Raw genomic sequence first — 57,671 nt, 5'->3', positions numbered from 1 at the left:
TGACAGATTTTTTGACATTTTGTTCTGTAATCTAATGACGAACCAGAGTCCACCACCATGAATTCTAGCGGTAAATCTTTGGGAATAGATTTGAGCAATTCTTTGAGTCGATACATCAAATAATCGCTAGATTCGCTTTCGCAACGAAATGGAATGATAACGGACAGCTTAATCATGACACAATTCCTTTTAAAATGTTACTACTATTCTGCCCCCCCTGATTTGCAAGCTGTTTTAACACCAAGTTTTTGACAAGAACCCAAATTTTACCAAATATGCTTCATAAAAAAACCCAAAAGCAAATAGGCTCTTGGGTTTATATCCGGTGCAAGACTAAGAGATGATCATCAAAGCCCCACATGTTTGAGTAATAGCCCAAACCACCAACTTTGGCAGGTTCTTTGGTTTTGGTGGTTTATTGGATTTATTAATTCTGTATCTACACCCCAATCTCATCAACCGCACGCCATGCTTCATCTATCGCCCCATCGGCATAAGGGGTCCAGCCAGCGTCCGATCCCGCCATGTAGATATTGCCATGTGAGCGTCTGACATTGGCTAACACCTTATCAGCCACCTCATCTTTATCAAACAAGCGGTTAAATTCATAACTGTACCCATGCCCCCAACGGTTGATGGTTACCGCCAAGACTTTATCGTCCAGATTTTCACCTGCCAGATCGTAGAGTTCTTTGAGTTGATCAAGTGCTTGTTTTTCTAGATCGTGATAACTGGCTTGATACAGTTCGGCTCGTCCGATTTTACAAGCTTCTCGGACATCTTTGCCTGTGCCGTATGGTACAGGGATACGCACCATGTGTACAATGATGGGTTCGCTAGGATCATTGGCATGATGATAGCCACCCATGCTGACTGGATAATCCAATCGCACCAAACAATAAGGGCTGGTGGGAGCGGTTAATTTATAAATACCCAATTTTTCAAAGGCTGTCCAGTCCTTCAACAAGACTTTGGTGTGAATCATCGGCACTTTGACATTTTGTGAAAAATCCTCCTTTTGCTCTTGGGGTAAATCACTATCCAAATACGGTATCAACGCATGATGACAGGCAAGCACACAATGAGTGGCATCGACACGATGTAGTTTGCCGTCTTTTTTGTAGCCGACCATCACGCCTTTTTTACCGTCTTTTTCGATGTTTTTGACTTGTACAGCCGTAGCATTAAGACGGACATTAAAGGGTTGTCCTGCCACATCAAGTTTGGCGTAATCAAACTTATCAAGGACAATCGCCTCCATGTCGGTTTTGCCTTGGGCGTTTTTGGGGTTTGAGACGATGTTGGGGTTTAGTTTTTTGACAAGCAATCGAGCGATGGAAGCATTGCCGTCTGGAAAATGAAAAATGTAGGGTTCGCCTTCACCCTCATCGCTCGACAAGCCCAACTTATCAAAACCAACATAACCATCATAAAAAGCATCTAATGCTGACAAACCATCAATATTAAACCCCCAATACTCCAAACAAATGTCCGATAGGTAGGTGACTGCCGAATGGGGCAATTTTGCATAATCCTTTAAAAACGCATCATAACTGATGGTCTTTAAAAAATCCTCACGCTTACTTTGTGGCATATCACCCAGATAATCTTGGGGGTTGGCATAAATATCAATCAATGCTTTTTTGTCGGTGTCGGATAATGGTGCTTTTTCAAAAAAGGTCTTAGCATTGTCGGCATTAGGTGTGTCAGCGATGACAGTACTTTTGCCAAAGTTCTTTTGATTGAAAAACACACCGTGCTTTAAGTGAAACTTATCAAAGAACTTTTGATCAAAGTAGGTGTAAAACTTATCAATATCCACCCCCAACTCCTTCAACAGCCCCATCGCCTCATCGCTGTATTCGCTGGGCGTATCGATGGATTCACTACCACCATAGCTGATGCGAAAGATCTCTTTGCCATCGACGGTTTCTAAAAACTCATTGCGTTTGGCGTGCCCACCAAAATCATCGTGATTTTCTAATACCAAAATCTTGGCATTGGGGAATTTTTTTTGATAAAAATAAGCCGCCGCCAAGCCACTAATGCCAGCACCCACCACGACCAAATCCACCGTTTCTAGTACAGGCTCGCCCGATACATCAAATTTGACTTTTTTCCACGCCATTTCGTGAGCGACATCATAACTACCCTCGTGATCGCCTCGCAAACCTGTGAGGCTTGGCGGATAGGTTGAGGTGGTGGGTGGTGTGGGCGTGGAGGCTTTGGGAGTGATGTCCGCCTTTGGGGTGGGTTTTTCGTTGCCACAGGCGGTTAGCGTACCTGTTGCCATGCCTGCAATTGCCACTGCTGTACCATTTAGAAAATCGCGGCGAGTAATGAGCTTATTTTTCATCGTCAACCCTGTTTAAGTCCCGCCTGCTGTAATAACGCCCCAAGACTGCCCACTTTGGCATTTTCTTTGGTTTTATCTGATCTTGGTTTATCAAATTTAGGCTTACTCACTTTGTCAAACTGGCGTTTTGGCTTATCAAGTTTTTCTAATTTTTGTGTCTTATCAACTGCTTTGGCTTTATTGGCTTTTGCTTGTTTCATTGTCAAAGCAATGCGTTTGCGATTCTCGTCCACCGATAGCACTCGCACTTTGACAATATCTTGGGGCTTGACAACATCGGCAGGGTCAGATACAAAGCCGTCTGATAATTCAGAAATATGCACAAGCCCATCTTGATGCACGCCAATATCCACAAAACAACCAAAGGCAGTTACATTGGTAACCACACCTTCAAGCTCCATACCGATTTGTAAATGTGCCATTTGGCTAACATCATCACGGAATTTGGCGGTCTTAAACTCACCTCTGGGGTCGTGGGCAGGTTTGGCAAGCTCAGCAAGCACGGTGGCAGTTTGGCTAAAATCATCACCGCTGTTATTTAAAGATTTGGCAAGGGTTTCGTTACCAAGCACCTCACTCAACGACTTACCCGCCTTGCCCAAAATCTCATACACCAACCCATAGCTCTCTGGGTGTACGCCTGTTGCGTCTAGTGGCTCATCGCCGTCTTTAATCCGCAAAAACCCTGCCGACTGTTCAAAGGTTTTGACACCCAAACGGGGTACGGCTTTGAGCTGTTCACGGTTTTTAAATGCTCCATTTTCACGGCGATAATTAACAATCTGCTGGGCGACATTTTTGTTAAGTCCTGCAATGTGCGACAAAATCGCAGGGCTTGCGGTATTGACATCAACCCCCACCGCATTGACGCAGTCTTCGGTTACTTTATCAAGGCTGCTTTCAAGCTCGGTTTGATTGACATCGTGCTGATATTGCCCCACGCCGATTGCCTTTGGCTCTACTTTGACAAGCTCGGATAAAGGGTCTTGCAGTCGTCTTGCAATAGACACCGCCCCACGCACTGACACATCAAGGTTTGGTAGTTCTTGACTTGCTATCTCGCTTGCCGAATAGACGCTCGCCCCTGCTTCGCTGACGACAATGGCTTTGGTGGATAGGGCATTTTCGCTGATAACTGCCTTAACAAGCTCGTCCGTTTCTCGGCTTGCTGTGCCATTACCAATGGCGACAAGTTCAACATTGTGAGTTAAGATTAGCTGTTTAATGACTTCTTTGGCAGCATCAGGCGTTTTGTCGGTAAAAGGATATACCGTGTCGGTGGCAAGCACATCGCCTGTGGTGTCAATCACCGCCATTTTGACCCCATGACGAATACCGGGGTCTACGCCTAATATCACTTTTCGTCCTGCGGGAGCAGTCATCAAAAGGTGTTTTAGATTTTGGGCAAAGACACCGATGGCGTGCGTTTCTGCAATCAGTCGCCGTTCGGTCAAAAGGCGGTGTTCTATCTGTGGTCGCCATTTGATTGACCAAAGTTTTTCTGCCGTTTCGCCCAAGAATTTGCCCTGCTCACTTGTTTCGTCTATATTTAATGACTGTTTAATTTGGTGAATGTTTGGCTCATCTTCGCCCAATACCGACAGTACCAAAACATTGGCTTGACGACCACGGAGCATGGCAAGCAGGCGGTGATTTGATAGTTTGGCAAAGGGTTCTGTATGGTCAAAGTAGTCTTTGAATTTTTCGCCTGCCTCTCGTTTTTCTTCGCCTACAAGCTGTGAATGAATGCTGGCGGTGGTATTAAAACTTGTGCGTACTTTGTCAAACAAATCCAGATTCAATGCCCATTCATCAAGTACAATCGCCTGTACGCCAGCCAGCTGTAAATCGGTGGTGGAATAATCCACATCAAAACTCTCGCCTGTGTCATCTGTTACGGTGCTGACAGGCGTATAGTCGCTTAAAATGGACAAACTTTCCCCCGCCAAAATCCGCTCGGCAAAGGGGCGAAGTCCTGCCAAAGTCGCCTTAGCAGAGAGCGAACGGCGTTTTGGGCGGTAGGGCTCATAAATGGCATCAAGCTCCAATTTGCTGGTGGCACTTTGCACACGCTCTGCCAGTTCATCACTTAGGGCATTTTGATTGGTCAAAAGTTCAAGCACTTTGTTACGGCGGATTTCTAACTCTCGCTCATGGGTCAATGCCTTTTCAAGCTGACGCAGCATGTCGTCATCGAGTCCGCCTGTTTTGTCCTTACGATAACGAGCAATAAAAGGCACGCTCGCCCCTTCGTCAAGAAGCTCGGCAAAGGCTTGTACTTGCTCGGCACGCACGGCATGGGCGGTGGCAAGCTTTTGATAAATGGCGGTATGATTGATGACTTGAATATCCATAATATCCTACTGTATTACACAATAAACTCGCTATTATACCAAGTTTTTCAAGGTTTGGGGTAGATTTACACAAGTGGTCTTGGGAGTCTATCGCTTGTATAAGTTGCTAATTTGACACATTTAGCCAAACGTAAAAAATTTCCACCACTTTCATTCATACCGCCGATGTAATGGTTTTAATGCAACCAAAAATAAAAAAGCCACGTTTTGCAACATGGCTTGATGATTATTGTGTAAAACACGCCTGTATCCGCTTGGCAAGTTGCACGTCCCTGCCATATATTTCAGGGTCATCGACTTCACCAATCGTAACCGACACGGCGGTGTAATACTGGGTGAGACGTGGATAATGTTCCAGCTCTTGGCAATAAAACGCCAAACGAGTGATAAACGCCACCGCAGACGCAAAATCCCCAAATTCAAAGGTTTTTACCAAACGATTGCCGTCCAGTTGCCAATCAGGTAAAAAGTTTTCCAACTGTAAAGCCACTTGGTCGGAAGTGAGTGTACTCATAGACTTTATCCAGATGTTAAAAGGTGTCCTATTGTACCAAAATTTTTGACAAAATCAGCAGGATTTTTGTAACTTACCTTATGCCAAAAGCGACTGATATTCGGGTCGTCTTTGGATATAGCTTGCCACAAAACTGCAATTTGGCACGACCGCCTTGCCATTATCACGGGCATGGTCTAAGGCGAATTTCACCAAAGCTGTCCCCACACCACGACCGCCAAGCTCAGGGGGGACAATGGTGTGATTGTAATTTAAGGTATCATCATCAACCACTTCATAACTTAAAAAGGCGGTATGACCGTCAATGTGAACTTCAAAGCGTTGGGTGGTGGGGTTGTGAATGATGTTGGTCATGGGGTGTCCTTTTAAAATTGTTATTAAAGAAGTCTTATCATAAAGAAAATCGGAGCAGTTGTAAATGGATTTTTTGGCAAAATTTGTTATACTTTAACCCCACCTTTACAATCAATACGGACATGACTGCTTTCGCCCTTATCATCTTAACTTTTATCATCGCCAGTATCTTTCATGGATTGACAGGCATTGGCGTAACGCTCATCGCTACCACCGCTTTGGCAAGTAGCTATCCGATGTCGCACGTTTTGGTGCTGACGGTCATTCCTTGTTTGCTTATCAATTTGGTGGTGTTTTTGGACGGTGGGCGGATTGTTTATTATCTTAAAAAATACTGGCTTCTTGTGCTAACAAGTTTTGTTGGTAGTTTTATCGGCACCAAACTTGTCTTTATCATTGCAAGTCATCATCTGTTGATTGCACTAGGGCTACTCATTGTTGGCTATGTTGCCATGCAGTTTGTGGCGATGAGCGTGGGCAAAAATTTTAAACTACCAAACACCACCCCAAGCCTTGTGATAAGCGGTACGATTGCAGGGGTGTTGGGCGGAGCCACCAACGCCATGTCGCCCCTACTCGTGATGTATTTGCTCTCCGCTACCGAACACACCGATGACCCAAAAACCGAACTCATCAAGGCAAGTAACCTTTGCTATGTCGTTGGCAAAATCGCCCAGCTTATCGTACTGTGGCAGGCTCTGACTGCTTTGCCCAAAAATGACTGGCTGATGATTGGTGTGGCGAGTGTGGTGTCGGTGGTGTTTTTGTATTTAGGATTTTATTTTAGGGATAAAATATCCCAAGCCATGTTTAAAAAAATCGTGCTTGTCATTTTGCTGATATTGGGCGTACGAGCGTTGATAAAGGGGTTTGGGGTTTAATAATGACAAATAAAAATATGACAAAGTATCCAACCCCAAAAATCATCATCGCTTATGCCTTATTTACAGGCTTATTAAGTGGTCTTCTATCCTTGCCATTTGTTAGCCTTTTTATGACAAGTCGTAATGATTGGGGTTATTTGGCTATTTATTTTTATTGGTGGTTTTTGGTGAGTTTAGTACCTGCCTTGTTAAGCGGTATTGTGATTGGCTATTTTAAAATCATCATCAAAAGACCCTTTGACTATTTGAAGCCTTTTGGTGTTGCATTTTTGGTATTTTTTATTTTGGGGTTGGTGTTTATTGGCGTTTTGGCACTTATGGAAATTGATTCAAGATTGTTGAAATTTGAAAGTGCTATCTACTTTATTATGCTAATATTTTGCATTGCATTGATAAGCGGAGTGTCATCAACCATATTAGCCAAATTTATTTTGCCAAAATATTAAAAGGAAAATTTTATGAATAAAAATAATGAAAGCAAATACCCAACTTTAAAAGTCATCATGCTTTATCCATTGTTAGGCGGACTGGTGGGCGGTGTAGTTGTCTTGCCTTTTTCGCTTCCTGCGGGGCTGGATTGGATTGCATTTCTTTTAATTATGGCGTGGCTAGTTGGGCTTACTCCTGCTTTATTTGCAGGGATTATGTTGGCTTATTTTAAGATAAGAATCTTAAATCCAGAGCATTATTTAAAGGCATTTTTTATTGGCTGGCTGGCAACTTTACTGCCTTCATTATTGACAAGCTTAATTGCCTTAATTGGCGAATCATCAGTGAACCACTTAATAAGATTTGTTGGTGGCTCGATATTATTTTCTATCATCGGAGGCGTATCATCAGCAATTCTTGCTAAATTTATTTTACCAAAATGTTAAAAGGAAAATTTTATGAATAAAGAATTAAAAGATACTTATCCTAATGACAAGGTTATCAAAAATTATATCCTATTTGGCACTTTGGTTTTTAATTTTCCAATTTTTGTTTATTTTTTGCTAATCATTATTTTTAGAAGTGATACTATAAGCATTATCATTATGGCGACCGCGTTATTTTTTGGCATATTAAGTACAGTGATTTTTATGGCAATAGTTGGTTTTGTTTTGATTAATTTACAAATTAAAATTACTAAATTATCTGATTATGTTAAGCCGTTTTTGGCGGGATTTTTGATTTCTTTGGTTGGATTTTTCTTGTTTAATTTAATGATTTTTCCTGAATTGTATGGTTTGATTGTGAGTTTGTTTTTGGCGTTATTTGTGGGAATTATTTCAGCGATATTAGCCAAATTTATTTTACCCAAATCCTAAAACAAAACACCTTGCCCAAACCCAAAAATAATGCGATAATAGCAAGTTAAATCCCCCATTTTTATTTTACCATTTTTCTTTTTAAATCAAGGATTTATATGGCTCAATATATCTACACGATGAACAAAGTCTCTAAAATCATTCCACCCAAACGGGAGATTTTAAAGGACATTTCACTTTCTTTTTTCCCAGGTGCCAAAATTGGCGTTTTGGGTCTAAACGGTGCAGGCAAATCCACCCTACTACGCATTATGGCGGGCGTGGACACCGAGTACAATGGCGAGGCACGCCCCCAAGCAGGCATTAAGGTGGGCTATCTGCCCCAAGAACCCCAGCTTGACCCCAACAAAACCGTGCGTGAAAATGTGGAAGATGGCGTGCGTGAAGCCCTAGACGCCCTTGACCGCCTAAACCAAATCTATGCCGAGTATGCCGAGCCTGACGCTGATTTTGATAAGCTCGCCGCCGAGCAGGGCAAAATGGAGGACATCATTCAGGCGTGGGACGCTCACAACCTAAACACCCAGCTTGAAAAAGCCGCCGATGCCCTACGCCTACCGCCTTGGGACGCTGATGTCTCCAAGTTATCAGGCGGTGAAAAACGCCGTGTCGCCCTGTGCCGTCTGCTCTTATCCAAGCCTGATATGCTCCTACTTGACGAGCCAACCAACCACCTTGATGCCGAGAGCGTGGCGTGGCTTGAAAGATTTTTAAAAGACTATTCTGGCACGATTGTGGCGATTACCCACGACCGCTATTTTCTGGACAATGTCGCTGAGTGGATTTTGGAGCTGGATCGTGGCTATGGCTACCCCTATCAAGGCAACTACACCGAGTGGCTAGAACAAAAAAATAAACGCCTAGAACAAGAACAAAAACAAGAAGAAGCCTTTGCTAAGGCGTTAAAACAAGAGCTAGAATGGGTACGCAAAAACCAAAAAGGTCAGCAAGCCAAGTCCAAATCTCGCCTAGAACGCTTTGAAGAGATGAACTCTCGTGAGTTTCAACAGCGAAATGAGACGGCAGAGATTTATATTCCACCAGGACCAAGACTGGGCAATAAAGTCATTGAGGTCAAAGGCATTTCCAAATCCTTTGGCGACCGCCTGCTTTATGAAAACCTATCCTTTACCGTGCCACCAATGGCAATCGTAGGCATTGTAGGGCCAAATGGGGCGGGTAAAACGACCTTGTTTAATATGATTACTGGCAAAGACACGCCCGATACTGGCACGGTAGAAGTGGGCGAGAGTGTCAAAGTCGCCTATGTGGGACAGGTGCGTGATAACCTTGATGACAAAAAAACGGTGTGGGAAGAGGTGTCGGACGGTCTGGATATGATTACGGTGGGCGAGTACACCACGCCATCACGGGCTTATATCGGACGCTTTAACTTTAAGGGTCAAGACCAGCAAAAACTGGTTGGCAACTTATCGGGGGGCGAGCGAAACCGCTTGCAACTTGCCAAAACCCTAAAACAAGGGGCGAATGTCATCTTGCTGGACGAACCGTCCAACGACCTTGATGTGGAAACCTTGCGTGCCCTAGAAGAAGCGGTAGAAGTGTTCCCCGGTACGGTGATGGTGGTGTCGCACGACCGCTGGTTCTTAGACCGTATTTGTACGCATATTTTGTCATTTGAAAATGAAACGCCTGAATTTTTTGATGGTAATTATTCTGAATATGAAAAATGGCGTAAAGAAAGGCTAGGGGCAGATGCTACACCTAAGCGTATGAAATATAAGAAGATTGGGGGCTGATTTAACTTTCAATGATAAAAACAGCGACTTAAATGGGTCGCTGTTTTTGGTAGCATTAATATGCAAAACTCCCTAATCTTAAGAAATAAGAAGGCTCTTTATGGTTATATGGCGTGGAATTTGGGTAATACCAAAGTATTTTGTCCGCAATCGGTAGATTTTTTCAAAGTCGAAAATCAAAATGAGCGAAATAAAATGTCCGAAAAATGTTTAGTCATTAATGGTAAATATTTACAACTTGTGAGTGAATATTATTTAGTAAATCAATAAATCAATAACAACCCCATCAAATAAGTGTTGATAAAAAGGGAGGGTCATGCAACATAAACGCATACCCCTCCTTTTTTACACATACATCAATGGTCGGCACTCACCGCCCCACACTCTGCCAATAGTGCCAAAATTTCATCGGTTTTGGCTTGTAATAATGCCTTGTCGCCTTTGGTTTCGATGTTTAGGCGAATGAGTGGCTCGGTGTTACTTGAACGCAAATTAAACCGCCACGCCCCAAAATCTAGGCTTAGCCCGTCTAGGGTGTTTTTGGTGGGGGCAAAGGTGCTGTATTTGTTTTCTAGTTTGGTGCGAATGTCGTCCGCTGTCAGCTCGCCCAAGCGGAAATTTAACTCGCCTGAGCTAGGGAAATCATCAAGATAACCGCCAACGAGTTCGGATAAAGTTTTACCCGTCACGGACAATAATTCAATGACCAACAGCCACACAATCATGCCACTATCACAGTAAGCAAAATCACGGAAGTAATGATGTGCTGACATCTCTCCGCCATAAATCGCCCCTGTTTCACGCATGACTTGCTTAATGAAGGAATGCCCTGATTTGCTGATTTGGGCAACGCCACCATTTTGGGCGATGACATTTTCGGTGTTATAAATCACACGGGGGTCATAGACGATAGATTCGCCTTGATGTTTGTTTAAAAATACTTGGGCAAGCATACCCACGATGTACGAGCCGTCAATAAAACGACCTTGTTCATCAAATAAAAAACAGCGGTCAAAATCACCATCAAACGCCACGCCAAAATCCGCCCCATGAGCGATGACCGCCTCCGATGTCGCCTGTTGGTTGGCGATAATCATGGGGTTGGGGATACCGTTGGGGAATGAGCCGTCTGGGGTGTGGTGGACTTTGATAAGCTCGATTTGTCCGCCTAGATGCTTTTCAAGTTCGTCCACCACAGGGCCTGCCGAGCCGTTACCTGAGTTTACCACGATTTTTTTGGGGGTAAAGGCGTCGGTATTAACAAAGCTCATGAGCTTATCAATGTAGGCGGTTTTGTCGGTGTTTAAAGTTACCGTACCTTTGTCTGCGGTAATAAACTCGCCACGCTCGGCAATCGCTCGAATGTCCGCCAAGCCTGTGTCGCTACTGATGGGACGGGAGTTTTCACGCACCATTTTTAAGCCGTTGTAATTGATGGGGTTGTGGCTGGCAGTCACTTCAATACCACCGATTGCCCCATAGTGGCTCGTGGCAAAATACACCTCCTCAGTACCAACCATGCCCAAATCAATGACACTCACGCCTGCGTCCGTGATGCCGTCTATGGCGGACTGTTTTAGGCTTTCGCTAGATGGGCGAATGTCCGAGCCGATGACGATGGTGGGATTTGGGGTGTTGCCATTGTTTAAAAATTGGGCAAAGGCACGCCCAATGCGATAGGCGATGGCATTGTCCAGATTGACATCAAGCTCGCCACGCACGTCATAGGCTTTAAAGCAAGAAATGGTAATGGGGTTAAATGTAGTCATGATGGTTACTCCATGTATCGAGTGGTTGGGGTTATTTTAACACAAGTTGCTTGCTACTTTTATAAATTCTAAAATGGAATAATTGTTTTGGAATTTTGCTTAACATTTTTTATTTTAAGCTGTTAAACTGATAAAAAATTTGCTATGCTAGCTTATCATTTTATCACAGGAAAATTTATGAATATCGCAAACAACATTACCGACCTTATCGGTAACACGCCACTGGTAAAAATCAATACCCTTAACACAAGCGGTGCCAATCTTTTTGCCAAACTTGAATATTTTAACCCAGCAAGCTCCGTCAAAGACCGCATTGCATTGTCAATGATTAACGAAGCTGAAAAATCAGGACTGATTAACAAAAACACCAAAATCATCGAAGCCACATCAGGCAATACAGGCATTGGACTTGCGATGGTATGTGCCTCCAAAGGCTATCAGCTTGTCATTACCATGCCTGAGAGCATGAGCCTTGAGCGTCGTGCCTTATTGCGTGCGTATGGGGCAGAGCTTGTACTGACCCCAGCATCAGAGGGCATGGGTGGAGCGATTGCCAAAGCGAACGAGCTTGCCAGTCAGGACGGCTATTTTATGCCACGCCAATTTGACAACTTAGCCAACCCCAAAATCCACCGTGAGACTACCGCCCAAGAAATTTGGAATGACACAGACGGTCAAGTGGACATCGTGGTCGCAGGCATTGGCACAGGTGGTACAATCACAGGCGTGGGCGAAGTATTAAAAGAGAAAAACCCCAACATCAAAATCATCGCCGTTGAGCCAGCGGATTCGCCTGTATTTAGCGGTGGCGAAAAAGGCCCTCATAAATTGCAAGGGCTCGCTCCTGGTTTTGTGCCAAGCATTTTAAATACAGGCATCTATGATGAAGTCATTACCGTTACCACCGAAGATGCCTTTGCCACCGCACGTCAGATGGCAGAAAAAGAAGGGATTTTGGTGGGAATCAGCTCAGGGGCGAGCGTCTGGTCAGCCCTGCAAGTAGCAAATCGCCCAGAAAACGCTGGCAAAAACATCGTTGTGATTATCCCATCATCAGGCGAGCGTTATCTATCCACCGCTTTGTTTGCGGATTTGACGCAGTAACCAAAGATGATTTTGCCCCATGATTGTGCTATCATGGGGTTTTAATTTTTGATAAGACCATGAAACCCAGTCCAAATTTTAACGACCTCCTCACACTCATGGCACGTCTGCGGACGGATTGCCCATGGGATGCCAAACAAACCAACCAATCCCTCCAAAAATACGCCATAGAAGAAGTCTTTGAACTCATCGATGCGATTGGGGCGGATGACCACAGCCAGCTTGCCACCGATGACATCAAAGGCGAGCTTGGCGATGTGTTGTTGCAGGTGGTTTTTCATGCACATCTGTACTGCGAGCAAGGACGATTTGACATGGGCGATGTGATTTACGCCCTCACAGAAAAGCTCATCAGACGACACCCTCACGTCTTTGACAAAGAAAACCTACGCACGGACGAAGACGTCAAAAAACGCTGGGACGAAATCAAAGCCCTTGAAAATAAAGACCGCCCAAAACGTCTTTTGTCCGAAGTCAAATCAGGTACGGCTCTTAATACCGCCCAAAACCTACAAGACAAAGCAGGGAGCGTGGGTTTTGATTGGGCGAATTTGGGTGGAGTGCTGGACAAACTGGACGAAGAAATTGGCGAATTAAAAGCTGAATTGCCAAACGCAGAGTTTTGCTATAAAACTGACAAATTAACCGCCGACCAAAAAGCAAAAATCGCCGACGAGCTTGGCGATGTGTTATTTGTTTTATCCAATTTGGCTCGTCATGTGGGCGTGGACGCTGAAATGGCATTACAAAACACCAATGCCAAATTTAAAAGACGCTTTGCCTTTGTGGAAAAATCCTTATTGGATAATGGCAAAACTTTTGCTGATAGCAATTTGGCAGAAATGGATAATTATTGGGATAAGGCAAAAGCCATTGAGAAACATGATTAAATTCATCACCGCCTTGACAATTTGGCTAATAACCACATCGGCATTTGCAAGCCAATGCTATGCCGACCCTAGACTTGCTTACCAAGCCCTTATCAATGACAAACAAAGCAAACAAACCCTAAGCGAGCGAGTCAATATCAACACCGCCAGCATGGGCGAGCTGGCCACATTAAAGGGCGTGGGAGCAAAAACCGCTCAGGCGATTGTGGAGTATCGTGAGATGTTTGGGCGGTTTGAGAGCGTGGACGATTTAACCCGCGTCAAGGGCATTGGCGAGGCAACCTTAGAAAAAAACCGCCACCGTTTAACGGTGTATTAGCTTTTTTGGCAAAGACAAGGTAAAATAAACCCAAATACCATTTTTTCGGAGAATACGGTGGCGACACGCTTACCCAAAAACCCAAAAACCATTAAACCCACTCGCCACAGTGCCAAATCGCTGGGGCTGTCGGTCTCTCATTTGCCACGCAGTATCGTGGAAGTCGTCAGCACGCTCACCAAAGCAGGATTTGAAGCGTACATCGTGGGGGGCGGTGTGCGTGATAGCTTGCTTGGGCTTGCCCCTAAGGATTTTGATGCCGTAACCAACGCTCGCCCCCATGAGATTAAGGCGGTTTTTGGGGGGCGGTGTCGGATTATTGGCAGACGTTTTCAGCTTGCTCACGTCTATTCGGGGCGTGAACTCATCGAAGTGGCAACATTTAGAGCCCCGCCAAAGGACGACACGCACACCACCGATGATGGCATGATTACCCGTGATAACGTCTGGGGGACGATAGAGCAGGATTTTGCCCGCCGAGATTTTTCCATTAACGCCCTGTATTATCAGCCCATTAAAGGCGAAGTTTTAGACTTTTGTGGGGCGATTGACGACATCAAAAACGGCACATTAAGGCTCTTAGGCGATGCCAAAGTGCGTGTTGAGGAAGACCCTGTACGCTTGCTTCGTGCGTTGCGGTTCAAGGCGAAACTTGGGTTTAACTTTGATGATAATTTAGCCAAACAGTTTAATGACACAAACTGGGCACTACTCGAACAAGTCTCCGCCCACCGTCTGTATGACGAAAGCCAAAAGATGTTTTGTGGTGGCTATCTTGCTCCGCTGTTACCCCTACTCTTTCAACATGGGGCGATGACAAGCCTCATGCACCATGCTCCGACCGCTCCGACCGCCTTGATGAATGCCATTGCCGTCAATACCGACAAACGTATCGCCAAAGATTTGGGGGTAAATGGGGCGTTTTTTTATGCGGTGCTGTTGTGGGAAAACTATTTACACGCTTTGGCAAAATTTAAAAAACAAGGCTTGCACTTTTTTGATGCCCAAACCAAAGCCCTCGCCAAAGTCATGAACGACCAACGCACCAAAACCGCCATTCCTAAGTTTGCCGAAGAGTTCATTGCAGGAATTTGGTTGTTTCAACCCAAACTTGTGAACCCCAAACTCAAAGAAATCGCCACGCTTGCCACGCACGCCAAATTTAGGGCAGGATTTGACTTTTTGCTGATGCGTGAGTCCTTTGATGATTGTGTATTGTCCGAACCCACGAGTGGCATGGGAGCATGGTGGCAACAATACCAAGAGCAAAGCGAAACAGGCAAAGCGGTGATGATAGAAGCGTTTGGCAATGGCAAAGGCGTGCCAACCACTCGCCGAAATCGCCGTGCCAGAGTGGCGTTTGACGCGCCCGAAGCTGACACCACCCCAATCACAACACCTGATAACCCACCCACGCCACGCCCACGCCAAGCACCCATAGTCAATACCGCCATTGACGTGCCGATGTTTGCCCCTGTGACGTATAGCGAAGCGGACTTTTTGCGACTGCTTGCCAATGATGAGCCGTACATTCCTGCCCAGCGTTATCGCAAACGTGAGCCGTCATCTACGCTATCTATCAAAGAGCGACAAGACACAGAGGACGACCTACCCAAAGCCAGCACGGACAATGCCAAACCCTCTGACAAACCCAAAAAAGCCAAAAAGGGCAAATCGGATAAAGTAAAATCAGAAAAAGCAACGCCAAAAACCAAAGGCGACAAAGCTAAATCTGATAAGGCAAAAGCCAAAAAAGCCAAAAAAGCCAAAGCGGATAAAGCGGATAAAAGTAGCAACAAAGTCGACAAGCCCAAAAAACGCAAAAAATCCAACGCCAAACCACGAGCGGGGGAATAAGCATGGGTTGGACGACTTGTTATATCGGGCTTGGGGGCAACATCGCCAACGAACACGGCACACCCAAAGAGCATTTACAAAACGCCATTCACGCCTTTCAACACAGCGAGTATTTTAGCCATGTCGCCACATCGTCTTTATATTCGTCCAAAGCCTATGGCGTAACCGACCAGCCCGATTTTGTCAATGCGGTATTAAAGGCGGACACCAGCCTTGCCCCGCTTGACCTATTGGATTTTTGTCAAACCCTAGAAAACACCGCAGGGCGAGTGCGACTTCGGCATTGGGGCGAGCGGTGTTTGGACGTGGACGTGCTGTTGTATGGCGATGAAACTATTCATCATGACAGGCTGATAGTGCCACATCGGGAGTTATTGCTTAGGAATTTTGTGGTAATTCCTTTGCTTGAAATCGCCCCTGATTTGGTGGTGAATGGACAACAGGTAAAAGAATTAGCGGTGGCGAGTGATTGGGGTGGGTTAATTAAAAATGTTTGAAAAAACAATCCAAAATCCTTATTTGGGGACATTAACCAGTCAAGGGCAATGCAAAACTTGGGAAGTTGAATGCCAAATCAATGGTTTTGATGATGAATTTTCATTTCAAGTTTGGGGCGATAAAAATGGATTAATGCCTCATCAAGAAATCGCCGTCCGCCAATTATTTGAAAACATCAAAAACATTAAAGAAAATGCCACTTTACCAATGATAAATTTTTGGCAAGGTATTGAATTTTTAGAAGACTATTTTCCTAATACCATTTTAGAAAATAGAGAAGCCATTTGGCAATATTTACACCCTGCATATAGCGAAATTAGAGATAATGGCGAAATTGCATTGGGTTTTGTTTATTATATAGGTGATTATTTAGTATTTTTAAAAGTAATGGATGGTCAATTTAAAGAAATTGGCACCGAGTAACAAAGGGATAAAAAAAAAAATGACTTATTTAACCCAAAAAGCCCCCATTACCCTATCTACCCTTGCCAAATATAAAAAAACTGGCGAAAAATTTAGTTGTTTGACTTGTTATGATTCAAGTTTTGCTCATTTAATGGCAGTTGCCGAAATTGATACGATTTTGGTGGGCGACAGTCTTGGCATGGTGGTGCAAGGGCAAACATCCACTTTGCCTGTAACGGTTGCTGATATGGTCTATCACACCCAAAATGTCGCACGAAGCAATAGCCACGCCTTGATTATGACCGATTTGCCGTTTATGAGTTATGCGACTTTGGCGGACGCTGTCGCCAACGCCCGTGTGGTCATGCAAGCAGGGGCAAATGTCGTGAAAATTGAAGGCGGTGGCGAATTGGCTGAAATTGTAGCGGTTTTGGCAAAAAATGGCGTGCCAACTTGCGTGCATTTAGGCTTAACCCCCCAATCGGTGAATGTGTTTGGCGGTTATAAAGTGCAAGGCAAAACCATTGAGCAAGCCGAAAAGTTATTAAACGATTGCGAGATTTTGGTAAATGCGGGGGCGAGTATGATTTTGTTGGAATGCGTGCCTGCCGAGCTTGCCAAAAAAGTAACCGAAAAATTTAGTGTACCTGTGATTGGCATTGGGGCGGGCGTGGATACGGATGGACAAGTCTTGGTAATGCACGATATGCTGGGTGTTTATACCAAAAAGGCAGCCAAATTTGTCAAAGACTTTTTAAAAGATAGCGGTAATGAAACAGGCGATATTTTGGGGGCGTTTGTTAATTTTCATCGGTCGGTAAAAAATAAAAGTTTTCCGAGTGTGGAGCATACTTTTTAAGGAAAATCATGTATCTAAAACGCCATTTTATTACCACACTTAACCCCATTGAAATTAAAGAAAAGTTAAATAAAAATATCAATTCCCAAATTGGTATTCATAATTATTTTTCATTTCACAAAAAAGAAAATTGGTTTGGTTCTGTTAGTGAAAATGGCTTTATCTTAACTCAAACACCAAAATGGTATCGCAAAAACTCACCCATTCAAATAAAAGGAATAATAGAACCATTGCCCTATAATGGTGGCTCTAAGATAATATTAACCATGACTGTAAAAATCAATGTTTTTATTGGTGTTTTATTATTGTTGGGTTTTATTGTATTTTCTTATAATAATTTACCAGACGCTGTTTGGTTCTTTTGTTCTATGCTTGGGATTTTGTGTGTTATAATTCTTGTAAATGCTTATTGGCTTAGTGAACAGTTAAAAAGCGAATTAAATGCTTGTTGATATTTGATGATAGAGTAAATAACAATGAAATTATTTCAAACTATTTTTGACTTACAATCCGAATTAAAAACGCACCGTACCAAAAAAATCGCTCTTGTTCCCACAATGGGCAATCTGCATAATGGGCATATTCAACTTGTCAATATTGCTAAAACTTATGCCGATATTGTGGTGGTGAGTATCTTTGTCAATCCCACCCAGTTTGGGGTAGGCGAGGATTTTGATAGTTATCCACGCACGCTGGACGACGATTTGGCACAATTAAAAACCGCGGGTGCTGATATTGTCTTTGCCCCCAGCGTGAATGAAATGTATCCCACTTATCCGCCCAATGTGCAGGTATTAAGTGGCGGAATGGCTCAAATTTTGTGCGGAAAATCTCGCCCCACGCATTTTGATGGGGTGGGATTGGTGGTGAGTAAATTATTTAATATCGTCCGCCCTGATGTTGCTGTTTTTGGCAAAAAAGATCATCAGCAATTGGCGATTATCCGCCAGTTAAATGATGAATTAAATTTTGGTATTAAGATTATTGGTGGCGAAATTGTCCGTGCCGATGACGGGCTTGCATTGTCATCAAGAAATGGTTATTTAACGCTTAATGAAAGAGCCATCGCCCCTGTCATTTATCAAACCCTACAAAAAATTAAAGTCGATATTTTAAATGCTGATTTTGAAAATTATGCCAACATTATGCAAAAATATCATAATGACTTAACCAATCTGGGTTTAAAAGTGGATTATTTAGAATTGTATAATGATAAATTACAAATCCCAACCGCCAATGACAAAAATTTAGTGATATTAACTGCCGTGTTTGTGGGCAAGGCAAGACTTTTGGATAATATTGAGATAACTTTATAGGAAATAAAATGACTGACATACAGCACCCCCAAATCATCATCGTCTCAGGGCGGTCAGGCTCTGGCAAAACATCAGTGCTCAACATCTTAGAAGATTTTGGCTATTATGTGATTGACAATCTCCCCTTATCGCTCATCAATCAAGCGGTGGACGATTTGATTACCAACAACGTCAAACAAGTCGCCTTAGGCATTGACGTGCGAAATCCCAATGCCGATTTGTCCGCCTTTGAAAGCGTGTACGAAACCTTGATTGACCGCTACCAAAACGCCGTCAAAATCCTATACGTTACCGCCCAAGAAGGCGTACTTGTGGCACGTTTTTGGGCGACACGGCGAGTCCACCCCCTACTGCCTACGGCAAATAACCTACCCAATGCTCTTGCTCGTGAGATTGAGCTACTAAAACCCATTGCTACCCATGCCGACATCAAAATCGACACCAGCACGCTCAACATTCACGAACTCAAAGAAAAAGTCCGCCAGCACATTGGGCTGGACAATGTCGTTACGGTCAATATTTTATCCTTTGGCTTTAAACACGGTACACCCATTGACGCAGATTTTACCTTTGATGTGCGAATTTTGCCAAACCCCCATTGGCAAGAAAACCTACGCCCACAGACGGGGCGTGATGATGCGGTCAAAGCGTTTTTTGCAGACTATCCCGAAGTGGACGACATGGCAAATGACATTGGTAATTTTTTGGGCAAATGGCTACCGCAATTTTTAAACAACAACCGCTATCTGGTAACCGTTGCCATTGGCTGTACGGGGGGCAAACACCGCTCGGTCTATGTTGCCGAAAAAGTGGGCGAACTCCTCAAATCTCGCCTGCCCGCCAACATGCCAATCATCGTCAAGCACCGTGAAAAGCGGTATTGGTAAATTTATTTGTTTTATTTTTTGAGCATTTTATGAACATTGACTGGTCAAAACAAGACATGCGAGTTTCTCGCACCGAAATCAAAAAATCGCACGAACGCCTACAAGCCTTGTCCGAACCCCTATCCAAACTGTCCAAAAAACAACTGGAACAACTGCCAGCGAGCGAATACTTTTTGGACGAGCTACGACATCTCACCGAAATCAGTAGTCACACCGCTAAAAACCGCCAAATCAAACGGATAGGCAAACTCATCATCGAAGAAGACCGCCATGTATTGACCCAAGCCCTATTTGAAATCGTCTTTACGCCTGAGCAACGCACCAAAATCCAGACATGGTTTAATCGCTTACAACTGACCGATGATGGCACCATCAAGCAATTTGTCAAACAGTTTAAAAAGGCAGAATACAACAGCGTCTATCAACTCCTACTGTGGATAGCCTACGCCAAGCATTTGGGTGATGACGAGCTACTCATGGAAAGTCAGACGGATTTTGAAAGTTATGTCAAAGAAGTGGCGATTTTATCCTACTGATTTGGCAAGTCCAATAATAAGCCAGTGATATTTTGTCAAACTCATCATTTTGGGATATAATACCCCAAAAATAACCAGTAGAGTTTTTATGGCATTATTACCTATTTTGCACTATCCTGACCCTCGTCTGCGTATCGTGGCTGATGAGGTAACGGAAATCACCGATGAGATTAAGACGCTCATTAGCGACATGTTTGAAACCATGTACGATGCCAAAGGCATTGGGCTGGCTGCCACCCAAGTTGATAGACACATACGGGTTGTCGTCATGGACCTTGCCAAAGAAGGCGAGGAGCCTGCCCCTAAGGTGTACATCAACCCCAAAGTAACACCCCTAACAGATGAGTTAGCCCCCTACAAGGAGGGCTGTCTGTCTATCCCTGAGGTGTATGACGACATCGAAAGACCTGCTCGTGTCCTCATTGAGGCACTTGATGCTGACGGCGTGTCGTTTAGTGTGGAAGCAGATGGACTGTTGGCGGTGTGCATCCAGCATGAGCTTGACCACCTAAATGGCATCGTGTTTGTGGATTATCTCTCTCGCCTAAAACAAGACCGTGCCAGAGAAAAGGTTCGTAAGGTACTAAATAAAAAATCCTAACAAAATAAAAACCGAGCAAGTATCCCCCACTCGGTTTTTTATGTTTTAGGCTTTTTTGACCACCGATGATTTGAGTTTCATCGCCCCAAAGCCCTCTACTTTACAATCAATATCATGGTCGTCAGGTGCATCATAAATAAGGCGAATGGATTTGACTTTTGTGCCAACCTTGATGGGTGTGGACGAGCCTTTTACCTTTAAGTCTTTAACCACAGTAACGTTATCGCCGTCAGCTAGGACATTACCCACCGCATCTTTAATGACCGGCAAATCATCGGTCGCCTCGTCTGCTTGCCACTCATGGCCACACATGGGGCAAATCAAAAGGTCATTATCAGCATAAGTGTAGTTTTCGGTGCATTTCGGACAAGCTGGGTACGTCATGGCATCTTCCTGTTTAAAACCTTTATTATAGCATTTTTACAAAAAATTGGCTTGAAAAAAAGCATAAATCCCCCTATTGTGGTTTTGTATTTGCCATTTTGGAAATTTTATGAACTCATTTTTAAAAATCACTCTAAGCGGTCAAGATGCAGGTAAATTTTTACAGGGTCAACTGACCGTTGATGTCAATAAACTAACCAATAGGTGGACACCCTGTGCCATCAGCAACCTAAAAGGCAGGGTGCTGTTCGGGCTGTGGGTCGCCCACCAAGATGATGGGTTTGCACTCATTACCTCATCTGACTGTATGGAAGGGTTGGTTGCTCATTTTAAAAAATACGGTGCATTTTCTAAATTTACCCAAAGCACGCCAGCCCCCATCCACCCTACCACATCGGAGGGCATACCGACATTTAGCGAAGATGAGGCAATGGCTGATTTTGACGGCTGGGCAAAGACCTCCATACAAACAGGCAATGCATGGATAACCAAAGACACTCAAGAGTTATTTCAGCCCCAAGAGTTACGCTTACATCAGCGAGGCGGTGTCGATTATGACAAGGGATGCTATTTAGGACAAGAAATCATCGCACGGTTATACTTTAAATCCAGTCCCAAAGCATATCTACATCGCATTCTACTAACATCAGATACACCCAATAACATTCAAATCGTCAATAGCATACACACAGATGAAGGCATAGAAGCGTTGGCGATTGGCACACCTGACAACATTGCTTGCGCAGGTCAACTACTGCCTCTGCCGGAGTCATTGACAGGCGATGTAGCACGCTCTACACTTCAAGCAAAAAATTAATCGGACCATCATTGACCGCCGTTACCGCCATATTTGCCCCAAATTCGCCTGTCGCTACATGAGGATAAACCGACTTGGCATAATCCACCAGTCTATCAAACAACACTTTGGCGTCATTTGGAGGCATGGCAGGGGCGAAGTCAGGACGGCGACCTTTGTCGGTTTTTGCCATCAGGGTAAATTGCGACACCAATAAAAGCCCACCACCGACATCGGATACCGATTTGTCCATTTTACCCAGTTTATCAGGCTCGGTGGTATTTTCAAAAATGCGGTAGGTGAGGATTTTATCAATGAGCTTGCACGCTTTGTCAAAATCATCGTCCTTGCCAATGCCAATATAGGCAAGCACGCCTGTGCCAATTTCGCCAACTACTCTTTTATCCACCACCACATTGGCAGAATGTACGCGTTGAATCAGAGCTTTCATGATTATTTCCTACAAAAAATAACGCCCATTATAGCAAATATCGGTTAAAATAAAGTGTCAAATTTAGTTTGGAAAATCTTATGAACCTATTTACCCTCGCCCAAAACCTAGCTCCCCAACAAACCCTATCCGAAGTGGCAGGTTTTCTTGCCAAAAGCCAAAACCCCTATGTCAAAAAAGCCTTTGTCCACACCTTTGCCAAAGCCTATGGCATTGATTTAGCGGAGTATCAGCGGGGTAGTTTGGACGATTATGAGAGTTTTAACGACTTTTTTACTCGTGAATTAAAAGACGGCATGCGTCCGATTGATGAGACAGCGAACGGCATTGCCTGCCCTGCCGACGGCAAAATCAGCCAAATCGGAGCGATTACGCACGGTCAACTCCTCCAAGCCAAAGGGCGAGATTATGATGTGGGGCAACTTTTGGCGGATTTTGAACTGAGCAAAACGTTCACGGACGGCTCATTTGCCACGATTTACCTTGCCCCCACCAATTATCACCGTGTCCATATGCCCTTTGACGGCACATTGGTTGCCACTCGCTATGTACCGGGGACGCTGTTTTCGGTCAATAATACCACCGCCCTACATGTCCCTGATTTGTTCGCTCGTAACGAACGCTTGGTGTGTGAATTTGATACCGCTTTTGGCAAGGCGTGTGTGGTTTTGGTTGGGGCGATGATTGTGGCAGGCATTGAGTGTGTGGCGACAGGAGCCATCAAACGCACGCCCTACATTCAGCACCGCACACATGATATGGCACTCAAAAAAGGCGATGAGCTTGGGCGGTTTTATCTAGGTTCAACGGCGATTATTGTTTTGCCAAAATCGGCGGGTACCGCTTGGGGTGATGAGTTTGTGCATGGTAAATTGGTGAAAATGGGCGAGCGGATTGGGCAAATCACTACCAATTAACCCAAAAACCATTTAAAGAGAATATGGCGATATTATTCTTAACACGCCATATTCTTTTTATTTATCCGATAAAATCTGGAAAAATGCATGGTATTTATTTAGTATTGATACCACATTTTCCAAGTCAATTCTCTCATCATCTCCACCAAGCCAATCCTTTTGTTTGATTTGGGCGACCTGCATAAATTCCCCTTTGCCAAATTTGGGTTTGGTAATATGACTCAATCCTTGTTCTTTTGCGGATTTTAATAAAAATTGACTAAATTGATTACGGATTTTGGTTTGTTTGTCTTTTTCGGTAACAAAAACGCCAAAAACCAATGTCTGTTGATGTATCGCAAAAACAACAGAATAATCTTGCCATGTTGATTTTTTAAAATTCGCCGCCCAAAATCCGCCACTTGGATTAGGCACATAATCCCACCAAGACAAATGATTTAAATTATCCAAATATTCATAAAGCCCTTGCCAAGAGCGACTGTTCCAATCTTTGATTGGTAGTGATTTAAAAGACTGTGTTTTATCTTCTATGTTTTGCAAATAGGACAAATAACTGATAAAAATATCATTATCAATATTGGGATAAGAATTTAAAACTGATAAAATTTCTTGACGGTTAAAAATTTCAAACTTTATTCCCAATTCTCGTGTTTTAATGGGAATTTGATTTAAAAAGCATTTTGCTTCATTACCTGTTTTTAGATAAATGCCAATAAAATCCCAATTTTTTTCAATGGCGTGCTTGGCGTAATCGTATAATTGATTTCCATGTTCTTTGCTATTGGTTTTACTTTCTATAACAATTCTAAAATCGTCATTAATTACGATTAATATATCAATTTTTCTTCTCTTTTTCTTGATTTTGCCATCAATTAATTCATTAATTGTGAATGAATATTGGGTTTTTACATCAACAGCTTGAATGTCGATCTGAAAATCTGGACGGCATTTTTGGATAAAAGCATATAATAATTTTTGGGAAACTTCGTGCAAATCCTTAAAACCATTTTGATATTTTTTATCCGCAAAACTAAATAGCCACGCAAAAAATGCGTCTTGACTAAGCTCGCTTGGGGCGAATGAAAAGAGGTTGGGAGTGTTCATTATATCCCCCAAAAGAATAACACCAAACCATTCTACCACACCATTTAGCATTCGCCAAATCCCCCAAAAAATGCTACAATATCCCCAAATTTTACCCCAAATTCCAACTCCCAAAAGGCACAACAATGACCCAAAACATCACCACCGACCGCATTTTAATCTTAGACTTTGGTTCACAATACAGTCAGCTGATTGCTCGCCGTGTGCGTGAAGCAGGCGTCTATTCAGAAATGTACGCCTACGATATGTCAGATGATGACATCAAAGCCTTTAATCCAAAAGGCATTATCCTATCAGGTGGTCCTGAAAGCGTCCACGAACAAGGCTCACCCCGTGCCCCACAAATCGTCTTTGAACTTGGCGTGCCTGTGCTTGGTATTTGCTACGGCTTTCAAACGATGTCCGAACAATTGGGCGGAAAAGTAGAAGCAGGCGAAGTGCACGAGTTTGGCTATGCCAAAATTGATGTGGCACAAGCCGACAAACTGTTATCAGATGTACAAGATGAACACAACCAATCGCAAGTGTGGATGAGTCACGGCGACAAAGTAACCAAATTGGCGGACGGATTTGTTGTGACATCAAGCACGCCAAGCTGTCCGTATGCGTCTGCCAGCGATGAAACTCGCCACTTTTATGGCGTACAATTTCACCCAGAAGTGACCCACACCGAAAAAGGTGAAACCTTGATTTCTAACTTTGTTCACAGCATTTGTGGCTGTGGCAATGCGTGGAATTCGGACAATATCATTGAACTGCGTATCAAACAATTACAAGAACAAATTGGCGACAGTGAGGTGCTTTTGGGCTTATCAGGTGGGGTGGATTCATCGGTGGTAGCAGCGTTACTGCACCGTGCGATTGGCGATAAATTGACCTGCGTCTTTGTGGACAATGGTTTACTGCGTCTCAACGAAGGCGACCAAGTGATGAAAATGTTTAGCGATAATATGGGCATTCGTGTCATTCGTGCCAATAGCGAGAACCGCTTTTTAACCGCTTTGGCAGGCGTAACTGACCCAGAAGCCAAACGCAAAATCATCGGACGAGAATTTATTGAAGTATTTAGCGAAGAAGCCAGAAAACTAGACGGTATTAAGTTTTTGGCACAAGGCACGATTTACCCTGATGTCATCGAGTCCGCCAAATCCAAACAGGGCAAGGCACACGTGATTAAATCGCACCACAATGTCGGTGGTCTGCCTGATGATTTAGCCTTTGAATTGGTTGAGCCTTTGCGTGATTTATTCAAAGACGAAGTGCGTAAACTTGGTGTGGCGCTTGGCATTCCGCACCATATGATTTATCGTCATCCGTTCCCAGGGCCAGGTCTTGGCGTACGCATTTTGGGTGAAGTGAAAAAAGAATATGCTGATATTTTACGCTTGGCGGACGATATTTTTATGCAGGAGCTTCGTGCAAGCGGTTGGTATGATAAAACCGCCCAAGCCTTTGCCGTGTTCCAGCCTGTCAAATCAGTAGGTGTGGTTGGCGATGGCAGGCGGTATGCGTGGGTGATTGCCCTGCGTGCGGTGGAGACGGTGGACTTTATGACCGCTCGTTTTGCTCATTTGCCCTATGAACTCATTGATAAAATCTCAACCCGTATTATGAATGAAATCCGTGATGTGTCTCGTGTGGTCTATGATGTGAGTTCTAAGCCACCTGCGACGATTGAGTGGGAATAATTTGGTTTAAAATTAAAAACCGTCAATTTGTGAGAATTGGCGGTTTTGATTTAGGGTGGATTATATGAATATTGAAATAATTAACTTAGCCAAAGAAGTTGGGTTAAATCCCATTTTAATACTTATTGTTTTGGTGGTTATACCGATTTTCTTAAAAATAGAAAATTTTATTCAATCTTACGACAGTATAAAATCAAGAAAATTAAACAAAATACAGCAAGCCATAGATTATGCTGAAATGCCTGAGTTAGAAATACAGCATTTAACAGAACTAAAAATCAATGAATTATATTATCAGGCAACTGGATTAAATGTTGATACAAAAATTCGACCATTTGCACTAAAACTCATTAATGAGTTATCGCTTAATGAGCATAAAATTAATAGCATTCGTCATTATTTTGTCATCAATCAAAGTCAAATAAAACTTAATATCACAAAAGCAGAATGGTGTTTTTTTATTTATTTCTAAATGGATTTTCTTGTTATTTGCAATAATTACAGCGCTAATATTTGTTGTTTCAATAATTTTTATTCATGCAATTAAAAATAATATTGAGACATTAAATTCCATACTGCAATTATTTTTCATGTCTTTGTTTGTTGTATTAATGTATGCTGGCGAAGCAAGAAAATACACCGTATTGTGCAAAATTTATGAGAATAATCATAATATTTTTAAAAATAAAATTCCAAACGCATATTGGAAAATTGGTAGTATTATTGTATTTTTTATCATAATTGGCATTATGATTTTTGCAAGTATTTATTTCAAATTTAATGGGAGTGCAGCACAATGATTATTCAATTTAACGAAGTATTAAACGACCTATATTCCTACTTTTTATTAGCAGATATAGAGGTTTTAAAACAATATCAATAACAAAACCAATTATCCAATGTTTTGGATAATGGTTGGTATTAAATATGTTAGCAGGATTGATAAAAAAAAGAAAGGGTGTTTGAATTTTTAATTAAACCAACCAATAAATTAAAATGCACAGCAGATGTTTTTAGGTTGTTTGCTTTCCAATATCCATCACTCTTTTACAAAAAAATAAAACCCACCATCATAACTGCTATAATCCCAATCGCCATTTAATTTAATTTCATCAATTCATAAAACACATACCACACACCCTCTATTTAAGAATTAATCTTTCTGGGTGTGTGGCATCTTATGTTTGTTAATTATCAGTCAAAATGAAAGTTAAGCCATCAACTCTCCGCCCCATCAGGCACAAAGACATAACCCACACCCCACACCGTCTGAATGTAGCGAGCTTGGGACGGATTATCCTCAATGAGTCGTCTTAGGCGAGACACCTGCACGTCAATCGACCGCTCCATCGCTCCCCATTCACGTCCCCGAGCCAGATTCATGAGCTTATCACGAGTAAGTGGCTCTCGTGGGTGCTGAACCAGTGCCTTTAACACACTAAACTCACCTGTGGTAAGCGTAACCACATCGCCATCTTTTTTGAGCGTGCGAGTGGACAAATCCAAACTCCACGACCCAAACTCCACCACCTCCACCTGCTGAGTAGGGGCTCCTGGTACTTCACGGTTTTGACGGCGTAGCACCGCTTTGATGCGAGCCAGCAACTCTTTGGGGTTAAAAGGTTTTGGTAAATAGTCATCTGCCCCAGCGTCAAGCCCTGCGATGCGGTCAGTGTCTGAGCCTTTGGCAGTGAGCATGATGATTGGTGTATTGACATTGTCAGCACGCAGACGTGTGCAAATGGCAATGCCATCTTCGTCAGGCAACATCAAATCCAGTACGATGAGCGAAAACATCTCGCGTTGCATGAGTTTGTCCATCTGTTTGCCGTCATGTGCCACACGCACGGTAAACCCATCATCTTCTAAAAAACGTTGGAGCAACGCACGCAGACGTGCATCATCATCAACCACCAAAATTCGATGACTGACATTTGGATTTATGCCGATATTTTCTTCGCTCATACAAACCCCACTAAAATTAATATACTCTTAGTTTACAACATTACACAAAAAAATGTAACTGCTTTTTAAAAAATATTCCATCATCATACCAAACCTCCGATGAATTTGGCAAGACATCAATACACCAAAACCTCGCCCTGTTTCACGTGAAACGTCTTGCAGGATTTTGGAGGCTGAACAGGTGCAATCTTATTCTTGATAAATTGCACCGTCTCATCTTGGAGGCTAGTAATAAAAAGCTGACACGGTAAAGACAAAACAACCTCCAACAGCACATTTATCGCCTCATCATCCAACTCAGAATCTATATCATCAATCAGTACCACAGGTTTTTTTAAGTGAAAATCGCACATTGTTTGAAGTTGTGATAATCTAAGTGCAGTAATCAGTAATTTTTTTTCGCCACGTGATAGCACATGAACTGCTTGCCCTTTATTGGGCTTATCACTCTGTTTTAGCATAACCACCACATCAGCACGATGCGCCCCCACGCGAGTATAACCCAGCTCCATGTCCGAATGAAGTCGTGCTTCTAGCACAGATAATAGCCCCACCTCATCATCAAAACCCGCCTGATAAGCCAAATAAATATCGCCTCGATAACGTGGTAATAGCCTACCTAGCAGTTCATCGAATCTTATTTGCCACCGCTCAAATACCGCCAAACGACACTCATGCAGTCTTTGAGCATGTGCCGACAGCTGATGATTCCACGCAGACAGCTCGTGAAGTCGCCCTTGATTTTTTGCGGATTTTAACAGCGAATTACGATGTCTTAACAATCTTTGGTATGATAGCCACACTTCATAAAATTCTGGTTTCACGTGAAACACCAGCCAATCCAACATCTGTCGTCTGGCATGACTACCCTCCTCCAATACCGCCATGCCAGAGGGGTCAATCAATAGTACAGGCAGGGCATACGCTAAGGCACTTTGAGCATTAACACTTTGACCGTTTAGCTTTAAGGTCGCCTCTGACTGGCTTTGAGGGTTGAGTTTTTTTTGCAGTGCCAGCGTATCAGTCGAAGTTTTTGCCCACACCACACAAGCATCTTGTTGATGATTAATGTAATGTTTGGGTTCATGATGGCGAAAAGTCTTACCCCTAGAAAGCAAAAACACCGCTTCCAAAAGCGATGTTTTGCCACTGCCATTTTTACCAACAAACACATTACAATCGCCCAATGCCAAATTCGCATGGGTTAGATTTCTTAAGTGCGTGATTTGTAATTGGCAAATCATAAACTCATCACACTCGCATTGGCATGACGACATACTGATGATTTTGTTCGTCGCCAACTTGATAAATCAGGGTAGGGCTGGTTGGATGTACCATTTCAAGGCGAACGTCGCCTTCTAGCACATTTAGCACAGCACGCAAATAAGATTCATTAAAAGAAATCTCAATCGGCTCGCCCGTATAATTTACCACCACCTCTTCTCTGGCTTCATCTTGTTCTCGGTTGGTTGAAATCACATCCACCACATCAGATTTGGCAAAGTCAAGCAATACACCAGGCGAATCTTTGGTATTAACCACCGCCACACGGCGAAGCACCTCCACCATTTGTTCTTTATTAAAGATGGCAATTTTGTCATTATTGGTGGGTAGCACACGGCGATAATCAGGGAATTTACCCTCGATGAGGCGAGCGGTCAGATACACCATCATTTGTCCATCGAAGTTTAGGCTAACCGTCAAAAAGTCCTCATCTAGACCCAATGTTACCACATCACCATCTTGCTCGGAAATTTTTAGTAAATCCACCAAGAGCTTTTCAAGACCGATGACCGCCTTGCCTGGTATGATGACTTTAGTCGCTTCACAGCCCTCATTAAGTGTCTGATATGCCACCGCCAATCTATGTCCGTCAGTTGCCACAGCGGTTAATTTGTCGCCCTCAACCTCAAACAACAAACCTGTCAGATAATGACGCACGTCTTGGGTTGCCATCGCAAAACGAGTATGCTTAATCAGCCCAAACAAAGCCTCCTTGCCAATCTTTACCAACTTATCAGAGCGTGGCTCACCGATACTAGGATAGTCTTTTGCAGGCAGGGTACTGAGCATATATTTGCCCTTACCACTGACAATGGAGCAACGATCGCCCACCACGTGAATGTTTACCACATCGGCAGTAAGCGCCTTACAAATCCCAAAAAACTTATCGGCAGGAATGGTAACCTCGCCCGCCTCCACGCATGCCTCATCAGGCAGTGCAATGACATTGGTGAGCTCCACCTCCAAATCTGAGGCTGTCAGCGTCAAACGTGTCGGCTCCAACACCAGTTTTAAATTACCCAAAATTGTCATCTGATGATGATTATCCACCGCATCAATGATGAGGGCAATCGCTTTCATTAAAATTGCTTTATTAATGGTAAGTTTCATAAAATCTCCTTAAAAAGTTATCATGCAAATTCTAGCGTAGCAAGTAAGGCCTGATAATCTTGCTCTATCGTCAGTTCTTCTTGGCGTAGCTGGGCGATTTTTTCGCAAGCGTGCATGACTGTGGTATGATCTCGCCCACCAAAAGCCTGCCCTATCTCAGGAAAGCTATCTTGGGTCAGCTCACGCACCAGTGCCATCGCTATTTGACGTGGTCTTGCGATGTTTCTGGCACGCTTTTTACCAATCAAATCTTTGGTGGAAACTCCATAATACTCCGCCACCAAATCACGGATATTGCTGGCAGTTACCGCTCTGGCTCTGGCTTCAATGCGGTCTTTGATGGCATGACGCACCAGACTAAGCGTAATATCCCCACCAACCAACAAGGCGTTGGCACGCACCTGATTTAAAGCACCCTCTAAGCGACGCACATCAGGAGGCATGTTTTGTGCCATAAAAATCGCACAATCCTTTGGTAAATCCATGCCAAGCAAGTCCGCCTTTTTTTGCAAAATCTGCATACGCATCTCAATATCAGGCGGTTCAATGGCAAGCGATAACCCACCCTCAAACCGAGACAAAAAGCGTGTATCAAAATCCTGCATCTGAGAAGGTGGTCTGTCCGAAGCCAAAATCAGCCTTTTATCGCCTTTGGTAAACTCCCCAAAGAGCGTCATCAAAAACTGAGACACCTTAGGACCGTTTTTGTTATTAATCATATGAACATCGTCCACCACCAGCAAATCTGCCTGACAGACGTGTTTGAGTAGGGCATCAGCACCATCACCACGCAAGGCGTTAATCACCACTTTAAAAAACTGATCCTTGCCAAAATAACAGGTTAAAAACCCAGCCTTTTCATAGCGATGAGCCACCGCATGCATCAGATGCGTCTTGCCCAGACCTGATGAGCCATAAATAAAATACAAGTGCGTATCATGCTTATCAAGTTTATTATCACCCAGATTTTTGATGAGTTCTTGGCAAGCATTATAAGCCAGTGCATTTGATTTTCCCTTAACAAAATTCTCAAAAGTAAAACGCTCGTCTAGGGCTTGCCCTTCCTCAATCTTAGTAGGCTTTTTGGGGGTTTTAGGCTTAGTCTTTTTGGTAGATGTCCCATCGGCACTTCTTGGGGTCAATGGCATGACCTGTAAACGCACCCTCCGAACGGATATGTTGTTATCCGACCTGTCACATAGGCGTGCCACCACCGCACAAATCTTCTCATAATAAAAATCTTCAATACGGCGAATAAAGACATGATTGATGGCAAAAAGCACCAAATCCCCCTTGGTGATCGCAGGCTTGAGTGCCTTTAGCCACTGGTTTAACTCACTCTCCTTAACATCATGCCTTAGCTCATCAAGGCACATCTGCCAAAACTGCTGTGCCACCTCATCACGCCCAACTACCTCACTTTCATCAGACACACCATCACGCTGAGTTTTTGAAGAGGAGGTATTGACTGATGTTCGTTTTTTTGAGGCATGCATGCTACGCTCATGATTATTCGCCTCATCAACAAATAACTCATCTGTCAGCACCTCATCAAATAATGACATATTTTGCATGGTATCCTAGCCTTACATGCACACGACAAAACCGCATCAGCTCATCAAAATCATGTGCCATAACCCAAAATTTTGACATATAATAGCACAAATTTGGCTTTTTTCAAGTCAATTTTTCCTGTGGATAAGTTTGTGGATATTTTTGTGGATATGAAATTTAAAAAAAATATCAACATATTAGACACAAGTTATTAACAATATTATCAACAATATATATATATGAAAAATATAGTTTTTTATTACTTATCCACAAAATACAAAGACCATTATTATTATTGTATTTATTTAAAAATTAAATTAAAAAACAATCACCCATCGAAACTGTGGATAACTTTTTTAAAAGAATATTTCTCTTACTAAAAAAATTAATACCTTGACATTTAAATAAGTAGGCATTATAATCTGTTAGTTTTTTAGGTGGGTTCACTTGTAACAAACCTACTCAATCCAACCATCACAACAACGGCTTCTGCAGAGCCTGTGATAGAACCTTAAGGTAAACACTATGAAACGTACATTCCAACCCAGCGTTCTAAAACGCAAACGCACTCACGGTTTCCGTGCTCGTATGGCCACCAAAAATGGTCGTCAAGTTTTGGCTCGTCGCCGTGCCAAAGGTCGTCATCGTTTGACCGTGTAATCTTAGTTTGCTAAGACATAAAGCACCTATTTTGGGTGCTTTTTTGTTTTATGTGGTTTTGATTGACGAAATTATCCAAGCCTTGTATCATAGACAATTTACCCACCTTAGTATCATGACTGACCCCACTTTTTCATTTGCCAAAACAAAGCGACTGCTTGCTCCTTGTGAGTTTAAGGCGGTGTTTGATAACCCTGTTAAAAAAATCCACAGCACGCATTTTTTATTATTTGTGGCAAACACAGAGTATCCCCATGCTCGTCTTGGGCTTGCCATTACCAAGAAAAAGCTCAAAAAAGCGGTGGATAGAACTCAGCTTAAACGCCATACCCGTGAGATTTTTCGCCTAAATCAGCATGATTTGCCACCTGTTGATTGTGTGCTGATTGTTAAAAGTGGGGCATTTGTGGGTACTAAACAGCAAAAAGTGGATAAAGATACCGCTTGGGCGACCGCCAAAGCTGAGCTTGTGGATATGTTTGGCAAGTTATCCAAGCTCTCGCACACGTCTGAATCAGTATCTAAAAAATCAATCGTGCAAAATTCACTCATCACAATTTCTGATAAATCGGCAACGGGCGACAGTTAACAACATGGTGCGTTCGTTTTTATTATTCCTAATCAGAGTATACCAAAAATTCATCAGCCCCACCCTGCCCGCTCGTTGTCGTTATTATCCCACTTGCTCCGCCTACGCTCGCACCGCCTTGCACACTCATACTCTACCCCGCGCTTTGATACTCATTACCAAACGCTTGGCACGTTGTCAGCCCTTTGGGGGGAGTGGGGTGGATTTTGTGCCCGTACCGATGTATCGTTACCGTTTTGTGCTGGCGACATGGTCGCATTCTTGTGTGTTTGTGGATAACTTTTCTTATCAAAAACGTCAAAATAAACTGGCCAACCGCTAATTTTGATAAAATGTTGGGCATTTTGCCTAATTTGTTGTAAAATAGCCAATTTTGATTATAAATTTGCAAAGGCAAGCTATGCAAAAAATTTTACGGACTTTAATCATCATTGCCATGCTCATCACGTCCTATCTGCTCGTGTTGGCGTGGCGAGATGACTATACTAATAAACCAACCGTTGCCACACAGCACACAGCAACGCAAAATGCCAGCGATGTTCCTCGTACAATCAGTGGCGATGTGCCAAACATCGATGGACAGCCAAGTGATGCAGTGCAAACATCAAGCTCATCATTGATTGAGGTTGTTACTGATAGGCATTATATTAAAATCAACCCTGTGGGTGGCGATATTGTTCATGCAGAACTGAAACAATACGATGATGTTTTGGGGGGTAGTGGTTCTTTTGCACTGCTTGAAAGTGAGCATGGTCGCACTTATGTGGCTCAGTCTGGGCTTGTGGGGCAAGATGGTGTGGATACTAATCAAGGTCGTGCCACCTACCAGTTGGCTAAGACCAGCTACAAGATGGGCGATTCATCTGTGTTAGAGGTACCACTTAGCTATCAAAAAGATGGTGTAACCATCACAAAAACCTTTATTTTTAAGGCGGGTCAATACCCTATTGAGGTGGTCTATAACATCAATAATGCCTCAGAGCACACTTGGCAGGGCAACATGTATGCCCAGCTAAAACGAGATGGTTCTGCCGATCCTGGTCTTGATGATAAGGGTATGATGGGTATGGCAACCTATTTGGGTGGTGCGTGGGGTACGCCTGATAGTCCTTATAATAAATTAAAATTTAAAGAGTTTAATAGTGGCGAGCTAAAATCCACCGATAAAGATGGCTGGGTGGGTATCATTCAGCACTATTTTGTGTCAGCATGGACTCCTAATGATTTTGATGGACAATTTTATAGTCGAGAAAGTGGCGGAGAATATTTTATTGGTTTTAATAGTCCCGCCATCATCGTGCCTGCTGGCAAGCAAATCGATGTGGGTGCAACCTTGTACGCTGGACCAAAAGTACAGCACGAAATGAGAGGGGTTGCCACAGGGCTTGAACAAGCGGTGGATTATGGGGTTTTTTGGCCGATTTCCAAAACGTTGTTTGCCATACTCGATGCTCTGCATAAAGTCTTTGGCAACTGGGGCTGGGCGATTGTTGGTCTGACGTTGGTTGTTAAAATTGCCCTGTTTTGGCTATCCAACAAAAGCTACGTCTCTATGGCAAAAATGCGTGCCATTGCCCCTAAGCTTGAAGCCCTAAAAGAAAAACACGGTGATGACCGCATGGCAATGAGTCAAGCGATGATGCAACTGTATCGTGACGAAAAGGTTAATCCGATGGCGGGCTGTTTGCCAATCTTGCTCCAAATGCCGATTTTCTTGGGGCTGTATTGGTGCTTGGTGGAGTCGGTAGAACTACGCCACGCTCCGTGGATTTTGTGGATTAAGGATTTGTCAGCGATGGACCCATGGTTTATCTTGCCAATCATCATGATGGCGACCATGTATTTCCAACAGCTCCTAAACCCACAACCGACTGACCCCATGCAAGCCAAAATGATGAAAATCATGCCACTTATTTTTGGGGTATTTATGCTGTTTTTCCCTGCTGGCTTGGTGTTGTATTGGACGGTCAACAACCTGTTTAGCATGGCTCATCAGCAGTTTGTTAATAAAAAAGTCGAAAAAGAATATCAAGCAAAACAAACGGCTTGATAGCGAAATAAAAAGGGCGTATTTTAGGATACGCTCTTTTTTGTTGCTAAAAACTGGTATTGTAATCAAGATGCACAGTTGTTTTATTTGTTGGTGGGTGGAATTGTTGCGTTTAGCGTGTCTTATTATGATATTTTGGCTAATGCTTTTTATGTTTGGATATATCAACATTGTTTAACCTGAGAGCCGTACTCAATCAGCAGATTCCTTAAAAATCAATGATATTGCGCGAATCACGATTGCCGCACAACAGCCGATTTGCGCCACCACTTACGCGGAAAATCAGGCAACTGGCGCGTTTATTTTGATTGACGAAGCGACAAATCACACGGTGGCGGCAGGCATGATTTCGGGCGAAGATGTGTTGGATACGTTTGAAATTTGATGATTTTTTGAAAATAAAAAACACCGTTTAATCAGTAGATTAAGCGGTGTTTTTATTAACTTATTGCTCTGTTTTTAAAATAAAATCAGATTGCCAAGCTGTGGGTTATCTTACGGCGCAACTGCTTTGATTTCCCTTAAATTTCATAGCCATTTTTCTTGAATTATGCTAAGATGAACAATTTAATTTGCTAAATTTCGATAATGACAACCGTTTATCATTCGTCCAATTCTACCACCATCTGTGCCATTGCCACACCCATCGGAGCAGGTGGGGTGGGTGTGATTCGCTTATCTGGGGCAAAGGCGTATGACATTGGCTGTGCCATCTCGGGTAAATCCACCCTAACCCCCCGCCACGCCCATTTTGCCAAATTCAAAGACGCACACGGGGCGACCATTGATGAGGGGGTGCTGATTTATTTTAACGCTCCCCATTCGTTTACGGGCGAAGACGTGGTGGAACTGCAAGGGCATGGCGGTATGGTGCTACAAAACTTGCTCCTTGCTCGCTGTTTTGAGCTTGGGGCAAGGCAAGCCACCGCTGGCGAATTTTCTATGCGGGCGTTTGACAATGATAAGATTGATTTGGTGCAAGCCGAAGCCATCGCTGATGCCATTAGTGCCACCAGCGTCGCCCAAGCCACGAGTGCCATTCGTTCGTTGTCTGGGGAATTTTCAAATAAAATCAATGAGTTATCCGAAAAAATTACCACCATTCGTCTATATGTGGAAGCAAGCATTGATTTTCCTGATGAGGAAGACGTAGAGTTTTTGTCCGATGGCGTGATTGAGGGTAAATTAAGCGCCATTTTAACCCAAATTGACGATATTTTAGCCACCGCCAAACAAGGGCAATTGCTCCGAGATGGTGTACAAGTCGTGCTGGCAGGTCGCCCCAATGCAGGCAAATCCAGCCTGCTAAACCGCCTAGCAGGGGTTGAGCGAGCCATTGTAACTGACGTGGCAGGGACGACACGAGATACCTTGTCCGAGACGCTGACACTTGATGGCTTGACCGTGCATTTGACCGATACGGCAGGGCTACGAGCGACCGATGATAAGGTGGAGCAGATTGGCATTAACCGAGCCAAAAGTGCGATGAGACAGGCGGACATTTTGCTCTTTGTCTATGATGTGGGTGTGGAAAAAGCCCCATTTGACCTTGCCAAAGAGCTGTTTGCTGACATCATTAGTGAGATTGGTGTGGAAAATTTTGAGCGTAAACTTGTCATGGTTGCTAACAAATCCGATTTGCTTGATGATGTTTCACGTGAAACCATGACCCCAATGACCAACGTCAATCATCATGACACGCCCAATGTTCCACGTGAAACATTGACGCTTGCCAATGTCTTTGTATCGTGTAAATCAGGCGATGGCATTGGCGAGCTTGTGGCATTGCTCAAAGATAAAGTGGGTTTTCACCCCCCAGAGAATAGCCTAATCGCCCGTACTCGCCACATTGATGCTCTAAGGCGTGCCAAAGCCCACACCCAAGAGGCTTATGAGCAATTAACCATTTATCAAGCGGGCGAATTGGTGGCGGAGAGTTTGAGGCTTTCGCAAATGGCGCTTGGCGAAATTACGGGGCAGATGAGTGCTGATGAACTCTTGGGGCGGATTTTTTCAAGTTTTTGTATTGGGAAATAAGATGTATTGTCCGTTTTGTAATGCTGGGGATACCAAAGTGATTGACAGTCGTTTGGCTGCCGAAGGCTCGCAGGTTCGCCGTCGCCGTCAATGCACCGAGTGTGGGGAACGCTTTACCACCTTTGAAGTGATGGAAGTGGTCATGCCTCGCATTATCAAAAGCAACGGCTTGCGTGAGCCTTATGACTATAACAAACTTCGCCGTTCGATGGCACTGCCCCTACAAAAACGCCCTGTGAGCATTGACGAGATTGATGCTATTGTCCACCGCATTGAACAGCGTCTGCGTCAAACTGGCGAGCGAGAAGTATCCAGCAAAATGGTCGGTGAGATTGTCATGGCGGAGCTCAAAGCCATTGATGATGTGGCGTATGTACGGTTTGCCAGCGTGTACCGAGATTTTCAGGACATTGAAGCCTTTAAGGCGGAACTTGAAAATTTTGCCCCCAAGGTTTGTTCTACTACTGATGACAAGGAGGTGGTCAATGAATGACATGCTTTGCGATGAGGTCAAGGCTCAATTAAGCCCCAGTTTGCCAGACGATGAAAAATTTATGGCAATGGCAATCAGCGAAGCGAGGCTTGGCGAATTTACCACCCGCCCCAATCCGTGTGTGGGCTGTGTGATTGTCAAGGACGGTGTGGTGATTGGCAAGGGCTTTCATCCTAAGGTAGGCTTTCCCCACGCCGAAATTTTTGCCCTAAATGATGTGGCAAGTGCCAATGATGTCAAAGGGGCGACCGCCTATGTTACCTTAGAGCCGTGTAGTCATTTTGGACGCACGCCCCCCTGTGCGGGCGCCTTGATAGAAAGCTGTGTGGCTCGGGTAGTCATCGCCAATCTTGACCCCAATCCTAAGGTGGCGGGCAAAGGCATGGCAATGCTCCTAAACGCAGGGATTGCCGTATCGGTGGGCATATGCGAGAGCGAAGCCAAAGCCTTAAACGAAGGCTTTTTAAAGGCAATGGCGACAGGCTTGCCCTTTGTACGGCTGAAATTGGGCGTGAGTTTGGACGGCAAAGTGGCAATGGCAAGTGGCGAGTCCAAATGGATAACCAGCGAGACTTCACGAGCCGATGTACAGCGTCTGCGAGCCAAATCAGGGGCGATTATCACAGGCTCTGGCACGATTGTGGCGGACAACCCAAGTCTGACCGTGCGTTTGCCTGATGTAGAGCTTGCCAACATTGGCACAACCGCCATCCCACAGCCTAAAATCGTGGTGGTGGACAGAACAGGCAAAACAGCAAATGCCAATACAAAGAACGGTTATCAAGTTTTTCACGATAATAACACCCTAGTTTGGCAAGACGATTTGCACAGCCTTTTAACAACATTGGTGGCGGATTATGGCTGTTATGATGTCTTGGTGGAGGCAGGGGCAACGCTTGCCACAAGTTTTTTAAATCAAAACTTGGTGGATGAGCTGATTGTTTATCAAGCCCCGTGTTTGCTTGGGGTGAATAGTAAGCCGATGTTTGTGGGTGAATTTGATTTATTAAAAGACAAATTAAATTTTGTATTAAAAGAAGTGGTACAATTGGGGCAAGATGTGCGATTGACTTTAACGCCCATATAGTCTGCCAAATTTGTGATAATACTGCGCCAAACTCGCTTGTAGTACTATTTGTACAACATCGCTCGTTTTCCTTGTCTTATTGCAAATTTGTTTGACTATAAAATCTTGCGTGATTATTGCAAATAAGTTATCCACAGCCCAACCTCATAAAAATTAGCCAATCATTTTGCCCAACCATGTTCCACGTGAAACTGTGGAAAACTTTTAAAAATCCTGTGGATAATTCTGTGGATAACCATAAAGTTCCATGTGAAACACTTGATATGACTACGTTCCACGTGAAACCTATTTTTGGGTGAATTGTTCCACATGGAACATGGTTGGGGTGTGGATAAGTTGCTGATTGGGCGGTGGATTGGGGTTAAGTTGTCAAGTTATCCACAGCTTGCTGATGAGTGATTTTTATATATTTAACACGTTAAAATAGGAAAATTGATGTTTACAGGTATCATAGAAGTAACAGGCACACTCACCGCCATTACACCCACAGGGGGCGATATTCGGCTGACCATACACGCTCCCAAGATGGATTTTGGTGATGTCAAATTGGGCGACTCGATTGCGTCTAATGGCATTTGTTTGACCGTTGTCGCCATTGATGGCGATAGTTATGCGGTTGATGTTTCACGTGAAACATTGTCTATTTCGGCATTGAACGCATGGAAAGTGGGTGATACATTAAACCTAGAAAAAGCCATGCTCCCCACCACCCGTTTTGGCGGACATATCGTGGCGGGGCATGTGGACGGTGTGGGCAAAATCGCCAAAATCGCCAAAGACGCCCGTTCGGTCTATATAGAAGTCGCCATACCGCCCGAGCTGATGAAATATACCGCCGACAAAGGCTCAATCACGGTGGACGGCATCAGTTTGACCACCAACCGCATCAAACCGTCTGATAACATCGTTTGTCTTAACATCATTCCCCACACCGCTGAGATGACCAACATCGCACGTCATTGGACGGTGGGACGAATGGTCAACATTGAAGTGGATTTGGTCGCTCGTTATTTGGAGCGGTTGTTATTAGGGCAAAAAGATGAGCCAAAAAGCAACATTACAATGGAATTTTTGGCGAAAAGTGGGTTTGTTTAGTAAAATTATTGATAAAAACACTTGTCATAACCGACAAAACAAAGTAGAGGATTGGTGATGGAAAATGCTCAAATAACCGCCACTAAACTGATTGCCGAACTCTTTATCAATCACGGCGTAGAAGTGGCACAACAAGGCAATGTTATTGATTTTATTCATAAAAATATGAATATGCAAGTCAATTGCTTTTTGCACGACCATAACAATCAAAGTCAATCCATGCAATTAGATGTGGTGCTACATTATGGTATTAAGCCTATCATAGAATCGTTTAGCGGTTTGGGCGATGATAAAATGGCTATGGTAGAGAATGCTGTACAAAATTTTACCGTGAGTACATTTCATACCTTGTTATCAGTATTTTTTAGTGATGAATTTGACAATCAGGTAGAAAAAGAAAGATGGCAAATTGGCGGACGGCAATTTGAAATGACGATTGGTGGCATTATCAGTCGTGGCGAAGTCCCAAAAACGCTTGGCACGGCTTGGTTTGATGAATATCAAAAGGAAGTGCAAAAGTTGCCTTTATCGGACGGTGTGCATTGGCTAAGATTGTATTATGGTCAAGCTGACAAGCAAGCGATTGCTTATGAAGCCTTGCTGGATAATGAGCATTGCCAAGAAATTATGCCACTTGTGGAAAATTTTTCTTGGCAAACATCGGAGAATTTTTATTCTATACGAGTGTTTTTGGTGGCAAAACACGGCATTGATTTTGGGCGAGTGGCGTATTTGATTGCCAATGCAGACGAGCCACATCAAGCAATAGAGCCTTTAAAGCAATTAGGACTTAGCGAATTGGAAGCTCAAAAGGCTGTTGTATTTATCCCAGAGGCGTTTAGTATGGTGCTGATGAGACAGATTGGCGTGCAGGGCGATTTTCCAACCAAAGCCCAAGCAATCAATGATACTGAGCAAACTATTGAGATTGACCTAAGTCAAGAGATTATTTTTCAAAAGGCTTTACATTTGGCTCAATCTTTGTGGGAGCAAGGCTATCAAGAAAGTATACAACAACTTGCCTTGATTGGGGCTGGCATTAAAATATTGGACAGATTTTTGGCAGATGATGACAGTCATCAGCCAGAGCAGTTGCATTTTGATGATATTGCGACTTTGTTTTATATCGGTAGCTTGACAGCACCGACCACAGCACAACCCATCCTAGAAGCCAAAAAATCTAAGCCTTTTTGGAAATTTTGGTAAATGCTAAGTTTTGGTAAGCATTAAAAGGAAAAATGATGACTGATAGATTGAGAGTGATTTTCGCAGGCACGCCTGATTTTGCCAAAGTCGCCCTACAAGCCTTGATTGATAAGGCGGACGAGCTAAATTTTGAGATTGTGGCGGTCTATACTCAGCCCGACCGCAAGGCAGGGCGTGGGCAAAAATTGACCGCAAGCCCTGTCAAAGAATTGGCAATCGCCCACAATATCCCTGTGCAGCAGCCCGAAAGTTTTAGTTTAAAACACGAAAATGGCAAGGTTTCACGTGAAACATTGGCAAACTACCGCCCCGATGTGATGATAGTCTGTGCCTACGGCTTGATTTTACCGCTTGGCGTGCTAAATACCCCGACTTTTGGCTGTCTGAACATTCACGGTTCGCTACTTCCCAGATGGCGGGGGGCAGCTCCGATTCATCGGGCGATTTTGGCAGGCGATGACGAGACAGGCATTACCATTATGCAAATGGCACAGGGGCTGGACACGGGCGATATGCTCTATAAAATCGCCTGTTCAATCAATGACACCGACACCACGCAAACCCTACACGACAAGTTAGCCGAGCTTGGCGGACAGGCGATGATAACAGTGTTAAAAGATTTACAAAATTATCAAGCAAATGCCGAAAAACAAGACGAGTCGCTTGCCAATTACGCCCAAAAAATCAGCACCGATGAAGGGCAAATTGATTGGAATCATAGTGCCAATCATATCAACCGTCAAATCCGTGCGTTAAATGCTTATACGGTGCTGGGTGGCGAACGCATTAAAATTTTGGAATGTTTGCCGATTAAATCCGACCAAATCACTAAGGAGCGAGCAGGTAAAGTCATTAGCGTGGGTAAAAAGGCGATTTTAATTGCCTGTGGAGCAGATGAGAATGGGCAACAGCATTTAATTAACATTACCAAAATGCAATGGGCAGGGGGTAAGCCTTTAACTGCCGAACAAATTGCGGTGGGTGATAAATTAAAAGACGGCGAGCAATTAGGCGAATAACTGATGAATAAAAAAAGCGTACGAGCTAATATTATCTTAACCCTTGAAAAAATTCACGGTGGGCAATCATTGTCGGTATTATTAGATATCTTATTAAATAACCTTGCCGATAATGAAAAAGCCTTTGCTCACGAATTATTACTTGGTACTTTAAGGCAATGGCACGCCCTAAATCGCATTGGCGAAAGTTTGATTAAAGACACGCCAAGTGATGTTGCTATTATTTGTACGCTTAATATGGGCTTATATGAGCTTTTGTATATGAATACGCCTGATTATGCGGTCATTAACGAAACCTTAAATGCTCTAAAAAGCTTGGATAAATCCTATGGCGCGGGCTTGATTAACGCCATATTGCGAAAAGTCGCTAACAATAAAGACAAATTTCTCAAAAAAGTTAATAAAAATCATAGCCTACCCAATTGGCTTGCCAAACAATTAAAACACGATTGGGCGGAATATTATGAAACCTTAGGGCAAACATTAAGACAACCTGCACCGATATTTTTACGCCTCAATGCTAAATTCTGCACCCTTTGTGAATACAGTCAGCTTTTAAATGATAATCATATCAATCATAATGTGGTTAAATTGGGATTTTCTGACAAACAGACCATTCAATTATTGGATAATGTTAAAATTCCTAATTTGCCTAAATTTAAAGACGGCTTTGTCAGCGTTCAAGATAAAAACGCTCAATTAAGTGGCTATTTGTTAGATGAAGTGTTGAGCAAAAAGTTATTTAATGAATTAGAAGTTAATAATAAACCAATTAGCATATTAGACGCTTGCTGTGCCCCTGCGGGTAAAACCGCTCATTTATTAGAAATTTTTGCCACTTATGATAAAAATAGTAGCCAAGATTTTATTTTAACGGCAATGGACAATGATAGTGAGCGGTTGGCACGAGTGCCTGATAATTTAAATCGCTTGCAGTTATTAAATGATAAAGTTAAAATTGTCTGTAATGACGCTTGCACTTTTAAGGCGGATACGCCTTTTGATGTGATATTATTAGATGCACCGTGTACCGCTACGGGCGTGATTCGCCGTCACCCTGATATTGGGCTACTTCGTAGCGAAAATGATGTGGTGCAAACGGTCAAATTACAAGAGAATATTTTAAATAACCTTTGGCAGAATTTGACGGTGGGTGGTTATTTGTTATATGTAACTTGTTCGTTATTAAAAGACGAAAATGAAAATCAGCTGATCGGTTTTTTAAAGTCTCATCATAATGCCAAAGCGGTAGAGTTTGAATTAACCCTGCCCAATCAGATTAAACGGGAAATTGGGTATCAATGTTTGCCATTAAATAACGATGATGGCGATGGGTTTTATTATGCGTTGTTGCAAAAAAATAACGGTTAATTAAATAAGTAAATTTTAACGGTGTGTTATTACACACCCTACATTAAGGTAAAAATTATGCAATATATCAGCACTCGTGGCAATACCCCAAAAATGCCATTTAGCGAAGTTTTATTAATGGGGCTTGCCCCTGACGGTGGCTTAATGCTTCCAGAAACTTACCCACAAATTGATAAGGCGACTTTGGATAAATGGCGAACGCTTTCTTATACCGATTTGGCATTTGAAATTATGTCATTATTTGCCACAGATATCCCAAAAGACGATTTAAAGGGTTTGATTGACAAAACCTATACCAAAGCGGTCTTTAATAGCGATGACATTACCCCTGTGCGTACGCTAAAAGACGGTATTAAAATTTTGGAACTGTCTAATGGTCCAACGCTTGCTTTTAAAGATATGGCAATGCAATTTTTGGGTAATGCCTTTGAATACGCCCTAAAACAAAAAAACGAACGCCTAACCATTATTGGGGCGACTTCTGGCGATACAGGCTCGGCGGCGGAATATGCCTTGCGTGGTAAAGAAAATATCACGGTGTTTATGATGTCGCCACACGGCAAAATGAGTGAATTTCAACGGGCTCAAATGTACAGCCTAATGGACGATAATATTCATAATATTGCGATTAATGGTATGTTTGACGATTGCCAAGATATTGTCAAAGCATTGCAACAAGATAAAGATTTTAAAGCCAAATATAATTTGGGTACGGTCAATTCTATTAACTGGGGTCGTATTTTGGCTCAAATCGTTTATTATTTTAAAGGTTATTTTAATGCCACAAATAGTAACGATGAAAGGGTAAGTTTCTGTGTACCGTCTGGTAACTTTGGCAATATTTGTGCAGGGCATATTGCTCGCGAAATGGGTTTGCCAATTGCTCGTTTAATTGTTGCAACCAATGAAAACGATGTCTTAAATGATTTCTTTAAAACAGGCAAATACGTTCCACGCACCAGTGAAAATACTTTTGTCACTTCCAGTCCGTCTATGGACATTTCAAAGGCATCAAACTTTGAACGCTTTATTTATTTGTTGGTGGGTAAAGACAGCGAAAAATTAAACGCCCTATGGCAAGATGTGGGTAGTGGTAAAGGTTTTGATTTGTCGCATTTATTAAATGACGCTCAAAATAAATATGGCTTTGTGTCTGGTAAATCCACCCACGCCGATAGAATTGCCACGATTAAAGCGGTTTATGAAAGCGATAATGACCTAATTGACCCACATACGGCTGACGGTGTCAAAGTCGCCCGAGAAGTTCGCCTTGATGGTGAAGTGATTGTGGTTGCTGAAACTGCATTGCCTGCCAAATTTGCTGAGACCATTTTTGAGGCCATTGGCGAAATTGACATTCCACGCCCTGCCCATACCAAAGACATTGAAAGCTTACCACAAAAAGTAGTGGTATTGGATAACAAGGCGGAGTTGGTAAGAAAATCAATAGAGCAAAATGTGAAATTGTAATTTGTGTTTAAAAAAGGGTGTATTTAATATGCCCTTTTGTCATTTTGGAAATATATAATGGCTAAAATGTTAGATAGACAGCAACAAGCAAAAGAAAATAAAGAGTTGAGAAAAAAATTTGACGACCTAAAACTAAGTGTTAATAAGAAGCTGGATAAATTGGGTCAATCAGCAAATGACATTCTTATGGATGATTTGCATCATCTAGTTGATTATATTGGTTGGATAAAAATTCATCTTGATAAATTAATAAATTACAGAAATATCTATATATTGGAATTTTTGGATGTTAGAATTAGCAAAATTCTCTTAAAAGTATCTGATGATAATTTTGTAAAATTGGAAATAATGGAGATTAACTCCCTGTTGAATAATTATCAAAACATATCACAAGAGTTTATGGAAGTGCTAGATGGATACTTAGATGAGGCTTATAGGAGTGCTTGGACTCAGGTTGGTAGGTTTGCCGAATTAAATGATATCTATAAAAACCATAAAACCTACGAAATCTACCAAAAAGCGGAACATAAGTATAGGATTGCTTATTTTTTGTATTTATTTTTGGCTTTGATTGGTGTTTGTTATGGTTTGAATTGGTCTATGAATTTGATAAAATCAAAATCCAAATGGATGGCTGAGTATGGAATAGATGTTTATGATTTTTGGTCGATAAAAATAACAGCCATATTTATTGTTGTAACAGGTGTTACTTTTTGCCTTAAACAAGCCATTCATTACCAAAAGAAAAAAGACAAAGCCGAGCAAACCCGTTTGGAGCTAGAAGCCTTGCCGACTTATCTGTTTAATTTTTCTGATGAACAGAAAAATGAGGTTTATAAAAAATTGACTGGTAAATATTTTGGGTGAGATTCTGACAATGAAGGTTATCAAGCAATGTCTGATGTGATTCAAGAACAGATTAAGTTAAGTAATGAAGTATTAAAAAGTGTAATTTCTAAAAACTCAGAAAAATAACCTAAAAACCCCATTTCGTCAGAATATTTTTACCGCAAATCCCTTTGGGGGCTTAAAATTTACCCAGTTTTGTGTTATTCTAAGCGTGGTTTTCTTGTACGCACAGATAAACAGCCTAAGATGGCTTGTTGATAAAGGAAAATGTGATGAAAAATACTTTAAAGGCGATTGTTGCTGGGCTTGTTTTGGCTGGCTCCACTACTGCTTTTGCAGGCAACCCTCCTCCAACCATCAAGGCGGATGCTCCAAACCGTTATGTGGTCAAAAAGGGCGATACTCTGTGGGGTATTTCTGGTAAATATCTGAACGCTCCTCACAGATGGCGTGAGATTTGGGCGACCAACAAGCAGGTTAAGAACCCTCACCTGATTTATCCAGGTGATACTCTTATTATGTGTCTTATCAAAGGTCAGACGTTGGTGGGTATCGATACTGGTGAGGGTTGTGCTGGCATTGAAAAGCAAATGCAAGCAACACCCAAAAGTGAGCCTGTCCGTCTAAACCCGTCAGAGGGCAGTATTCCAAGTATTCCATTGTCGGCGATTCGTCATTGGCTTGACCGTTCAGTGATTGTCAATCCTGAGCATTTTGAAACCACTCCTTATATTTTGGCTTCCAAAACAGGAAATCTTATTACCGCAAAAGGCGATAAGATTTACGCCAAGGGTGCTTTGTTGACACCAGGTCAAGTTTATGGCGTGTATCGCAAATCAGAGCCTTATGTGGATGTACAAACAGGTAAAGCAATGGGTCTTGAAGTGATTCAAGTGGCTCGTGGTCTTGTTACTGATGTGTCAGGCAATGGCGTGTCAAGCATTCAGGTTATCGAATCTTTTGATGGCGAGATTCGTGAAGGCGATCGTGTATTCTCTGAGGTTGCAACTCAGTTGCCTGTGGTATTTTATCCTGCACCTGCTGAGGTAACACGTGGCGGTAGTATTGTGCGTGTGATGGGAACCATTGGCAGTGCAGCTAGAGGCGATGTGGTGGCTATCAACATCGGTGCAGCACAAGGTGCTAGAGCTGGTCATGTGCTTGATGTGTATCGCAAGGGCAAACTGGTTCGTGATATTCGTGACAATAATGCGCCTGTACGTCTACCTAGCGAAAAAGCAGGTCAGGTTATGGTATTTAAGGTGTTTGACCATATCAGCTATGCTTATGTACTAAGTTCTGATTTGCCACTTGGTCAAGGCGATCAGTTGGTACCACCTGCTGAACTGTGATATTTTGTTAAAATTTCAAAATTGCCAGTACAACTGTATTGGCAATTTTTATTTTAATTTTTGAATGATTTATGATGCAAGATTACCAGACATTAGATGAAAGATTTGCTACATTGGCTTTATGGTATATCACCAATACGTCTTTGGTGGCGTTTTATAAGCTAATTGGGCGGTTTGGGAGTGCCAAAGAAGCGTTATATCAAAACGTAGCGCAATGGCAGTCTTTGGGTGTTCATGTTGCTCACATCAAGCGATGGCAGGATCATGCCGATGTGATGGCGGTATTAGATAGGATAAATGATGAGTGTGAGCGTGGTTTGTATCACCTGTTGTTTTTGCAAGATGAGCGGTACCCTAAGATGCTACAAGAAATTTATGACCCACCGCCCATGCTGTTTTGTCGTGGGCAGGTGGAGCGTTTATCAGATAAGCAAATTGCCATTGTGGGTAGTCGCCACCCAACGGATTTTGCAGGTAAAATTACCTTTGATATGGCACAGTATCTTACTTATCATGGCTTAACCATCACCAGTGGTATGGCAGGTGGTGTGGATAAGTCGGCTCATTTGGGGGCGTTATCTGGCGGTGGCGGTCAGACGGTGGGTGTGTTAGGGACTGGGATTGATGTTTGTTATCCCAAAAACCATAATGCACTATATGCACAAATCATTCATGATGGTGGTTGTCTTGTTAGTGAGCTATTGCCGAGCACTCCCGCTTCCAAACACACTTTTCCACGCCGCAATCGTTTGGTGGCAGGTTTGTCATTGGCGACGGTGGTTACTGAGGCAGCCATGCAAAGTGGCTCACTCATTACTGCCCGCCTTACCGCCGAACAAGGTAAACAAGTATTTGCCGTGCCAAGTAGTATTGATAATGCCAATGCTGAGGGGTGTCATCATCTGATACGTGAGGGGGCGACCTTGATTTATCACCCCAGTCAGATTATAGATGAGCTAAGAGAGAGTGTATCAGGATATACCGTTTTACCAAAGTCATTTTCTCATGAATTATCAGCTTACAAAGAATGCAACGATGGCAAACCAAAAAACAACGAAACATATGCTACATCAGATAAACATTATCCAGATGATATTCCGGAGCATTTGCAGGATTTATGGGATAAGCTTACTCATCAGATGGTGGATTTGGATATGTTGATGACAGCCACTCACTTGGAGGCAGGTCAGCTTTTGGCGGGGCTTACTGAACTTGAAATATTAGGACTGGTTCAGGCGGTGGGAGGTCGTTATGCTAGGGTTTGATGGCGTCACCGATGATGTTGGTGTTGCTGCCAGCTGGATTAAACAAGGTAAAATCCTTGCTTATCCCACCGAGAGTGTGTGGGGGTTGGGGTGCAACCCATTTGATGAGCAAGCGGTAAGAAAACTTCTTGATTTAAAAAGTCGTGCTATGGACAAGGGGTTGATTGTTGTTACTGCCAGCGATGGGCTTTTGCAAGATTTTTTTGGGGGGCTGCCTTATCATCAACAAGAAAAAATCATGCATTCTTGGCGATTTGCTTATCATAAAAAACAAGCGACCACATGGCTATTTCCCATGCCAAAAGATTTGCTTGTTCCTATTCCTAATTGGGTAACGGGCGACAAAAACAGCCTTGCCGTGCGAGTGATAAGTCACAAAAAAACAGCCAAACTGTGTGATTTATTAAAATCGCAACATGCTATCCCCTATGGGTTTTTAGTGTCCACCAGTTGCAACCCAGCAACTCTACCACCTGCTACTGATTTGATGATGGCTTATCAATATTTTGGTGATCAGGTTTGTTATTTAAAAGGAGAAGTACTAGGCTATGATAAGCCAAGCCAAATTATTGATGTAATGACTGAGGAAGTAATGCGATGAAAACAAAAAATCCCTTGCTTGCACAAAGGATTTGGTTGATTAGATGCCAGCAGCAGCTTTAAAGGCAGCTTCATCAAAATCTTCGCCGTGAGTTACGACAACAGTACCGTTGCTAACGTTTACATTGACGAATTTTACGCCAGCAACTGTTTCTGTTTTGGCAACAAGTGCATCAGCAGCAGCTTGGTCAGCAACAGCGATATTGAATTGAGATTGTGGCATGGAGTGCTCCGTTAATTTGGGTAAATGATGATTAAGGTATCTCAACTCATCGTTAAGATAATATGGAACATTTTAGCGGATTATTATTTGCTGACAATAAAATGCGGATAAAATGCCATAAATTTATCCCTTAGTAGCATTTAATTTACAAGCCTTTACAATGTAACGATATTTAACCAAAAAATCAATAACGACATCGAACAAAGTTATGAATAATGGACGATAAATTGAGGTGTTTTCATTCATGATTTGTGCTTTGGCATTGAGTCATGACTGACTTTTGGTTTGTTTTGGTAAATACCGCTGGTATCTTATTCTACTTTTACCCAAATAGGTATGGTCTGCTGGTATGAGCTGTTTTGGTAACTGGTGGTGCTTTGGGTGTTGGTGCGAATTTCGCCGATTTTACTCCATTGTCCACGATAAAGTGTGATGGAGGTGTTTGCACGATGAGTGCCTGATGAGGATTGACGTGTCGCAACATCAATGTCTAAACTGATTTGCCCGTTTGGTAGTAGTCTGGGTGTGGCAGAAAAGCCATCACTGAGCGTTACCCATGATGTGCCAAAATTTACCCACAGCTGATGTCTGTTTTGGTGTAGGCGGTAGGTGGTTAGCCCCAATAAGGTGTCTGTGCTGATTTTGGCAGGGCTACCTGATTGGGTTCTGATGCTGTATTGATTATTTGCACTGCTTTGGCTGCTGGTGTTTTGGTATTGACCGTTAATCCATACACTTTGGTGTATCATGCCTCCTTGAATGTAACCGCCTGATTGATGTTGGGAGGTTTGATTCTGGGTGGAGACAAAGACGGTTAGTGGTACAGGGGCGACATCTAACTGCTTGATGAGGGGTAAGATACGAGCGTAATCACTGGGCGTGGCTTTGATGATGAGTTGGTCTTGATAGAGCGTGGCAAGACCGCCAGAACCGCCATAAGCAGGCGACAGTTCATTTTGGACAACTTGTACAAGACTGGGGTCGCCGTGCGTATGAATGACATAGGTGCGATAAGCTGAATTTGCGTGCGTGATTTGGGGTGTCCAAACCACGCTAAGACCTATCAGGTATGCTATTTGAGTAAGGTGTGATGTGTGTTTTTTCATTTTAGTCCCAGTACATCTTGCATGTCGTACAGTCCGTGATTTTTATTTGCAAGCCAAACGCTGGCACGCACTGCCCCGTTAGCAAAAGTCATGCGACTTTGGGCTTTATGGGTAAGTTCAATGATTTCGCCATTCATGATGAATTCAACCGTATGCTCGCCGACAATCTCGCCACCACGTATCGCATGAATGCCAATCTCGCCCTCGTTTCGTTTGGCTTGACCACATCGTCCATAGATGGCGGAGGTTTTGAGCGTCTGGCCACGAGCGGTTGATACGGCATTTGCCATCATGAGTGCTGTACCAGAGGGTGCGTCCAGTTTGTGCTTGTGATGGTGTTCAATAATCTCAACATCAGCGTCCATACCCAGTACTTTGGCGGCGGTGGCTAGTAGATTTAAGGAGAGGTTGACCCCTGTGGAGTAGTTGCCAGCATAGATGATGGCGATGGTGTTGCTGGCTTCTTTGAGGGCATTTTCTTGTTCGCTGGATAATCCTGTTACGCCCATCACTAAGGGAGTGCCAGCACGTACGCACGCCTCAATGGTGGCATCAACTGCATCTGGTAGGCTAAAATCAATCAATACATCAATGCCAGATAAGCTTTCCTCTCCTGTAAAGGCACAAAGTTTGACATCTGCTTTGGATGCGCCGATGAATTCGCCAGCATCACAGCCAATAAGACTAGAAAAAGCTGGCACAAATGCCGAGTGTAGCTTTGTGGCAGGGTTGTCCAATACTGCCTGTATGAGCATTCTGCCCATGCGTCCTGAGGCACCCATGATACCGATGTTAAGTGTTTTCATGATAAATTCCTTAATCTAAAAAGATGCTTTGATTATACCTAAAAAATCATCAAAGTAAAATTTGAAATTGGTATTTGGCTGATAAAAATAAAGCACGGCAAACACCGTGCTGTTTGTGGATTTAGTCAAAAATGTCTTTGACCTCGTCTTTGATTTTGTCAAAAAAACCCTTTTTCTTGGCGTTAGCACTGTTGTCGCCGTGCAGGGTTTTGGCGAATTGTTCAAGTAAGGATTTTTGTTCGCTGGTAAGGTTGGTTGGGGTCTCTACAATGATTTGGCAAATTAAATCGCCTTGCATGCCACCACGCACCGTAGTTACGCCTTTACCACGTACTCGAAGGAGTTTGCCGCTTTGGGTGCCCTCAGCGATTTTGATTTTTAGGCGACCGCCACCTAACATGGGGATTTCCACATCATCGCCCAGTGCAGCGGTTGTGATACTGATGGGGACATCTAGGTGTAAATCTGCCCCATGTCGTGTGAAGACATCGTGGGGTTTTACCTGAATCTCGACATACAGGTCGCCGTTTGGCATGCCATTATCGCCAGCTTCTCCTTTGCCAGATAAGCGTACACGATCGCCATTGTCCACACCAGCAGGGATAGAGACTTCAAGGGTTTGACTTTTGCGTTGTTTACCTTCGCCATGACAGTCAGGGCAGGGATTTTTGATTTTTTTGCCACTGCCACGACAGTCAGGGCAGGTTTGTTGCATGACAAAAAACCCTTGTTGGATACGAACTTGACCGTGTCCACCACAGGTGGGACAGCTGATGATGTCGCTACTGGATTTGGCACCTTTGCCATCACAACTGGTGCAATGTACGTGGGTGTTGTAAGTGATTTCTTTTTTACAGCCAGATACTGCCTCTTCTAGGGTTAGGCTGACATGATACAATAAATCTGCCCCCTTGCTGGCACGCTGTGAACTACGAGAGCCACCGAACATGTCGCCAAATATGTCTGAAAAACCGCCAGCACCACCACGAGCGCCACCAAAGAAGCTACCAAAAATGTCGTTCAAATCGTCCGCACTAAATCCGCCTGCATTGCCAAATCCGCCATTGTTCATGCCTTGCTCAAAGGCACTATGCCCCATGCGGTCATAAGTGGCACGTTTTTGAGCGTCCGATAGTACTTCATACGCCATCGTGGCTTCTTTGAATTTTTCTTCGGCGGTAGGGTCGTCAGGGTTTTTGTCAGGGTGGTATTTCATCGCAAGACGGCGGTAGGCTTTTTTGATTTCTTTTTCGTCTGCTGACTTGTCCACGCCTAAAATCGTATAAAAATCTTTACTCATGTGTTATCCTAAGTGGTAGATGGTGTATGATACCCAAAAGGTCAAATAAATCTGCTCTCATTTATGGTGTTTTTGTGTTAATTATCAAGCAAAAATGATATTTTTTTAAAAATTTTAAATTTAGTGCTTGATTTTTGGCGATGATTGTGGTTTAATAAGCAAGTAACGAATTCAATGGTGTTTTCGTTATGTTGGACAATTTTTGGTAATTTGTTGATGGTTATTGCGACCTTAAATTAATTTTTTAATTTAATTGTCTGCGATACTTGTTAATTATTACTTAAATTGTCGATATTTGTAAATTTATCAACTTTTTAAGGAATGACATCATGTCTAAACTATCTCTTGACAAACTAAGCGACATCGACGGTTTCGTAGCAGCTGCTCTTGTAGACAGCGAATCTGGTCTTGCTCTTGCTACTTTGGGTACTGGTCTTGACCTTGAACTAGCTGCTGCTGGTAACACCGAAGTGGTACGTGCTAAGCGTAAAACTGCAAAAGCATTGGGTCTTAACGAGTCTATCGAAGACATTCTAATCACTCTAAGCGGTCAATACCACTTGATTCGCCCACTAGTTCGTAATGACAACCTATTCTTGTACCTAGTACTTGACCGTCAAAAATCTAACCTAGCGATGGCTCGCCACAACCTAAAAGGTTTCGAAACCGAGCTAGATTTCTCTTAATTTTAAGAGTGAACATTCAAAACACCTGCTATTTTAGTGGGTGTTTTTCATTTTTGTGATGATAGTTTTCAAAACACTACAAAAATTCCTTTGCAGTAGACCGTTTAACTCTATTATAATAGTTCATTAAAAAACATTTGGACATGACATGACGACCCAAACCCATCATTTTGCTCTACCCTCTTGGTTTGCTCCAAATTTGGTGGCAGGCATGAAACGTGGCATTGAAAAAGAAGGTCTGCGTATGAGACCAGATGGCTACTCCGCCAAAAGCTTTCACCCTGCTAAACTTGGCTCCAAGCTAACTCACCCCTATATCACAACCGACTATTCAGAAAATTTACTTGAATTAATTACCGAGCCTAAGGATACCATCAAAGAGGCATTGGACATGCTTCGTACGTTGCATATCTTGGTTCATCGTTCACTTGAAAATGACGAGATGATGTGGCCGTTATCCATGCCGTGTATGCTCTCTGACGATGATGAGGATATCCCACTTGCTAACTACGGCACATCCAACATAGGACGACTAAAAACATTATACCGTTCTGGGCTTGGTGTACGATATGGGCGAAAAATGCAGACCATCGCAGGGCTTCACTATAATCTGTCCGTGGGCGATGACTTGTTTGAGGCATGGGCAAAGAGTGAAAATCGGGCTGATTTGACAGCATTTAAGAATGAAAAATACCTTGCTTTGATTCGTAACTTTAAACGCATTACACCCCTGATTTTGTATCTTTTGGGGGCAAGTCCTAGCGTTTGCCATTGTTTTTTGGTGGGGCGTGAGCATGACTTAGAACCGCTTGGCGATTGTGGTAGTGAATGCACGTATCATAAGCCTACCGCCACAAGTTTACGCATGGGTAAACTTGGTTATACCAACAGCGTGCAAGAAAACCTCAACATTCGCTATAACAATCTAGATGAATACATCAAAGGGTTAAGAGAGGCGATTGGTACACCCTTTGGCGAGTTTAGCAAGATTGGTATTGATGATAAAAATGGCAGCCCCATTCAAATTAACGACCATATTTTGCAAATTGAAAACGAATTTTATAGCCCCATTCGCCCCAAACAACCCATGAAGTCAGGGGAGACTCCTACGCAAGCCTTAGAAAATCGAGGTATTGCCTATGTGGAGTTTCGTGCCATTGACCTAGACCCTTACTGTGATATCGGCATTACAACTGCTACGGCGTGCTTTTTGGAGATTTTGGCGTTATACTGCTTGTTATCCCCCTCTCCTAAGCTACTTGCTGACGAAGAAGGGCTTTTGGCAGAGAATATCGATGCAGTAGTTAATGAGGGAAGAGATGTCCGTACAGTCATTCACACCTTAGAGGGTGCACAAAACCTTGATGTGTGGATGGCGGAAGTGCTAGGGCAAATGCAATCTATCGCAGATGCATTTGATGAATATCATGGGGGTAACGACTATCGTTTGGCGTTATCACTCATGCATGGTCGGGCAACCAATCCCGATTTTACGCCATCGGCTCAAATTATCTCTGATAGCAAAAAGGTGGGTGGTACGTGGCAACTTGGTAAACAGCTTGCAAAAAAACATCATGACGAGCTTTTGGGCTGTGCGTTGGACAATGAAGAGGCGTTTTATTATGCCAATATTGCCATTCAGTCTTTTGCTGACCAACAGCAACTAGAAAGAGAAGAAACCCAAGATTTTTATGAATTTATTCAACAATACAGATAATTGCTTTTATGAAAGCCATTAATTTTCGCATGCTGTGTGCGTGCTTGTTTGCTTTGTCGGTTGCGGCGACCCTTGTGGCGATTTTTTATTTTCAAAGACATTTGGGGCTTGAACCGTGTCCGCTTTGTATTTTTCAGCGTATTGGCGTGTGGGTTATGGGGGTTTTTGCTTTTATTGGCATGCTTATTAATCCTAAAAAGCTTTGGGTGAAATTGACGTTATGGGGGGGTATGACGTTGGGTGTGCTGTGGGGGCTTGCCATCGCAGGTCGTCATGTGTGGTTGCAGCACCTGCCAGCTGATGAAGTGCCTGCCTGTGGACCGGGTTTGAATTATTGGGTTGATACTTTGCCTGTATTGCAGGTATTTCAAGAGGTATTAAAAGGCTCTGGCGAGTGTGCGGTGATTGATTGGCAGTTTTTGGGATTTAGTATCCCTGAATACACGCTGGCGATGTTTGTCGTATTTTTGGCAATGTTGTTGTTTGGTTTGTTTAAGATGATTAAAAAGCCGATGTGATGGCGGTGTTTTAGAGATTTTAGAGAGGTCTTAAAATTCATTTTTTAAGACCTCCTAAATTTGTTATAATCTGTTCTTATTTTTTATTTAGGTTGGTATTATGCACATTCATTTTTTGGGTATTTGTGGCACATTTATGGGCTCTTTGGCACTGCTTGCCAGAGATTTGGGTCATACAGTAACAGGCTCGGATACCGCCATCTATCCGCCGATGAGTACACAGCTTGAACGTGCAGGCGTGGAAATTTGGGAGGGTTATAAGTCCAAGCATCTAGACCCTGCCCCTGATTTGGTGGTGGTTGGCAACGTGTGCAAGCGTGGCATGGAAGCGGTAGAATATATGTTAAATGCACGATTGCCCTACACCTCTGGTCCGCAGTTTTTGTATGAAATGGTGCTAAAAAATCGTCATGTTTTGGCGGTGGCAGGCACACATGGCAAGACCACAACAACCACAATGCTTGCATGGATTTTGCAGTATGCAGGTATTGATACAGGGTTTTTGATTGGCGGTGTACCATTGGTGGATACCTCTGATGAGCGACTTAAATCTGCTTTTGCTCACAGTTCGCATTTGGGTGAAAAATACTTCGTTATCGAGGCGGATGAGTATGACAGTGCGTTTTTTGATAAGCGTTCGAAGTTTGTGCATTATCGCCCAACAACTGCGATTTTAAATAATCTAGAATACGACCATGCTGATATTTTTCCTGACTTAAAAGCCATCCAAACCCAATTTCATCACATGATTCGCATGATACCATCTGATGGGCAAATCATCATGCCAGACGCCACCGAAAGCTTGGAGGAGACCTTGAAAATGGGCGTTTGGACACCGATTTGGAGAACTTCCTTAGGTGGCGAGGCAGATTGGCAGGCGAGACTAGAATGCGAAGATGGTTCGGTGTTTCACGTGAAACATCATAGTGAGGCAGGTTTGGTCAAATGGGAGATGAGCGGTCAGCACAGTGTTAATAATGGCTTGGCGGCTATTGCGGCAGCGTATCATGTGGGCGTACCTGTGGCGGTAGCATGCGAAGCGTTGTCAAATTTTGCAGGGATTAAACGCCGTATGGAGCTTATCGGTGAAGTCGGTGGCGTGCAAGTCTATGATGATTTTGCTCATCACCCAACAGCCATCACCACCACACTTGATGGGGCCAAGAAAAAACTACAAGGGCGAAAAATCTGGGCAATCATCGAGCCACGTTCCAACACCATGAAGCTTGGCAGTCATAAAAATGTCCTTGCACCATCAGCATCGCTTGCCAATCAAGTGATTTGGTATGAGCCCAAAGACCTAGCGTGGGGATTATCTGAGGCGATTGGCGATGCGCCAAATCAAGTGGTGCTTGGTTCTATTGATGAGATTTTGGGGTTTATTGATAAAAATATCCAAACTGGCGATGCAATTATCGTGATGAGCAACGGCGGTTTTGAGGGAATACATGGCAAGATTGTTGAGCTCTTAAAATCAAGAAGTGCTTTTCAATAAGCATTATGCTGCAACATCGGCGAATGACGCCCATAACTACTGTTTAGGTGTTGGTAGATTTGGCAAAAAATCCGTCCGTTCTTTTGATGACAGATGGATTTTTTTATGATTGTATCATAAACCCCTTGCCTTTCCAAACAAAAACAGTTATCATTATCAATCAAAACCCATACCAAAGCTGTGGGTTTGTTTACAAATGTTTTTTAATTGGGTAAAATTATGCAAAAATCCTTAAAATTCAGCCTATTATCCTTATCCCTTGCCTTTTTAACCGCCTGTGGGGGTGATAACACCGCCCAAAGCCAAGCCCAAGGCGAACCAAAAACCGACCCCAAAACCGCCCCCGCCGATGACAAATTTGTTGTGGCGACCACTTTTACGGTCATCGCCGACATTGCCCAAAATGTGGCGGGCGACAAAGCCGAAGTGGTCTCCATCACCAAAGCAGGGGCGGAAATTCACGACTACGAGCCGACTCCGCAGGACATTGCACGAGTGCAGGACGCGGATTTGATTTTGCACAATGGGCTAAATTTGGAGCGTTGGTTTGAAAAATTCTACGACAACGCCAAAACCGTCCCAAGTGCCACCGTTACCGAAGGCATCACGCCCTTGCCCATCAAAGAGGGAGCGTACAAGGATTTGCCCAATCCGCACGCTTGGATGTCGCCCTCTAACGGCTTGATTTATGTAGAAAATATCAAAAATGCCCTGATTAAAGCCGACCCTGCCAATGCTGATGCCTATACCAAAAACGCCCAAGATTATGCCCAAAAAATCAAGGACTTAGACACCCCTTTGCGTGAAAAACTAAGCAAAATCCCCCAAGAATACCGCTGGCTGGTTACCAGTGA

At 43.2% G+C, this 57,671-nt stretch carries 59 protein-coding genes (1 of these 59 running past the window's edge); 42 read left to right on the top strand and 17 right to left on the bottom strand.

All coding sequences use genetic code 11. The features are described from left to right. The 5 genes from Q4B79_RS01240 to Q4B79_RS01220 form a co-directional block, all read right to left on the bottom strand. On the bottom strand, nt 1-176 hold the start of the coding sequence (locus Q4B79_RS01240; RefSeq protein WP_303084607.1) for a glycosyltransferase. 232 nt of this gene lie to the left of the window's left edge; only the first 176 of its 408 coding nucleotides appear in the window; its start codon is at nt 174-176; its stop codon lies off the left edge, out of view. A gap of 263 nt (nt 177-439) precedes the next feature. Then, nucleotides 440-2,356, bottom strand: coding sequence for an NAD(P)-binding protein (locus tag Q4B79_RS01235; protein WP_303084606.1), 1,917 nt, complete (start codon nt 2,354-2,356; stop codon nt 440-442). A gap of 2 nt (nt 2,357-2,358) precedes the next feature. Next, a complete protein-coding gene (locus Q4B79_RS01230; RefSeq protein WP_303084605.1) occupies nt 2,359-4,710 on the bottom strand; it encodes a Tex-like N-terminal domain-containing protein in 2,352 nt (783 codons plus the stop codon). A gap of 226 nt (nt 4,711-4,936) precedes the next feature. Continuing rightward, nucleotides 4,937-5,224, bottom strand: coding sequence for a 4a-hydroxytetrahydrobiopterin dehydratase (locus Q4B79_RS01225; protein WP_303084604.1), 288 nt, complete (start codon nt 5,222-5,224; stop codon nt 4,937-4,939). 78 nt (nt 5,225-5,302) lie between these two features. Beyond that, entirely contained in the window at nt 5,303-5,578 is a 276-nt protein-coding gene (locus Q4B79_RS01220) for a GNAT family N-acetyltransferase (RefSeq protein WP_303084603.1), read from the bottom strand. Nucleotides 5,579-5,700: 122 nt separating this feature from the next. Here Q4B79_RS01220 and Q4B79_RS01215 point away from each other — a divergent pair, with 122 nt between their 5' ends. The 5 genes from Q4B79_RS01215 (at nt 5,701) to ettA (ending at nt 9,529) form a co-directional block, all read left to right on the top strand. After that, on the top strand, nt 5,701-6,459 hold the full coding sequence (locus Q4B79_RS01215) for a sulfite exporter TauE/SafE family protein (protein ID WP_303084602.1): 759 nt from the start codon (nt 5,701-5,703) through the stop codon (nt 6,457-6,459). Between the two features lie 2 nt (nt 6,460-6,461). Further along, complete coding sequence (locus Q4B79_RS01210) at nt 6,462-6,908, top strand: hypothetical protein (protein WP_303084601.1); 447 nt, start codon at nt 6,462-6,464, stop codon at nt 6,906-6,908. Between the two features lie 12 nt (nt 6,909-6,920). Then, nucleotides 6,921-7,337, top strand: a complete 417-nt coding sequence (locus Q4B79_RS01205) for a hypothetical protein (protein ID WP_303084600.1) — start codon at nt 6,921-6,923, stop codon at nt 7,335-7,337. A gap of 12 nt (nt 7,338-7,349) precedes the next feature. Continuing rightward, complete coding sequence (locus Q4B79_RS01200) at nt 7,350-7,769, top strand: hypothetical protein (RefSeq protein ID WP_303084599.1); 420 nt, start codon at nt 7,350-7,352, stop codon at nt 7,767-7,769. Between the two features lie 98 nt (nt 7,770-7,867). Then, complete coding sequence (ettA, locus tag Q4B79_RS01195) at nt 7,868-9,529, top strand: energy-dependent translational throttle protein EttA (protein ID WP_303084598.1); 1,662 nt, start codon at nt 7,868-7,870, stop codon at nt 9,527-9,529. Between the two features lie 356 nt (nt 9,530-9,885). Here the strand turns inward: ettA and Q4B79_RS01190 are convergent, their stop codons facing one another. Further along, the gene (locus tag Q4B79_RS01190) at nt 9,886-11,298 is read right to left on the bottom strand and encodes a phosphomannomutase CpsG (protein ID WP_303084597.1); all 1,413 of its coding nucleotides are present in this window, start codon (nt 11,296-11,298) and stop codon (nt 9,886-9,888) included. A 177-nt stretch (nt 11,299-11,475) separates the two neighbouring features. Here Q4B79_RS01190 and cysK point away from each other — a divergent pair, with 177 nt between their 5' ends. From cysK to def, 12 genes are all read left to right on the top strand, one after another. After that, on the top strand, nt 11,476-12,402 hold the full coding sequence (gene cysK, locus Q4B79_RS01185) for a cysteine synthase A (protein WP_303084596.1): 927 nt from the start codon (nt 11,476-11,478) through the stop codon (nt 12,400-12,402). Nucleotides 12,403-12,461: 59 nt separating this feature from the next. After that, entirely contained in the window at nt 12,462-13,292 is an 831-nt protein-coding gene (gene mazG / locus Q4B79_RS01180) for a nucleoside triphosphate pyrophosphohydrolase (protein ID WP_303084595.1), read from the top strand. Next, nucleotides 13,285-13,611, top strand: coding sequence for a ComEA family DNA-binding protein (locus tag Q4B79_RS01175; protein WP_303084594.1), 327 nt, complete (start codon nt 13,285-13,287; stop codon nt 13,609-13,611). Before mazG ends, Q4B79_RS01175 begins: the two co-directional genes overlap by 8 nt. Before the next feature lie 57 nt (nt 13,612-13,668). Next, a complete protein-coding gene (pcnB, locus tag Q4B79_RS01170; RefSeq protein WP_303084593.1) occupies nt 13,669-15,468 on the top strand; it encodes a polynucleotide adenylyltransferase PcnB in 1,800 nt (599 codons plus the stop codon). A 2-nt stretch (nt 15,469-15,470) separates the two neighbouring features. Further along, the gene (gene folK, locus Q4B79_RS01165; RefSeq protein ID WP_303084592.1) at nt 15,471-15,965 is read left to right on the top strand and encodes a 2-amino-4-hydroxy-6-hydroxymethyldihydropteridine diphosphokinase; all 495 of its coding nucleotides are present in this window, start codon (nt 15,471-15,473) and stop codon (nt 15,963-15,965) included. Then, complete coding sequence (locus Q4B79_RS01160; protein WP_303084591.1) at nt 15,958-16,389, top strand: hypothetical protein; 432 nt, start codon at nt 15,958-15,960, stop codon at nt 16,387-16,389. Before folK ends, Q4B79_RS01160 begins: the two co-directional genes overlap by 8 nt. 19 nt (nt 16,390-16,408) lie before the next feature. Beyond that, nucleotides 16,409-17,230 (top strand): 3-methyl-2-oxobutanoate hydroxymethyltransferase, encoded by an 822-nt coding sequence (panB, locus tag Q4B79_RS01155; protein ID WP_303084590.1) that lies wholly within the window; start codon nt 16,409-16,411, stop codon nt 17,228-17,230. Nucleotides 17,231-17,238: 8 nt separating this feature from the next. Continuing rightward, nucleotides 17,239-17,682 carry a hypothetical protein gene (locus Q4B79_RS01150; protein ID WP_303084589.1) on the top strand — a complete coding sequence of 148 codons (444 nt, stop codon included), beginning with the start codon at nt 17,239-17,241 and terminating at the stop codon, nt 17,680-17,682. 24 nt (nt 17,683-17,706) lie between these two features. Continuing rightward, nucleotides 17,707-18,546, top strand: coding sequence for a pantoate--beta-alanine ligase (gene panC, locus Q4B79_RS01145; RefSeq protein WP_303084588.1), 840 nt, complete (start codon nt 17,707-17,709; stop codon nt 18,544-18,546). Between the two features lie 8 nt (nt 18,547-18,554). After that, nucleotides 18,555-19,433, top strand: coding sequence for an RNase adapter RapZ (gene rapZ, locus Q4B79_RS01140; RefSeq protein WP_303084587.1), 879 nt, complete (start codon nt 18,555-18,557; stop codon nt 19,431-19,433). 29 nt (nt 19,434-19,462) lie between these two features. Continuing rightward, nucleotides 19,463-19,969 (top strand): ribosome biogenesis factor YjgA, encoded by a 507-nt coding sequence (gene yjgA / locus Q4B79_RS01135; RefSeq protein ID WP_303084586.1) that lies wholly within the window; start codon nt 19,463-19,465, stop codon nt 19,967-19,969. Between the two features lie 88 nt (nt 19,970-20,057). Next, the gene (gene def, locus Q4B79_RS01130) at nt 20,058-20,570 is read left to right on the top strand and encodes a peptide deformylase (protein ID WP_303084585.1); all 513 of its coding nucleotides are present in this window, start codon (nt 20,058-20,060) and stop codon (nt 20,568-20,570) included. Nucleotides 20,571-20,615: 45 nt separating this feature from the next. Here def and Q4B79_RS01125 read toward each other — a convergent pair whose 3' ends face one another. Next, nucleotides 20,616-20,954 carry a zinc ribbon domain-containing protein YjdM gene (locus Q4B79_RS01125; RefSeq protein WP_303084584.1) on the bottom strand — a complete coding sequence of 113 codons (339 nt, stop codon included), beginning with the start codon at nt 20,952-20,954 and terminating at the stop codon, nt 20,616-20,618. 109 nt (nt 20,955-21,063) lie between these two features. Between Q4B79_RS01125 and Q4B79_RS01120 the strand changes: the two genes are divergently transcribed. Next, nucleotides 21,064-21,771: a folate-binding protein YgfZ gene (locus tag Q4B79_RS01120; protein ID WP_303084583.1), complete on the top strand. Its 708-nt coding sequence runs from the start codon at nt 21,064-21,066 to the stop codon at nt 21,769-21,771. On the opposite strand, the gene dtd is transcribed toward Q4B79_RS01120, so the two are convergent. Continuing rightward, entirely contained in the window at nt 21,749-22,201 is a 453-nt protein-coding gene (dtd, locus tag Q4B79_RS01115; protein WP_303084582.1) for a D-aminoacyl-tRNA deacylase, read from the bottom strand. The genes Q4B79_RS01120 and dtd overlap by 23 nt on opposite strands. Nucleotides 22,202-22,281: 80 nt before the next feature. Between dtd and asd the strand changes: the two genes are divergently transcribed. Next, nucleotides 22,282-23,118 carry an archaetidylserine decarboxylase gene (gene asd / locus Q4B79_RS01110; RefSeq protein WP_303084581.1) on the top strand — a complete coding sequence of 279 codons (837 nt, stop codon included), beginning with the start codon at nt 22,282-22,284 and terminating at the stop codon, nt 23,116-23,118. A gap of 57 nt (nt 23,119-23,175) precedes the next feature. Here asd and Q4B79_RS01105 read toward each other — a convergent pair whose 3' ends face one another. Further along, nucleotides 23,176-24,222 carry a PD-(D/E)XK nuclease family protein gene (locus tag Q4B79_RS01105; protein ID WP_303084580.1) on the bottom strand — a complete coding sequence of 349 codons (1,047 nt, stop codon included), beginning with the start codon at nt 24,220-24,222 and terminating at the stop codon, nt 23,176-23,178. 125 nt (nt 24,223-24,347) lie between these two features. Between Q4B79_RS01105 and guaA the strand changes: the two genes are divergently transcribed. Together guaA and Q4B79_RS01095 are read left to right on the top strand one after the other, a co-directional pair. Next, nucleotides 24,348-25,910 (top strand): glutamine-hydrolyzing GMP synthase, encoded by a 1,563-nt coding sequence (gene guaA / locus Q4B79_RS01100; RefSeq protein ID WP_303084579.1) that lies wholly within the window; start codon nt 24,348-24,350, stop codon nt 25,908-25,910. Nucleotides 25,911-25,974: 64 nt separating this feature from the next. Continuing rightward, a complete protein-coding gene (locus tag Q4B79_RS01095) occupies nt 25,975-26,382 on the top strand; it encodes a hypothetical protein (RefSeq protein ID WP_303084578.1) in 408 nt (135 codons plus the stop codon). Between the two features lie 746 nt (nt 26,383-27,128). Here Q4B79_RS01095 and ompR read toward each other — a convergent pair. The 4 genes from ompR to dnaA form a co-directional block, all read right to left on the bottom strand. Continuing rightward, nucleotides 27,129-27,875 (bottom strand): two-component system response regulator OmpR, encoded by a 747-nt coding sequence (gene ompR / locus Q4B79_RS01090; protein ID WP_303084577.1) that lies wholly within the window; start codon nt 27,873-27,875, stop codon nt 27,129-27,131. Nucleotides 27,876-27,991: 116 nt separating this feature from the next. Beyond that, nucleotides 27,992-29,119, bottom strand: a complete 1,128-nt coding sequence (locus tag Q4B79_RS01085) for a DNA replication/repair protein RecF (protein ID WP_303084576.1) — start codon at nt 29,117-29,119, stop codon at nt 27,992-27,994. A 7-nt stretch (nt 29,120-29,126) separates the two neighbouring features. Beyond that, nucleotides 29,127-30,269: a DNA polymerase III subunit beta gene (gene dnaN / locus Q4B79_RS01080; protein WP_303084575.1), complete on the bottom strand. Its 1,143-nt coding sequence runs from the start codon at nt 30,267-30,269 to the stop codon at nt 29,127-29,129. Between the two features lie 20 nt (nt 30,270-30,289). After that, nucleotides 30,290-31,834: a chromosomal replication initiator protein DnaA gene (gene dnaA / locus Q4B79_RS01075; RefSeq protein WP_303084574.1), complete on the bottom strand. Its 1,545-nt coding sequence runs from the start codon at nt 31,832-31,834 to the stop codon at nt 30,290-30,292. Between the two features lie 514 nt (nt 31,835-32,348). Between dnaA and rpmH the strand changes: the two genes are divergently transcribed. The 16 genes from rpmH (at nt 32,349) to Q4B79_RS00995 (ending at nt 48,967) form a co-directional block, all read left to right on the top strand. After that, a complete protein-coding gene (gene rpmH, locus Q4B79_RS01070; RefSeq protein WP_029103370.1) occupies nt 32,349-32,483 on the top strand; it encodes a 50S ribosomal protein L34 in 135 nt (44 codons plus the stop codon). A gap of 52 nt (nt 32,484-32,535) precedes the next feature. Continuing rightward, on the top strand, nt 32,536-33,072 hold the full coding sequence (gene rnpA / locus Q4B79_RS01065; protein WP_303084703.1) for a ribonuclease P protein component: 537 nt from the start codon (nt 32,536-32,538) through the stop codon (nt 33,070-33,072). Between the two features lie 4 nt (nt 33,073-33,076). Then, complete coding sequence (gene yidD / locus Q4B79_RS01060) at nt 33,077-33,394, top strand: membrane protein insertion efficiency factor YidD (RefSeq protein WP_303084573.1); 318 nt, start codon at nt 33,077-33,079, stop codon at nt 33,392-33,394. Between the two features lie 78 nt (nt 33,395-33,472). After that, nucleotides 33,473-35,122: a membrane protein insertase YidC gene (gene yidC / locus Q4B79_RS01055; protein WP_303084572.1), complete on the top strand. Its 1,650-nt coding sequence runs from the start codon at nt 33,473-33,475 to the stop codon at nt 35,120-35,122. Nucleotides 35,123-35,710: 588 nt separating this feature from the next. After that, the gene (gene mnmE, locus Q4B79_RS01050; RefSeq protein WP_303084571.1) at nt 35,711-37,159 is read left to right on the top strand and encodes a tRNA uridine-5-carboxymethylaminomethyl(34) synthesis GTPase MnmE; all 1,449 of its coding nucleotides are present in this window, start codon (nt 35,711-35,713) and stop codon (nt 37,157-37,159) included. 1 nt (nt 37,160) lies between these two features. Beyond that, nucleotides 37,161-37,652 (top strand): transcriptional regulator NrdR, encoded by a 492-nt coding sequence (nrdR, locus tag Q4B79_RS01045; RefSeq protein WP_303084570.1) that lies wholly within the window; start codon nt 37,161-37,163, stop codon nt 37,650-37,652. Between the two features lies 1 nt (nt 37,653). After that, entirely contained in the window at nt 37,654-38,739 is a 1,086-nt protein-coding gene (ribD, locus tag Q4B79_RS01040) for a bifunctional diaminohydroxyphosphoribosylaminopyrimidine deaminase/5-amino-6-(5-phosphoribosylamino)uracil reductase RibD (protein WP_303084702.1), read from the top strand. A gap of 435 nt (nt 38,740-39,174) precedes the next feature. After that, a complete protein-coding gene (locus Q4B79_RS01035; RefSeq protein WP_303084569.1) occupies nt 39,175-39,834 on the top strand; it encodes a riboflavin synthase in 660 nt (219 codons plus the stop codon). A 57-nt stretch (nt 39,835-39,891) separates the two neighbouring features. After that, a complete protein-coding gene (locus tag Q4B79_RS01030) occupies nt 39,892-41,040 on the top strand; it encodes a DUF6348 family protein (RefSeq protein WP_303084568.1) in 1,149 nt (382 codons plus the stop codon). 32 nt (nt 41,041-41,072) lie between these two features. Further along, a complete protein-coding gene (gene fmt, locus Q4B79_RS01025; RefSeq protein WP_303084567.1) occupies nt 41,073-42,059 on the top strand; it encodes a methionyl-tRNA formyltransferase in 987 nt (328 codons plus the stop codon). Between the two features lie 3 nt (nt 42,060-42,062). Then, nucleotides 42,063-43,430 (top strand): 16S rRNA (cytosine(967)-C(5))-methyltransferase RsmB, encoded by a 1,368-nt coding sequence (gene rsmB / locus Q4B79_RS01020; protein ID WP_303084566.1) that lies wholly within the window; start codon nt 42,063-42,065, stop codon nt 43,428-43,430. Between the two features lie 57 nt (nt 43,431-43,487). Further along, a complete protein-coding gene (gene thrC, locus Q4B79_RS01015; protein WP_303084565.1) occupies nt 43,488-44,900 on the top strand; it encodes a threonine synthase in 1,413 nt (470 codons plus the stop codon). 57 nt (nt 44,901-44,957) lie between these two features. Further along, the gene (locus tag Q4B79_RS01010; RefSeq protein ID WP_303084564.1) at nt 44,958-45,767 is read left to right on the top strand and encodes a hypothetical protein; all 810 of its coding nucleotides are present in this window, start codon (nt 44,958-44,960) and stop codon (nt 45,765-45,767) included. Between the two features lie 254 nt (nt 45,768-46,021). Continuing rightward, complete coding sequence (locus tag Q4B79_RS01005; RefSeq protein WP_303084563.1) at nt 46,022-47,101, top strand: LysM peptidoglycan-binding domain-containing protein; 1,080 nt, start codon at nt 46,022-46,024, stop codon at nt 47,099-47,101. A gap of 71 nt (nt 47,102-47,172) precedes the next feature. Next, nucleotides 47,173-48,366, top strand: a complete 1,194-nt coding sequence (dprA, locus tag Q4B79_RS01000) for a DNA-processing protein DprA (RefSeq protein WP_303084562.1) — start codon at nt 47,173-47,175, stop codon at nt 48,364-48,366. Continuing rightward, nucleotides 48,353-48,967 carry an L-threonylcarbamoyladenylate synthase gene (locus Q4B79_RS00995; RefSeq protein WP_303084561.1) on the top strand — a complete coding sequence of 205 codons (615 nt, stop codon included), beginning with the start codon at nt 48,353-48,355 and terminating at the stop codon, nt 48,965-48,967. The genes dprA and Q4B79_RS00995 overlap by 14 nt, the downstream gene beginning before the upstream one ends. Before the next feature lie 39 nt (nt 48,968-49,006). Here Q4B79_RS00995 and Q4B79_RS00990 read toward each other — a convergent pair whose 3' ends face one another. The 4 genes from Q4B79_RS00990 to dnaJ all read right to left on the bottom strand — a co-directional run bounded on the left by Q4B79_RS00990 (nt 49,007) and on the right by dnaJ (nt 52,401). Beyond that, nucleotides 49,007-49,189, bottom strand: coding sequence for a hypothetical protein (locus tag Q4B79_RS00990; protein ID WP_303084560.1), 183 nt, complete (start codon nt 49,187-49,189; stop codon nt 49,007-49,009). A gap of 311 nt (nt 49,190-49,500) precedes the next feature. Next, nucleotides 49,501-50,295: a hypothetical protein gene (locus Q4B79_RS00985; protein WP_303084559.1), complete on the bottom strand. Its 795-nt coding sequence runs from the start codon at nt 50,293-50,295 to the stop codon at nt 49,501-49,503. Then, nucleotides 50,292-51,101 carry a 4-hydroxy-tetrahydrodipicolinate reductase gene (gene dapB / locus Q4B79_RS00980; RefSeq protein WP_303084558.1) on the bottom strand — a complete coding sequence of 270 codons (810 nt, stop codon included), beginning with the start codon at nt 51,099-51,101 and terminating at the stop codon, nt 50,292-50,294. The genes Q4B79_RS00985 and dapB overlap by 4 nt, the downstream gene beginning before the upstream one ends. A gap of 121 nt (nt 51,102-51,222) precedes the next feature. After that, nucleotides 51,223-52,401, bottom strand: coding sequence for a molecular chaperone DnaJ (dnaJ, locus tag Q4B79_RS00975; protein ID WP_303084557.1), 1,179 nt, complete (start codon nt 52,399-52,401; stop codon nt 51,223-51,225). Nucleotides 52,402-52,730: 329 nt separating this feature from the next. On the opposite strand from dnaJ, the gene Q4B79_RS00970 reads away from it, so the two are divergent. The 5 genes from Q4B79_RS00970 to Q4B79_RS00950 all read left to right on the top strand — a co-directional run. Next, the gene (locus tag Q4B79_RS00970; RefSeq protein WP_303084556.1) at nt 52,731-53,087 is read left to right on the top strand and encodes a roadblock/LC7 domain-containing protein; all 357 of its coding nucleotides are present in this window, start codon (nt 52,731-52,733) and stop codon (nt 53,085-53,087) included. Between the two features lie 148 nt (nt 53,088-53,235). Next, nucleotides 53,236-54,804 carry a glutamate--cysteine ligase gene (gene gshA / locus Q4B79_RS00965; protein WP_303084555.1) on the top strand — a complete coding sequence of 523 codons (1,569 nt, stop codon included), beginning with the start codon at nt 53,236-53,238 and terminating at the stop codon, nt 54,802-54,804. An 8-nt stretch (nt 54,805-54,812) separates the two neighbouring features. After that, entirely contained in the window at nt 54,813-55,322 is a 510-nt protein-coding gene (locus Q4B79_RS00960; RefSeq protein ID WP_303084554.1) for a disulfide bond formation protein B, read from the top strand. A 100-nt stretch (nt 55,323-55,422) separates the two neighbouring features. Continuing rightward, nucleotides 55,423-56,817, top strand: a complete 1,395-nt coding sequence (gene mpl / locus Q4B79_RS00955; protein ID WP_303084553.1) for a UDP-N-acetylmuramate:L-alanyl-gamma-D-glutamyl-meso-diaminopimelate ligase — start codon at nt 55,423-55,425, stop codon at nt 56,815-56,817. Between the two features lie 219 nt (nt 56,818-57,036). Beyond that, nucleotides 57,037-57,671: metal ABC transporter solute-binding protein, Zn/Mn family (locus Q4B79_RS00950; RefSeq protein ID WP_303084552.1), on the top strand; the 635-nt coding region annotated here is incomplete at its 3' end.

Source organism: Moraxella sp. (genome assembly GCF_030525845.1).
Taxonomy (GTDB): domain Bacteria; phylum Pseudomonadota; class Gammaproteobacteria; order Pseudomonadales; family Moraxellaceae; genus Moraxella.
The sequence above is the reverse complement of the archived record's forward strand: the minus strand, read 5'-3'. Positions and strand labels throughout refer to the sequence as shown.

Excerpts from the sequence above, each read along its gene's own strand:
- Q4B79_RS01235 (WP_303084606.1), bottom strand. The coding sequence starts at position 2,356 with ATGAAAAATAAGCTCATTACTCGCCGCGATTTTCTAAATGGTACAGCA.
- yjgA (WP_303084586.1), top strand. The coding sequence starts at position 19,463 with ATGAACATTGACTGGTCAAAACAAGACATGCGAGTTTCTCGCACCGAA.
- Q4B79_RS01030 (WP_303084568.1), top strand. The coding sequence starts at position 39,892 with ATGGAAAATGCTCAAATAACCGCCACTAAACTGATTGCCGAACTCTTT.
- Q4B79_RS01010 (WP_303084564.1), top strand. The coding sequence starts at position 44,958 with ATGGCTAAAATGTTAGATAGACAGCAACAAGCAAAAGAAAATAAAGAG.
- ettA (WP_303084598.1), top strand. The coding sequence starts at position 7,868 with ATGGCTCAATATATCTACACGATGAACAAAGTCTCTAAAATCATTCCA.
- yidC (WP_303084572.1), top strand. The coding sequence starts at position 33,473 with ATGCAAAAAATTTTACGGACTTTAATCATCATTGCCATGCTCATCACG.
- gshA (WP_303084555.1), top strand. The coding sequence starts at position 53,236 with ATGACGACCCAAACCCATCATTTTGCTCTACCCTCTTGGTTTGCTCCA.
- Q4B79_RS01230 (WP_303084605.1), bottom strand. The coding sequence starts at position 4,710 with ATGGATATTCAAGTCATCAATCATACCGCCATTTATCAAAAGCTTGCC.
- Q4B79_RS00995 (WP_303084561.1), top strand. The coding sequence starts at position 48,353 with ATGCTAGGGTTTGATGGCGTCACCGATGATGTTGGTGTTGCTGCCAGC.
- Q4B79_RS01175 (WP_303084594.1), top strand. The coding sequence starts at position 13,285 with ATGATTAAATTCATCACCGCCTTGACAATTTGGCTAATAACCACATCG.
- Q4B79_RS01215 (WP_303084602.1), top strand. The coding sequence starts at position 5,701 with ATGACTGCTTTCGCCCTTATCATCTTAACTTTTATCATCGCCAGTATC.
- Q4B79_RS01150 (WP_303084589.1), top strand. The coding sequence starts at position 17,239 with ATGTATCTAAAACGCCATTTTATTACCACACTTAACCCCATTGAAATT.
- Q4B79_RS01190 (WP_303084597.1), bottom strand. The coding sequence starts at position 11,298 with ATGACTACATTTAACCCCATTACCATTTCTTGCTTTAAAGCCTATGAC.
- ribD (WP_303084702.1), top strand. The coding sequence starts at position 37,654 with ATGCTTTGCGATGAGGTCAAGGCTCAATTAAGCCCCAGTTTGCCAGAC.
- Q4B79_RS01160 (WP_303084591.1), top strand. The coding sequence starts at position 15,958 with ATGTTTGAAAAAACAATCCAAAATCCTTATTTGGGGACATTAACCAGT.
- Q4B79_RS01220 (WP_303084603.1), bottom strand. The coding sequence starts at position 5,578 with ATGACCAACATCATTCACAACCCCACCACCCAACGCTTTGAAGTTCAC.
- mpl (WP_303084553.1), top strand. The coding sequence starts at position 55,423 with ATGCACATTCATTTTTTGGGTATTTGTGGCACATTTATGGGCTCTTTG.
- mnmE (WP_303084571.1), top strand. The coding sequence starts at position 35,711 with ATGACAACCGTTTATCATTCGTCCAATTCTACCACCATCTGTGCCATT.
- fmt (WP_303084567.1), top strand. The coding sequence starts at position 41,073 with ATGATGACTGATAGATTGAGAGTGATTTTCGCAGGCACGCCTGATTTT.
- rpmH (WP_029103370.1), top strand. The coding sequence starts at position 32,349 with ATGAAACGTACATTCCAACCCAGCGTTCTAAAACGCAAACGCACTCAC.
- cysK (WP_303084596.1), top strand. The coding sequence starts at position 11,476 with ATGAATATCGCAAACAACATTACCGACCTTATCGGTAACACGCCACTG.
- folK (WP_303084592.1), top strand. The coding sequence starts at position 15,471 with ATGGGTTGGACGACTTGTTATATCGGGCTTGGGGGCAACATCGCCAAC.
- ompR (WP_303084577.1), bottom strand. The coding sequence starts at position 27,875 with ATGAGCGAAGAAAATATCGGCATAAATCCAAATGTCAGTCATCGAATT.
- asd (WP_303084581.1), top strand. The coding sequence starts at position 22,282 with ATGAACCTATTTACCCTCGCCCAAAACCTAGCTCCCCAACAAACCCTA.
- dnaJ (WP_303084557.1), bottom strand. The coding sequence starts at position 52,401 with ATGAGTAAAGATTTTTATACGATTTTAGGCGTGGACAAGTCAGCAGAC.
- dapB (WP_303084558.1), bottom strand. The coding sequence starts at position 51,101 with ATGAAAACACTTAACATCGGTATCATGGGTGCCTCAGGACGCATGGGC.
- panC (WP_303084588.1), top strand. The coding sequence starts at position 17,707 with ATGAAATTATTTCAAACTATTTTTGACTTACAATCCGAATTAAAAACG.
- yidD (WP_303084573.1), top strand. The coding sequence starts at position 33,077 with ATGGTGCGTTCGTTTTTATTATTCCTAATCAGAGTATACCAAAAATTC.
- mazG (WP_303084595.1), top strand. The coding sequence starts at position 12,462 with ATGAAACCCAGTCCAAATTTTAACGACCTCCTCACACTCATGGCACGT.
- def (WP_303084585.1), top strand. The coding sequence starts at position 20,058 with ATGGCATTATTACCTATTTTGCACTATCCTGACCCTCGTCTGCGTATC.
- Q4B79_RS01120 (WP_303084583.1), top strand. The coding sequence starts at position 21,064 with ATGAACTCATTTTTAAAAATCACTCTAAGCGGTCAAGATGCAGGTAAA.
- dtd (WP_303084582.1), bottom strand. The coding sequence starts at position 22,201 with ATGAAAGCTCTGATTCAACGCGTACATTCTGCCAATGTGGTGGTGGAT.
- guaA (WP_303084579.1), top strand. The coding sequence starts at position 24,348 with ATGACCCAAAACATCACCACCGACCGCATTTTAATCTTAGACTTTGGT.
- Q4B79_RS00990 (WP_303084560.1), bottom strand. The coding sequence starts at position 49,189 with ATGCCACAATCTCAATTCAATATCGCTGTTGCTGACCAAGCTGCTGCT.
- Q4B79_RS01125 (WP_303084584.1), bottom strand. The coding sequence starts at position 20,954 with ATGACGTACCCAGCTTGTCCGAAATGCACCGAAAACTACACTTATGCT.
- dnaA (WP_303084574.1), bottom strand. The coding sequence starts at position 31,834 with ATGTCATTATTTGATGAGGTGCTGACAGATGAGTTATTTGTTGATGAG.
- Q4B79_RS01085 (WP_303084576.1), bottom strand. The coding sequence starts at position 29,119 with ATGATTTGCCAATTACAAATCACGCACTTAAGAAATCTAACCCATGCG.
- Q4B79_RS00985 (WP_303084559.1), bottom strand. The coding sequence starts at position 50,295 with ATGAAAAAACACACATCACACCTTACTCAAATAGCATACCTGATAGGT.
- Q4B79_RS01105 (WP_303084580.1), bottom strand. The coding sequence starts at position 24,222 with ATGAACACTCCCAACCTCTTTTCATTCGCCCCAAGCGAGCTTAGTCAA.
- dnaN (WP_303084575.1), bottom strand. The coding sequence starts at position 30,269 with ATGAAACTTACCATTAATAAAGCAATTTTAATGAAAGCGATTGCCCTC.
- rsmB (WP_303084566.1), top strand. The coding sequence starts at position 42,063 with ATGAATAAAAAAAGCGTACGAGCTAATATTATCTTAACCCTTGAAAAA.
- panB (WP_303084590.1), top strand. The coding sequence starts at position 16,409 with ATGACTTATTTAACCCAAAAAGCCCCCATTACCCTATCTACCCTTGCC.
- Q4B79_RS01005 (WP_303084563.1), top strand. The coding sequence starts at position 46,022 with ATGAAAAATACTTTAAAGGCGATTGTTGCTGGGCTTGTTTTGGCTGGC.
- rapZ (WP_303084587.1), top strand. The coding sequence starts at position 18,555 with ATGACTGACATACAGCACCCCCAAATCATCATCGTCTCAGGGCGGTCA.
- Q4B79_RS01225 (WP_303084604.1), bottom strand. The coding sequence starts at position 5,224 with ATGAGTACACTCACTTCCGACCAAGTGGCTTTACAGTTGGAAAACTTT.
- Q4B79_RS00960 (WP_303084554.1), top strand. The coding sequence starts at position 54,813 with ATGAAAGCCATTAATTTTCGCATGCTGTGTGCGTGCTTGTTTGCTTTG.
- Q4B79_RS00970 (WP_303084556.1), top strand. The coding sequence starts at position 52,731 with ATGTCTAAACTATCTCTTGACAAACTAAGCGACATCGACGGTTTCGTA.
- Q4B79_RS01205 (WP_303084600.1), top strand. The coding sequence starts at position 6,921 with ATGAATAAAAATAATGAAAGCAAATACCCAACTTTAAAAGTCATCATG.
- Q4B79_RS01210 (WP_303084601.1), top strand. The coding sequence starts at position 6,462 with ATGACAAATAAAAATATGACAAAGTATCCAACCCCAAAAATCATCATC.
- dprA (WP_303084562.1), top strand. The coding sequence starts at position 47,173 with ATGATGCAAGATTACCAGACATTAGATGAAAGATTTGCTACATTGGCT.
- Q4B79_RS01035 (WP_303084569.1), top strand. The coding sequence starts at position 39,175 with ATGTTTACAGGTATCATAGAAGTAACAGGCACACTCACCGCCATTACA.
- thrC (WP_303084565.1), top strand. The coding sequence starts at position 43,488 with ATGCAATATATCAGCACTCGTGGCAATACCCCAAAAATGCCATTTAGC.
- Q4B79_RS01200 (WP_303084599.1), top strand. The coding sequence starts at position 7,350 with ATGAATAAAGAATTAAAAGATACTTATCCTAATGACAAGGTTATCAAA.
- nrdR (WP_303084570.1), top strand. The coding sequence starts at position 37,161 with ATGTATTGTCCGTTTTGTAATGCTGGGGATACCAAAGTGATTGACAGT.
- Q4B79_RS01095 (WP_303084578.1), top strand. The coding sequence starts at position 25,975 with ATGAATATTGAAATAATTAACTTAGCCAAAGAAGTTGGGTTAAATCCC.